We start from the raw sequence: 57,671 nt of genomic DNA on the forward strand, positions 1-57,671 counted from the left end.
ATCCTGAGCCAGGATCAAACTCTCATAAAAAGTTTGCCTCGTCAGTTATAAACTAACTAGCTTAAATAGTTTTACCAAAACTTACTGTTTAGGTTTGTGTATCTTTCGATACTCGCAAGATTCATTAATGAATCATTTTAAAATTCTCAAAGAATTTCAAGGTTGTCTTTCTATTCAGTTATCAAAGAACTTCATTAAGTGTTATCAGCTTTTCTCGCCGACAGCTTAATTAGGATATCATTGCCATTCTTGTTTGTCAAGAACTTTTTTACTTTTTTGTCATATTTTTTCAAAGTGACAATATCTTGTATGTCAAGTTCTTTAACCAGCACTACTTGCATCATCTTTTTGTGCAATATGCTCACAAGCACCTCTGGCAAATAAAAAGCCATTCATGTTTAATGAACGGCTTAAGCGGAGAGGATGGGATTCGAACCCATGCGCCCGTGAAGACAAACGGTTTTCAAGACCGCCCCGTTATGACCACTTCGGTACCTCTCCATAGCTATTTTATTGTGTCGCACCAGCGACTTGATTATATTATCATCACAGTGTAACTTTGTCAACAGCTTTTTTAAAGTTTTTTAAATTTTTTCATCAGGTGTTTCTGATGATTGTTCAGGTCTCTCTGATGACACCGTATTTTTCATGTGCATATGAGCCGCCATCTGCTTTGTATAGCTAGCTTTGGCCGTTCCTACAAGTCCTTCCAGAGGATTTAATACTGCTTCTGACTTGTTTCCTAATACATATGGTCTGAATAACATTTCATTAATCCAGTATGAGCCTATCATTATTAACACCATTATCAGTTCAAGCACAAATCCATATGCTACGGATGTCTTTACAAACATACTGGTCTTCATTCCAGAGCCACTGTACTGAACAGCATATGTAATTATTGATTTGATATCTTTTATATTAGAATTGCCTACTATAAGCGCAAGCATAAGGCTTATAAAATCTACTACCGAAACTATTATCGCAGCAGCTCTTACAAGCTGCGAACTATTCCATATGTATAATCCAAATGCAACTATAGACAACATAAGGCACAATACACCAAAAAAATTATATGACACCAGATTTTTAGTTAAAGCATATGATTCAGCCTGCTTCCCTGCCTGCTGTATAAGTACTTCCATCGGTTCTATTCTATAAAATGGAAAAAATGCAAATATAAACGCCCATAATGATGCAAATGCACCAACAACATTAACTCTTTTAACTGAAAAACCACTCATACCTGTCTCCTTATACTGCATCTAATATAATTATTTATTAAAATATATTCTCTATAAACATTTCTGCTGTGTTCATATCTTCTGGTGTTGTGATCTTAATATTTCTATAATCACTGTACACCAGTTTTATATGATGTTCTCCAAATCTTTCAAGTACCATCGCATCATCTGTTACCCCATTAAATCTGCCACTTCTATACAGACTACTATATGCAGATTTTATTATATCATACTCAAATACTTGTGGTGTCTGAATCTGCCACAATGTATTCCTGTCCGGTGTTTTTGCTGCATAGCCTTCTGAATCTGCTATCTTAATAGTATCTTTAACAGGTACTGCCGCTATACATGCCCCATCTTCAACAACAGCTTCATAGCAATCGTTAATAAGCTTCTGGCTTATACACGGTCTTGCACCATCATGTATGAATACATATCCGGATTCCTTGATACATTTCAGTCCTTCCCATACTGAATCATATCGTTCCACGCCGCCCTGTATAACTTTTGAAACCTTATCAAGCGTATCATCTAAAATATTTTTTTTTACATATTCTATGTAATAATCAGATGTTACCAGTATTATATCATCTATATGCAGGTTATCCTGAAATGCTTTCAGTGAATAGTATATTACTGGTTTTCCTTTAAGCATCATATATTGCTTTGGAACATCACTATTCATCCTCCTGCCACTTCCACCCGCAAGAACTATAGCCGTATTCATTATATGCGTTCTCCTAATTTAAGGTTCGGGATAGCGTTTAAATCATAGCCATGACGAACTCCTTTAATATATTCATAATATGCCGCCGCTCCTATCATAGCTGCGTTATCTGTACATAATATAGGTGATGGCGAATAGAATCTGATGTTATTCTTTGTACACTCTTCCTGTACTGCTGCCCGAAGCGCTGAATTAGACGCAACTCCTCCAGCTATTGCAAGCTTATCCATTCCACATTCTTTTGCCAGCCTTACTGCCCGTGAAACAAGAGCATCTACTACCGCTTTCTGGAATGACGCTGCTACATCAGCCCTGTTTATCTCTTTTCCCTGCATATTGGCAGAATTAATATAATTAAGTACTGCTGATTTTATTCCACTAAACGAAAAATCATAAGGAGCATCATCAACATGTGCTCTTGGAAATTCTATTGCATCCGGATTACCTTCCTTTGCAAGCTTATCTATCTTAGGTCCTCCCGGATATCCCAATCCTATTGCCCTTGCAACCTTGTCAAATGCTTCTCCTGCCGCATCATCTCTTGTTCTTCCAACTATTTCATACTCGCCATAGTCATTGACCTTAACAAGGTGTGTATGTCCTCCCGAAACAACAAGCGCAACAAAAGGAGGTTCGAGTTCTTTATTCTCAACATAGTTGGCACTAATATGACCTTCTATGTGATGTACCCCTACTAATGGTTTATTCTTTGCAAATGCTATTGCTTTAGCCTCCGCAACTCCGACAAGAAGTGCTCCCACAAGCCCAGGACCATATGTAACACCTATTGCATCTATATCATCAAGTGTTACTCCCGCATCTTCAAGTGCTTTCCTTATTACAGGATTAATATTTTCTATATGTTTTCTTGACGCAATTTCAGGAACTACACCACCATACTCTGTATGTATGGCTATCTGGGTATTAATCACATTTGACAATACCTCTCTCCCATTCTTTACTACTGCTGCTGCTGTCTCGTCACATGAACTTTCTATTGCAAGAATAAGAACATCATCTTTTTCGCTCATTTTATATCTCCTATTATTATGTATCGCTGTCTATTTCAGTTAGCTCCCAGAAAAGAATCTTCCAGTGTCCATCATCATCTTTTCTTAAGGTGAATTTTGTTGGTGAATCTATAAGCTTGTCACCCTGTCTCAAATAATACACTAATGCGATTGATGCATACTGCCTGTCTTTAAATGTTGAATATTTAGTCTTGGCAGCACTCTGTATAACATATGAACTTATACGTGTTTTGGTTGAATTATAATTGCCTATATCTTCCTTAAGTTTCTCATAGAAATCCGCATCTGTCTGCGTATTCTTTAATTCATCATCAAACATCAGACGTGCCTGCTTTCCTAAAGCTTCAATCTGCTCATTAGTAAGTGATGTATCATAATATGCCTTCGTTATTCTTGCATACAGATTAACTACATCCTTAGGTGATTCCGGATAATTAGCCATAATATCTTTTGAAATAAGCACAGAAACCTCACTGGTATCTGCTGCAATATCAGTAGCATCTTTACCTGTATCCTTATTAGCAAGGTAATAGTAATATCCCAGCCCCAACGCAACCAATACTGCTATTACAATTATCGTCCTTCCGTATTTTTTCATAATCTAACCCTCATCGTCAAACTTCAACTCAACTGTTCTTCCATCATTAGCTGCTATTGTAGCAGGGAATATCTTTCTTGCCTTATCAACATAATCCTGTGGTCTTACAAGTGAAGGACTATAATGTGTCAGCCACATTTCCCTGACATCCGCATTCTTTGCAAGCTGTGCCGCTTCTGTAAAGGTCATATGCTTATATTCCTTTGCCTTAGCTTCCTTACCATCCTCTCCATACATGCCCTCACATATGAAAAGATCTGATTCTTTAGCATTATCTGATATAATCTGAACAGGCCTGCTATCTGTACAATATGTTACTTTAAGCCCTTTTCTTGCCGCCCCCATAACCATATCCGGCGTATATTCTTTATCATCTATTGTAACCGCTGTTCCATGCTGCAGTTTATTCCACATGCTACACGGAATACCAAGTTCTTTCGCCTTTTCTACATCAAACTTGCCTATTCTCGGAATACTAATCGAATACCCATAACATATAACAGCATGATTAACCCTGAATGCATCTATCTCATATCCGCATATTGACAAATGCTCCTGTTGATTCGTAAGTTCTATCAGCTTAAGTTCAAATGGCAGCTCTGGTGCGATTACCCTGAGCGAAGAAACTACCCTGCCAAGCCCCTTGGGTCCTACAAGAGTTAAGGGCTTCTTTCTGTCAGAATTACCTATTGTGAGCAAAAGCCCCGGCAAACCACTTATATGATCAGCATGATAATGTGTGAAACAGATAACATCTATAGGATTAAAACTCCATCCTTTCTGCTTAACAGCTATCTGTGTTCCCTCTCCGCAATCTATCATCAGGCTGCTTCCGTTGTAACGTGTCATAAGCGATGTCAGCCATCTTCCCGGCAGGGGAAGCATGCCACTGGTTCCCAGTAAACATACATCAAGCATTAATCGCACCTCCTTCTGTTATTATACATCAATATATATTATGCAGTCTATTATTTCACCCAATAATTTTAGACATTATTACTGCGTCCTCAACTGGCTTTTCGTAAAATCCTTTTCTAATACCTATATTCTTATACCCCATTTTTTCATAAAGGGCTATTGCTGGCAGATTGCTCTGTCTGACTTCAAGAAAATATGATGTGACATTCTTGTCATTACCATACTTTTCCATTGATTGCATAAGCATCTGTGCTATGCCGCACCGCCTGTAATCCGGTGATACTGCCATGTTGGTTATATTGCCTTCTCCAAGCACAGTCCACATACCACAATATCCTGCTATTACTCCGTCTGCCTCGCATACCAGATACACATTGTCCTGATTCCTGCACGCATCTGCAAATGATTTCTGCGACCATGGAAGCGAGAATATTCCCTGTTCTATCAGTTCCACTGCAAATGTATCATCTTCCGTCATCGGTCTTATCACATATTTAAGACTCATGCTGTGCTTTCTCTCTTTCTGCCTGTGAAGGGCGCAGATAATCAGGCTTTAACTCATCAGCATCTGTATATTCACCATTATCTGCCATCTGCTTTGCTAAAAGTGCTACTGAACCAGCTCTCTGTGTCTTGATATGAGCCGGTGCAAGAACACATTTGTCACCAAGCTGCTCTTTAAGGACGTCACCTGCGACATCCACACCATCACCTACTAATACAACCTGTCCATCAAGTCCTGCAAGTTCTTCTGCAAGCTCATCATATGACTCAAGATTAACATCTCTTACTGTAATAAGCCTGTCACCGTCAAATGTATATATTCCACTGTACAGATGCTTTCTTCTTGCATCCATTACAGGGCATATATATCTGCTGTCTCCATATAAATTATATGCCATAGCCGCAAGTGTCGGTACTGCCACCATCTTTTTGTCAAGCGCAAGTGCAATTCCCTTGCCTGTAGCCGCACCAATTCTTAGGCCCGTGAATGAACCCGGTCCCTTTGATACTGCTATAACATCAACATCATCAGGCTTTAACTGAACCATTGAAAATATCTCATCTATCATTGGAAGAAGTGTCTGTGAATGTGTCATCTTATGATTAATTGTGTATTCAGCAACAAGTGTATCATCTTCAAGAATCGCAACTGATGCTGTAACTGCTGAACTTTCTATCGCTAATATTCTCATACTGCCTCCTGCCCGATAGTTATTTTCCTGTAATCAAAGCCTTTTTCAAGGTTTTTTTCTATAACTATCTCTATCGCATTATCTGGAATTATCTCCTGTATAAGTGTGCTCCATTCAATAAGACACACCCCGTCTGAATAAAAATATTCCTCATATCCAAGCTCATCCATCTCTTCAACATCGCCAATTCTGTATACATCAAAATGATACAATGGCAGTCTGCCTTCATGGTATTCCTGAATAATTGTAAATGTAGGGCTGTTGACAGGCTCTTCTATTCCAAGACCTTTCGCAAAGCCCTGCGTAAATACTGTTTTTCCGACACCTAAATCTCCATTTAGACAGTATATCTGCCCCGGAAGAGCCTTCTTACCCATCTCATATCCTGCTTCAAATGTTTCTTTAGCGTTAAATGTTTCTTTAACCATATTATTCCTATCTGCTTACTTAAGCCACAGCCTTAGCAAGCTTATCCATATTAACCTTAACCTGAAAAGGCTTTAATTTCTTCTGACACATTTTAACAAAAGGAACTGCCGCCTCACCCATACTGTTAACTGTAAGCACATTGGCTCTGACAGATGAAAGATACAGAATAAGATTGCTTCCTGTGAATCTTATCTTGTATATCTGCTCCCATGCAAGTTCTTCTGACATATCACCCTGGCTTACAATTATCTTGTCTTCCCCGGCACTATAATGCATAGGCTCTTTAAATGCTACAACTGTTTTCATCTGCTTCTTAGTTCCAAGCCTCATATTAACAATTGGATAAAAGAAGAAAAATACTCCAAAAAGCCCCATCATGACTATATATTTAGGAGACATTTTGAATATTACCCCAAGCACGCACATAACTATTGCAAATGCTGCAAATACATATCCGAACACTCCCCCAACATTGTGAAAAACATGATACATCTTGAAATCATTAAGTGCTTTCTCTGTAATTACGCTGTCGAATTCAATTCTATCTTCCATACAATACTCCTATTAATGCATGAACTTGGCAAGACCTGAAAGGTTAAGGCCTTCCTTCTTAGGCTTTCTGTCCTGTCTGTTTCCTTTGCCGTTGTTTCTGTTATTCTTATTATTGGAATTATCCTTAGTGTACTTTCTGTTAGCTGCCTCTTTTTCATCAAGGATCATTGAAAGTGAAATTCTTGCCTTAGGGATATCAACATCTATAACTCTTACATCTACGATATCTCCTACACTTACAACATCAAGAGGGTGCTCAACTCTCTTTGTGCTGCTCATCTGGGAAATGTGTACAAGTCCGTCCTGATGCACTCCGATATCAACAAATGCTCCGAAATCAATAACATTTCTGACTGTTCCCTTAAGTATCATGCCCGGTGTTAAATCCTTCATATCAAGAACATCTTTTCTTAATATAGGCTTAGGCATCTCATCTCTTGGGTCTCTTCCCGGCTTCTCAAGTTCTTTAACGATATCTTCAAGTGTCATTGTTCCTATTCCAAGTTCATCCGCCATCTTGGCAAAATCTTTAACTTTGCTCTTAAGTCCTATAAGTTCTCCTGATGTTATTGAATTAATATCATAACCTAAAAGTGCAAGAAGCTTTGTTGCTGCCTCATAACTTTCAGGATGTACGCTTGTTGCGTCTAACGGATTATCGCCGCCTGATATTCTCATGAATCCGGCACACTGTTCAAATGCCTTAGGTCCAAGCTTTGCAACCTTTAAAAGCTGCTTTCTGTTCGTGAATCTTCCGTTAGTCTCTCTGTACTCAACTATATTCTTAGCTACTGCCTTAGATATACCTGAAATATACTCAAGAAGTGAGGCCGATGCAGTATTTAAGTCTACTCCAACCTTATTAACGCTGTCCTCAACAACTCCTGTAAGTGTGTTCTCTAACTTCTTCTGGTTCATATCATGCTGATACTGACCTACTCCGATTGATTTCGGATCAATCTTTACAAGCTCTGCCAATGGATCCTGAACTCGTCTTGCTATTGAAACTGCACTTCTCTGTGCCACATCAAAGTCAGGGAATTCCTCTGTTGCAAGTTTACTTGCTGAATATACAGAAGCCCCCGCCTCGTTAGTGATTACATAATCAACAGGAAGATTCATCTCATGTATCATATCTGAAATAATCTTCTCTGATTCTCTTGAAGCTGTTCCGTTACCACACGAAATAAGATTAACGTGGTACTTATCTATAAGCTTCTTAACCTCAGCCTTAGATTCCGCCACCTTATTGTGTGGTTCTGTAGGGTATATAACTTTAGTTGCAAGCACCTTACCTGTAGGGTCTACAACTGCAAGCTTACAGCCTGTTCTGAAAGCCGGATCCCATCCAAGAACAACCTTGCCTGCGATAGGTGGCTGAAGGAGAAGCTGTTCAAGATTCTTTCCAAACACTTTGATTGCCCCATCCTCTGCCGTCTCTGTAAGGCTGCTTCTTATCTCTCTTTCGATAGCTGGTGCAATAAGTCTTCCATATGCATCTGCTATGCAGTTCTTAAGGTATTCTGCTGTAAATGCATTGTCTTTAAGAATATTCTTCTCGAGATATCTTAATATTCTCTCTTCCGGTGCTTCTACCTTAACAGTAAGAAACTTCTCATCCTCTCCTCTGTTAATTGCAAGAATTCTGTGTCCCGGAATTGTTGAAAGTGCCTCGCTATAATCATAATAATTCTCGTATACAGACTCAGCCTTTTCATCTTTGGCTGTTACAACAAGCTTTCCTTCTTTCATTGTGATGTCTCTGATATATGTTCTGTAATCTGCAACATCTGATATCTGCTCTGCAATTATATCTAATGCACCTGCTATTGCATCCTGTGCTGTAGCGACTTCCTTACCTTCTTCATCACTGATAAATTCTGCTGCCTTGATTTCTACATCTTCTGTAGCTTCCTGTGCATATATGAACTGTGCAAGTGGTTCAAGGCCTTTCTCTTTCGCAATTGTTGCTCTTGTTCTTCTCTTCTGCTTGTATGGTCTGTAAAGATCTTCTACAAGAACCATTGTTTCTGCTGCTGTAATAGCAGCCTTAAGTTCTTCTGTAAGCTTTCCCTGTTCTTCAATGCTTGCGAGGACCTGAGTCTTTCTGTCTTCAAGATTTCTTAAATACTTTAATCTCTCATCAAGATTACGGAGCTGTTCATCATTTAACGCTCCTGTAACTTCCTTTCTGTATCTTGCAATAAAAGGGATTGTACACCCCTCATCTATAAGTTTAACAGCAGCTTCTACCTGTGTTACTTTAATTTCCAGCTCTTCCGCTATCTTCTTTGCGATATCCATTAATCTTCCTCCGTTTTCATACGCATATTACATTTAATTATATCAATTTCATCAAAGTTTATCAACAGTTGCATAAACGCAAGAATCCCCGCACTCCATGTGCGGGGAATGAAATTTACTTCATATTCTTTTTCATCTTATCAAGTTCATCATCTACACTTGATGTATAACTGCCGCCTGTCTGCTCTGACTTATCTTTCTTGGACTTTTCTGACTTATTGTTAGCAAACAATACCTTTGCAACCAATCCGGCGCCGCCAAATATAAGAACAAGTATAAGAACCCATTCATACATTGTAATAGTTACAAGCCAGATTCTTGTTGACGCAACAATTGCCGCAATTATAAGTATCACTGATAGTACGGTAAATACTTTAGATACAAATGAGCCGCCTGAAGCAAACATCCATACAACTCCAATTATTAATGGTACCATAATAAGACCTGATGAGAACCTGCCACCCCATAATGAGAAGAACCCATATGAAGATGATACCATAACTTTCTGTGACAATATGTACAGTCCTACAACAAGCATTATTACGCCGCCAACAAACTGTAACAGCTCATTCTTAGCTTCTTTCATATCCCTTATCCCCCTGTTTATCTACTCAACTATTCTTCTGGAACAAATACTCCATAGATAGTCTTAATAGCATCCTCAAAGTATCTGTTTCTTACACCAATGATGATGTTAAGCTCTGAAGATCCCTGATCTATCATTTTAACATTAATCTTAGCTTTTGCAAGTGCTGAGAAAATGTTTCCTGCTATACCAGTACTATTCTTCATTCCACGTCCAACTACTGCAATAAGTGCAAGGTTAGCTTCAAGTTCAACAGAGTCAGGATTAACTGCCTTATGAATCTGTGCAAGAACCTTCTGTTCCTTCTCTACGAATTCATCCTGGTGAACAAATACTGTCATAGTATCAATTCCTGAAGGCATATGTTCGATTGAGATTCCGTTATCCTCGAATACTGAAAGAACCTTTCTACAGAATCCGATTTCTGAATTCATCATATCCTTGTCAATGCTGATTGCAACGAATCCCTTCTTACCTGCAATACCAGTAATTGTGTATTCCGGCATATTACATGTTGTCTCAACAATCATTGTTCCCTTATCTTCCGGAGCATTAGTATTCTTAATATTGATAGGAATTCCACCCTTTCTTACAGGGAAGATAGCTGATTCATGAAGCACTGATGCACCCATGTATGAAAGCTCTCTTAATTCCTTATATGTAATAACGTTGATTGGCTTTGCATTATTTACAATTCTTGGATCTGCTGCAAGGAAGCCTGATACATCTGTCCAGTTCTCATACATATCAGCCTTAAGTGCTCTTGCAACGATTGATCCTGTTACATCAGAACCGCCTCTTGAAAATGTCTTAACCTTTCCGTTTGGCATTGCTCCGTAAAAACCAGGTACAACTGCTCTTTCAATATTAGCAAACTTTGCTTCACACACTGCATTAGTCTTTTCTGAATCAAACTCTCCATCCTTATCGAAGCAGATAACTGTAGCAGCATCTATGAACTCATATCCAAGATAGTTAGCCATGATAATACCATTAAGATACTCTCCTCTTGAAGCTGCATAATCTTTTCCTGCAAGTGCCTCAAAATTCTTCTTAATTGTCTCAAACTGTTCCTTTAATGAAAGCTTAAGTCCAAGTCCCTTGATAATTTCATTGTATCTTTCCTCAATTGCCTTAAGACTCTTCTCAATATTCTTACCAGCTTCTGCCTCTGCATAACATTTGTAAAGCATATCAGTAACCTTAGTATCCTCTGGAAATCTCTTTCCAGGTGCTGAAGGAACCACATACTTTCTGTCCTCATCAGCACGGATAATATTGCCAACCTTCTTAAACTGCTCTGCGCTTGCAAGTGAACTTCCACCAAATTTAACTACTTTAACCATTACTATTTCTCCCTTATATTATTACTGTAATTTAGTATCATCTATTCTGATTCTGCTTATAACAGAAACCTTATCCTTAGCATCTTCAAATGCTCTCTCTGTCATAGGTTCTGTAACAAATCCGAACTCTCCGTTAATTCCATCAACCTTAACAACCTGTCCTTCACCAAATGCTGCCTTAGCTGCTTGGACATCATCGCCCTTAATTCTTACAAAGAACTTTCTTGTCTCGTCAAATGTATCACCAAGTTCCTGCTTTACTGAACTCCAGATTGTCATAACATTTTTACCCTTATGCTTAACACAGTCAACTACATCTGATACTACAGCACTTGCTGTTGGAAGCTTTCCGGCTCCTGCTCCGAAGAACATTACATCCCCTAATACATTGCCGTGTACATAGATTCCGTTAAGAACATCATTAACATTATATAATGGATGTGTGCTGTCAATCATAAATGGTGCTGTGATTGCATATACCTTGCCATCCTTACTGTAGCTTGTTGCAAGAAGCTTGATAACACTTCCAAGCTCTTTAGCATATGCAAAATCTTCATTAGAAATCTTTGTTATTCCCTCTGTATACACTTCCTCGAATTTCACTGTATTTCCAAATGCAAGTGATGTAAGAATTGCTATTTTTCTGCATGCATCGTAACCCTCAACATCAGCCTCTGGATTTCTTTCTGCATATCCGAGTGCCTGAGCCTCTTTAAGAACCTCCTGATATGAGATTCCCTCTCTGCTCATCTTAGTAAGAATATAGTTAGTTGTTCCATTAAGAATACCTGTAATCTTAGTAATCTCATCTGCTGTAAGAGACTGGTTAAGTGGTCTGATAATTGGAATTCCACCGCCTACTGATGCCTCAAACATAAAATTAAGTTTTCTTTCTTTAGCCATCTCAAGAAGCTCCGGACCGTGTGCAGCAACAAGTGCCTTATTAGATGTACACACACTCTTTCCTGCTTCAAGTGCCTTCTTAACAAATGTAAATGCTGGCTCTACGCCACCCATAACCTCAACAACAACCTCTATCTCAGGGTCATTAATTATAAGATCTATATCATGAACGATTTTATCCTGAATTGGATCTCCCGGAAAATCTCTTAAATCAAGTACACTCTTAACCTCAATAGTATCTCCTGCTCTCTTTGCAATTGAAGCACCATTAGTATTCAGTACCTCAACCACTCCTGATCCTACTGTTCCATAACCTAACACTGCAATCTTTGCCATATCTGCCTCCGTTTTCTTTAATTGCTTATATATCAGATAGATGCATCACTGCTTAATATCTTAAGATATCTTACCCCTTTAAGTCTTTCTATCTGCTCTATCATTTCTGAAGAGTCTCCTGTAGTCGGAAGAATATCCACACTAAGCGTCAGTGATGCAATCCCATTAACCGGAATTGTCTGATGAATAGTAAGAATATTCGCCTTGAATTCTGCAACCTTCTTCAATACCAGGGAAAGCAGCCCTGGTTCATCGTCCATAGACAATACAAATGTAATGGTTTTCCCCTTTACATTCTCTCTAAACGGAAAAATATCATCCTTATACTTGTAATAAGAACTTCTGCTTATTCCAACTTTCTCTGTAGCATCTGCAACAGATATATTTTCAGTCTCAATAATTCTGTTCGTCTCCGCTACCTTAAGCAGAACCTCAGGCAGAGCCTTTTGCTTAACGACATAATACTTAATATTATCTGCCATACTGCGTCTGTACCTTTCTATTGTCCGTTTTACAAAGACAGTTGTTCTTCAATGTCTTTCTCTGATAAACAACTGTCTACCGCACAAAGAATATTACCATATATGTATACTCATTGCAAGTGTCTTTCTCTTTAAATGCTCAATTGAACATCTTGTCAGATATCTCATCAAATTTTTTCTGATTTCTTTTCTGACTTCTAATTTAGCAATTTCTGGTTTGATAATTCCCAGTTTGGCAGTTTCCAGTTTGGTAATTGTCTCAGGAAGCATTGTCCTATAAATCCGTAGGAATTTTGTACTTTATAGGCATATTCATAAGTTTTTTCGTCCTAAAATCCTGTTTTTAGAGAAATTTTCCTATAAAAACCTTCATTACCATTCATATATAGGTTTATTTATCGTCTATCATTATAGTCATTGTGGTTTTCTGCCTATAAAAAGTTTCAAAAATACGACTACCTATAGGTATCACATACTATCCAAACATAAACTTTTGCATCTAACTTCTGGCATTTCTGCTTTTTATAAGTAACACAGATACTATAACTATGTTTCAGCATCGCCGAGGTTCATCCTATTTCCAGATATATAATAAATAAGGGGAGCCTGCCTTTTCTTTAATTAAAGCACAAAAAGAAACCCTCACACAACGGGAGAGGAATGTGAGGGTTTCCGCTTCTAATGAAGCTTTATAAAAACAACGCCGCAAATACATTGTTCTTACCATATTAAGTTGTATCTATATTATGTAATCTATTGTCTATTTAAAATTAATTCATGAAGATTGCTACCCAGTAAAGGTATCCCTCTGAATCTGCCGCAATACCCACACCAACTCTGTTATACTTGCCGCTTGTCATGCATGCATAATGTGATGCTGAATTATGCCAGCCAGTTACTATCTCATCAGGAGTTTCCTGATATCTTCCCATAACCTCGCCAAAGTTTCCACTCTGTCCATAATCTTCACATATTGAAGAAGCTTTTCTTCCATCTGGTCTTTTATGCTTACCATTCTCTATAACAAAGTAATCATTAGCTGCATTCTCTGATGCTCTTACCTGTGCCATATCTGTGAGTGTCACATCATATGTAACCGCTGCCACACCAGCTGCCTCACGCTCAGCATTAATTCCTGCTATAACCTGTGCAACTCTTGCATCTGATGGAGTCTGTACAACAGGTAACTCTGTAACTTCTGGCTCCTGAACTGCTTCTGTTGCAACCTCTGTCTGTGGCTGAATCTCTGCAATTGTACTGCTCTGTTCTGTTACTGCCTCTGTGGCTTCTTCTGTTGTTGCCTCTGTAGCGGCTGTCTCTGTAATAACTTCTGTTTCTTTCTCTGAAACTGTTTCTTTAACCACTAAATCTGTTGCTTCATTAGCTGCCGCAACTACTGTATCAGCACTATCTTTATCTGTATTAGCTGTACCTGCTGACTTTAATGCAAATACCGCACCAGCTGCAAATACAAGTACCGCTGTTGTTATTGTTATTGTTTTGATCCACTTTTTAGAATTATTCTTTTTCATAATCAGTTCCCCCGTTGAACCATATAATAAAAAAACATCCGATTACCGGATGCCTGAATAATACGAATCATTTGCGTTGATTGTAATGCAACCGGCTGTCATTCTGATAAAATCAGTTAAGACCCTTGGCTTTGCGTCATAGCCTTTCGACTACTTTGCCAATATATTAACTTGTCTCTTTATATGAATATAATACCACTAATCAGAAATATGTAAATAGTACTATTATACTATTTTTTGTTTTTTCTTTAAAAAAGGGGGTAGGAAATATGTTGATAATTCCCTGCCCCGTCTAATATTACTTTCTTTCTCTATCAAATACACTTGCAAGATATCTCATGCATTCCAGTTCGTGCTGGCCTAACTGTCCTTTCTGCATTCGCCATTTCCAGTTATTACCCATGCTTGATGGCAAATTCATTCTTGCCCAATTTCCAAGTTTGAGAATGTCCTGAACTGCAAATACTGTAAGAACAGCAACACTTGAATACGCAGCCCTGAATACCTGATCAACCATTCTTCCCTTATCTCTTGTATCAAGATAGTCATAAGCATATCCTAACTCCCAGTCGCCTCTGTCCTCAAAGAAACCAAGCAGCGTTTCGTTATCATGAGTTCCACCATAGCATACAAGATTCTGTGTATAATTATATGGCAGATGCGGATTCTTTCTGTCTCCGCCAAATGCAAATTCAAGAACCTTCATTCCCGGATATCCATTTTCTTTAAGAATCTTTGCTACTTCAGGAACTTCAACACCTAAGTCCTCAGCAATAATCTTCTTATCACCGATAGATTCATTAATAACATCAAGCAGCTTCTGTCCTGGTCCCTGTCTGTACTCACCCTGTCTTGCATCAGGCATGTCTGCTGGAATTGTATAGTACTTCACAATTCCTATAAAATGATCAATTCTTATGACATCATATAGTTTTGCTGAAGCTGCCATTCTCTTTCTCCACCAGCTGAATCCATTTGCTTCCATTTTATCATAATCATAAAGAGGATTTCCCCATTTCTGTCCCGCATCAGAGAATGCATCAGGTGGTACACCTGCAACCTTTATTGGTGTTAGATTCTCATCCAGCTGGAATTCTCCCTGATTAGCCCATACATCTACGCTGTCGTACCCCATATAAATAGGTATATCACCTATAATCTCTATACCATTACTATTAGCATATTGTTTAAGCGCATTCCACTGTAAGTAGAATTCAAACTGTATGAATTTCCAGTATCCTATATCATCAGAAAGCTGCTCTTCATATCGGCTCATTGCCTCAGGCTTTCTGAACTTTATGTCAGTTTCCCATTCACCCCATGAGACATTGTTAAAATGGGACTTCAATGCCATAAACAGAGCATAATCCTCAAGCCAGTCTGCATTATCTTTAACAAAATTATCAAACTGCTTATAAAGAGGAAGCCCCTTTGCAAGCGTCTTCTTGCTTTCTGCACATGCAGCCTTAAATCTGTTATAAGCAATTCTTAATATGTCAAATCTGTTATTATATATCTTTTCATAACTGACATATCTTTCGTCACCAATATTTCCATCTCTGTAGGTTCCGAATCTTCCATTAACAGCGTCATCTTCAGAAACATTTACAGGCACAATCCCATCACCCCAGTCTCTTGAAATAACCTCTGACTTTAACAAGAATCCAGCCTCAATAAGCATATCAAGATCAACAAAGTACGGATTACCTGCAAATGCAGAATATGACTGATATGGGCTGTCACCATAAGTAGTTGGTCCTAACGGAAGTACCTGCCAGTACTTATGATTACATTCTTTAACAAATGTAACAAAATCATATGCATCCCTGCCAAATGTTCCTATACCATATGGTGATGGTAATGAACTTACAGGCATAAGTATGCCTGCATTTCTCTCAAACTTAGTATCAGACATTAGCAGCACCTCCGTCATTATCATTCATATCTTCTGTGAATTTCTTAACACTCTCTGCTTCTGACTGCGTAAGTAATTTTTCAACATCAAGAAGAATAACAAGCTGTCCATTAACATTGGCAACCCTGTCAAGATATTCTGTATCAACAGTCTTCGCAAGCGCCGGCATCTGTACAATGCTCTGAGCATCAATATCACCTATTTCAAGCACCTCATCAACCTCAAGAGCAAGCTTGACAACACCAGGTATATTTACAATTACTGTACTGTCTTCTCCAATCACACCAACATTGTCATCTGTGCCAAACTTTTTTCTTAAACTGAATGCAGGAATAACCTCCCCTCTCAGATTAACAATTCCACTTATATATTTCATTGCATTGGGAACTCTTACAATATTAATCTCTCTTTCTATAGACTGAACAAGATTAATATCCACTCCAAACTGCTGATTCCCTAATCTGAAAATTACTGGTTTTATGTAATCTGCCATACTGATATACCACCTTTCATTATTCTTCAGTCTTTCCTGTGCTTATCCATGTAAGATACGCGTTGATAAACGGATCGATATTGCCATCAAGTACACTGCCCGCATTAGCAACTTCCTTATTAGTTCTGTTATCCTTAACCATTGTATATGGCTGAAGAACGTAACTTCTTATCTGGCTTCCGAAATTAATATCCTTGACATCTCCTCTGATTCCAGATAGATTCTCTGCATTCTCAGCCTCCTTTAAAAGATAGAGCTTAGCCTTTAACATCTGCATAGCTTTATCTTTATTCTGGTGCTGAGATCTTTCATTCTGACACTGTACAACAATTCCTGTTGGAAGATGTGTAATTCTGATTGCTGATGACGTTTTATTAATGTGCTGTCCACCTGCACCACTTGAACGATATGTATCAATTCTTAAATCATCATCATTAATCTCAATATCTATATCCTGATTAATATCAGGCATTACGTCACATGATACGAAAGAAGTCTGTCTCTTACCTGCCGCATTGAATGGAGATATTCTTACAAGTCTGTGAACACCATGTTCAGATTTCAGATGTCCATATGCATTCTCTCCTCTTATCTCTATAGTAACCGACTTAATTCCTGCTTCTTCACCTTCAAGATAATCAAGTGTTTCTGTTGTATATCCGTGACTTTCCGCCCATCTTGTATACATTCTGAAAAGCATCTGACACCAGTCACAGCTTTCTGTTCCACCTGCTCCTGCATGAAGTGTAAGAATGGCATCACATGCATCATGTTCTCCAGAAAGCAATGTCTCAATCCTTAAACTTTCCATCTTGTCTTCAAGACCCGTTATCTCTTCTTCTATCTCTGGAATAAGCGACTGATCATTAGATTCCTCTGCCATCTCAATAAGTGTCTTAACATCATCAAGTCCTGTTTCTAGCTCATTGTATCTTTCAAATGCATCCTTTAAGCCTTTAAGCTCTTTCATTGCATTCTGTGATTTATCCGGATTATCCCAGAATCCCGGAGATTCCATATCAGCCTCTAATTCTTCAATCCTTTTCTGCTTATTGTCAAGATCCAGAGAATTCTTAATCTGAGTCATAGGCTTATCGTATCCTGAAATTCTGTATCTAAACTGGTCTAACTCTACCATATGTCCTCCAAAATAATAGGCGCGGACGCTGATATTTCAAGCATTCCGCGCCCTGATGTCTCTTATAAACTTATGCCTTTCTTCCGCAGCAATTCTTATATTTCTTGCCACTTCCGCATGGGCATGGATCATTAGGATATATCTTCTTCTCTGTTCTTCTCGCTGGTCCCTTAACAGATGGTCCTTCGTCCTTATTAGTACCTGTTACCTTGGCAACCTGTTCTCTTTCAACCTTCTGCTCAACCTGAATATGCATAAGAAGTCTTACGGTATCCTCTGTAATTCCTGCAGTCATCTCATCAAACATGTCATAACCCATCATCTTATACTGGACAACAGGATCTCTCTGTCCAAGTGCCTGAAGACCGATACCCTGCTTTAACTGATCCATATCATCGATATGATCCATCCACTTTCTGTCAATTACCTTGAGAAGGATTACTCGCTCGATTTCTCTTATCTGCTCAGCCTCTGGGAAGAGTGCCTCTTTATCCTCATAGAGTTTAACAGCCTTTTCCTTAAGATCATGTATTAATTCATTCTTATTCTTAATATTCTCTCTGTATTCCACTCTCTCAATAGGAATAGTTGGAAGAAGAAGCTCATTAATCTCATCATAATCCCATTCGTTAGCATCTTTATCTTCACTTACACAGCGGTTAACTACATTCTCTACATAATCAGTTATCATCTTCATGATAGAATTACGCATGCTTTCTCCATCAAGAACTCTTCTACGTTCTGCGTACATAATCTCTCTCTGCTCATTCATAACCTGATCATATTCAAGAAGATGGCTTCTGATACCAAAGTTATTAGTCTCAATCTTCTTCTGAGCTGTCTCTATAGCCTTGCTTAACATCTTATGCTCAATCTGTTCATCCTCAGAAACGCCAAGACTGTTGAATATATTCATAAGTCTTTCCTGTGCAAACAGCCTCATAAGATCATCTTCAAGAGAAATGTAGAATCTTGATTCACCAGGATCTCCCTGTCGTCCAGAACGTCCACGTAACTGGTTATCAATACGACGGCTTTCATGTCTTTCTGTACCAATAATCTTAAGACCACCTGCAGCAACAGCCTCATCATCAAGCTTAATATCAGTTCCTCGACCAGCCATGTTAGTAGCAATAGTAACTGCACCATGACGTCCTGCCTCTGATACTATCTGTGCCTCTAACTCATGATACTTCGCATTAAGTACATTATGAGGTATGCCCTTCTTTCTTAACATCTCACTAAGAAGCTCAGACGTCTCAATTGTTATTGTACCGACAAGAACAGGCTGTCCTTTTTCATGAGATTCAATAACAGACTGTACAACAGCATTAAATTTGCCTTTCTTAGTCTTAAATACAGCGTCATTATAATCAACTCTTATAACAGGCTTGTTAGTTGGCACTTCAACAACGTCCATGTTATAGATTTCACGGAATTCCTTCTCTTCTGTAAGAGCTGTACCTGTCATACCAGCCTTCTTCTCAAACTTATTAAAGAAGTTCTGGAATGTAATAGTTGCAAGAGTCTTACTCTCTCTCTTAACCTTAACATGCTCTTTGGCTTCTATCGCCTGATGAAGACCATCTGAATAACGACGTCCTGGCATAATACGGCCTGTAAATTCATCTACTATAAGTACCTCATCATCTTTAACAACATAATCCTTATCCCTGAACATAAGATTATGAGCGCGAAGTGCAAGTGTAACATTATGCTGAATTTCAAGATTCTCAGGATCTGCATAATTATCTATATGGAAGAACTGCTCAACCTTGTGAATACCCTGTTCAGTAAGGTTAACTACCTTATCCTTCTCATTAACGATGAAGTCTCCGTCTTCTTCAACTTCCTCGTTCATGATTGCCTGCATCTTAGTTCTCTCACCCTTATATTCGCCTCGCTGTAATTGCCTTGCAAGTATATCACAGAGTTCATATAATTTAGTAGATTTTCCGCTCTGTCCTGAGATAATAAGAGGTGTACGTGCCTCATCAATAAGAACAGAATCGACCTCATCTATAATACAGTACTTAAGATTTCTTAATACAAGTTCACTCTTATATATAGCCATGTTATCACGAAGATAATCAAAACCAAGTTCGTTGTTCGTTACATATGTAATATCACTTCCATATGCAGCCTGCCTCTCTTCTCTTGTTGAGTCGTGTAATACAACGCCAACCTTAAGGCCTAAGAATTCATGTATCATACCCATCTGCTCAGCATCTCGCTTAGCAAGGTAATCATTAACAGTAACTACGATTACGCCCTCTTCAGTAAGTGCATTAAGATATGCTGGAAGTGTACACACAAGTGTCTTACCTTCACCAGTCTTCATCTCGGCAATTCTTCCCTGATGAAGAATAATTCCTCCGATAAGCTGAACACGATAATGTTCCATACCAAGAACTCTCCTGCCCGCTTCCCTTACTGTTGCAAATGCTTCCGGCAGAATATCATCAAGAGTCTCTCCCTTAGCTAATCTGTCCTTAAACTCCTTAGTCTTTCCTTTAAGTTCTTCGTCGCTTAACTTGCTATAAGATTCTCTGTAGCCTTCAATCTTATCAGCAATTGGATATATTCTTTTCAATTCATGTTCGCTGTGTGTTCCAAATAATTTCTGAGCTAATCCCATTACTTTATATATCTCCTTATAAAAGCCTATTTATGTTGTAATTGTACCACTATTTAGATATTCTATCAAGTAAAGTTAAACCATTAAAATTCTATAAATAGATTTCTTATACATATAAAGAAATACCGCCTGCCAGCACTAACCGGCAGACGGTACTCTAAAAAAGAGGATAAACCTATATGACGTGAAAAAGCATACTAATCAAGTTCTGGTTCAATCAGACCATATGTGTTGCCTTTTCTCTTATAAACAACATTAACTTCCTCTGTCTCTGAATTAAAGAATACATAGAAATTATGTCCAAGAAGCTCCATCTGAACGCATGCTTCCTCAGGATCCATTGGCTTGATTCCGAATCTCTTGGTTCTGATAATCTTAACCTCATCGTCATCATAATCTTTCTCTACAAATTCCTGTGCAAATGCTGCTGCGTTCTGCTGCTTGTCAACAATCTTATTCTTATACTTCTTTAACTGACGTTCGATAACTTCTTCGACAAGGTCAATTGAAACATACATATCGCTGCTTACCTGCTCGCTTCTTATGATGTTACCCTTAACCGGAATAGTTACCTCAATCTTCTGTCTTTCTTTTTCTACACTCAAGGTTACATTAACTTCTGTCTCTGGTGCAAAAAATCTGTCAAGCTTTCCAAGCTTCTCCTCTACTGCTGACTTTAATCCCTCTGTTATATCAATATTTCTTCCTGTAATTATAAATCTCATGATGTCCAACTCCTTTACGTGTTTTATAATCGTGGGCAGAGGTAAGAATCTGATCGTAATTCCTTTCCAACCTTCTCTTTATAAAATCTATCAGACATTCTTCCTTCTTAAATCACCACATGTGTCGAAAGAATATATACACATGCAGCTAACACGACCTAAGATACATTTCTGTATACTTATTTTATGTAAGTATTATATCATATATTTGTAAATTAACAAGTATGTCCTTTAATTATTTTATGCAAATATGTCAAGTGTCATAAGTAAGTTTTCTGATTTTTTGCAAATATTCACAAAACATTTATTCTGTTCCAGGTATACTAAATTAATAACAAAATATTGTGGATAATTGTGGATAATGTGGATAACTTGGTTGATAAGTCTCATTTTAGATAAAATCGGTCTTTAAAAATGTGGAAAACTTTTCAAAGCATTTTAAAATCTTGTCAAGCAATTATTGAAATAAATACAATCTGAATTTCTTTTTGGTAAGTATGCACAAGGAAGTTTTTGTCAATATTTGTTTTTAATTTTTTTATAGAAATATCCAGTATTTTCCTGTATTATAATAACGATATTATTGAAATTAAGCGAGGCATATTATCATGAAAAAAACTATAGTTATAACTGGTGCTTCCCGTGGAATCGGAAAAGCAATTGCAATAGAACTTGCCGGAAAAGACACTAATATTGTTATCAACTGTGTGAATAATGTGGATAAACTAAATGGAGTCAAATCCATTATTGAGGAAAAAGGCAGTGTCTGTGAAACATTTATAGGCGATATGGGAAATTACAGTGATGTACAGAAAATGTTTGACATGTGCCTTCAGCGTTTCGGTCAGGTTGATGTGCTTATCAACAATGCCGGAATATCTGTTGTCGGACTTTTCCAGGATATGGGCGAAAATGAGTGGCACAGGATATGTAACACTAACATAGATTCTGTGTTTAACTGTTGCCATTTTGCTGTTAAAGACATGATGAAGCGACACTGTGGCAAAATTATTAATATATCTTCTGTGTGGGGACTGTACGGTGCAAGCTGTGAGGTTGCATATTCAGCAACAAAGGGGGCAGTCAATTCATTTACAAAAGCACTTGCAAAGGAACTTGCTCCAAGTGGTATTCAGGTCAACGCTGTTGCCTGCGGAGCTATTGACACAGAGATGAACGGTCATCTCTCAGATGATGACAAGGCTTCCCTTGCCGAAGAAATTCCTGCAGGCCGGTTTGGAGACCCGCAGGAAGTCGCTAAACTTGTTAAATCTCTTTCCGGAATGAACAGTTATCTTACCGGTCAGATAATAACTCTTGATGGCGGCTGGATTTAATCAGCCTGTATAACTTTTATCAATATTAATCACGGCGCGGCATTCACTCTGCTTCTCCGTGATTTTTTTCTGAATCTGTTTCTTTATCTCATCATCTGAAAGATGATAATTATAAGGAACAAGCACATCAAATATAAGATTTGTTATATATGGACCTTTAACAGTCCTGAAATCATGTATATCCAGTTCCTCACCTACTGACTTTACAACCTCAGTAGTCATCTTTCGCAAATGATTTATCACCTCATCATCTGTAACTACCGGATCCATATGTATGCTTATAAAGCATTTCATGTGCTTTTCAACTCTTCTTTCAGCCATATCTATATAATCATGTGCTTCCATCATATCCATATTAGCCGGAACCTCTGCGTGAAGCGATGCATATACTCTGCCCGGACCGTAATTATGCACAATCAGGTCGTGAACCCCAATTATGTGCTTATCCTGAAGAACAATATTCTCAAGTTCCTGTACATATTCTTTAGTTGGTGGCTGCCCAAGAAGTGGCTGCAATGTATCTTTTGCCGCACCAAAACCAGCTAATATTACAAATACTGCAACAACAACTCCTGCTATTCCATCTATATTAATATCAGAAAACAGTGTAAGAAGCACTCCTATAAGGACTACTGACGTTGCAACGCAGTCTGATAAGCTGTCTGTTGCTGTAGCCTTCATTGCAGCAGAATCCACCTTATTGCCAAGATATTTGTTGAATTTAGCCATCCACATTTTCATAAGAATTGATAATACAAGTATTATAAGAGATGACACAGATACCTCAAGCGGCGTAGGATGAAGTATTTTCCTGAATGATGTTGTCAGCAGTTCAAAGCCCATAATTATAATTGCTCCTGATACTATGAAGCCTGATATATATTCGATTCTTCCATGACCATACGGATGTTCATAATCAGCCGGCTTTCCTGCAAGCTTAAAACCTATAAGTGTAACAATTGAAGATCCTGCATCCGATAGGTTATTGACCGCATCCGCCATAATTGAAACTGATGCCGTAAGCACTCCTGCAATTATCTTTGCTAAAAACAGTATAAGATTACAGATTATCCCCACAATCCCGGCAAACACACCATATCTTGTACGGACTTCAGGGTTCTTCGTCTTATCATAATCTTTTATGAACCTCTTAAGTAATAAATCTATCATTTCCTTCTCCTTCATGCCCTCTGGCATATTTGCATTAAGTATATACCATATTGGATTTAATTTAAAGATTCTTATTTTTTGATTTACAGTATATACACAAAAGGACTATAATGGAAACAATTATTGTGTTTAATCATTACAACTATCTTGGAGGACAACAATGTTAGACTTTGAAAAGGTAATACCAGAAGATGTAGGAATATCTTCCACAGGACTTATCAGCTTTGCCAGAAAGCTTGAATATAACAACATTCCTATGCACAGCATAATTGTCATGCGACACGGTAAGATATGTATGGAAAGCTACTATGCACCATACACGAGAGACACTCTCCACAGAATGTTTTCTGTCACCAAATCTTTCGTTTCACTTGCCATCGGACTGCTTGCAGATGAAGGGAGAATCTCACTTGATGACCATATTGCAGATTATTTTCCTGAAAAGCAGCCAGAAACAGGCGTGCACCCATATATGCAGATGCTCACAATAAGGCAGATGCTCACAATGAGAACGTGTCACGATAAAAATGCGTACAAAATCGGAGACTCTCCTGACTGGGTAGGTTCTTTCTTTACTGTTACACCCGACCACGTTCCAGGGACTAATTTCTCTTATGATACAGCTTCAACACATACATTGGGTGCGCTTGTTGAAAAGCTCACTGGTATGGAACTGCTTGATTATCTGAGAACGAAATTCTTAGATGAATTGGGTTTTTCTAAAGAAGCATTTATATTAAAATCTCCTGATGGCAAAGTAAGTATGGGCGGTTCAGGAATGTGTGCAACACCACAGGATATTCTTAAGGTTATGTATATTGTATCTCAGAATGGTAAACTTGATGGAAAGCAATTGCTGCCGTCCGGATATCTTAAGGAGGCAACTGTTAAACAGAGTGATCCTTATGGAAAATCAGGCACATGGGAAGAAATGCAGGGCTATGGCTACCAGTTCTGGATGACAACTCACAATGGTTATGCATTTTTTGGCATGGGTGGACAGCTTGCCATATATTATCCAGATAAAGATGTTATTCTTATTACCACTGCTGATACACAGGGCCGTCAGGGCGGAGTTCAGCTGATATATGATGCATTTTACGAGGAAGTATACAGCCATATTGATGCATGTACTTATAATGGTGATAATAGTGATTATGAAGAATTCCAGAAGTTCGAGAATTCACGCCAGCTTCTTGTGCAGCCGGGCGAATATAGTTCAGACCTTGTAAGCAAAATCAACGGACAGAGCTATGAATTTGACGATAATCCATGTGGTGTAACAGACATAAAGCTTACATTTAACGGAGATGAAGGAACATTTTTCTATACTAATGCAACAGGAAATCACGAGCTGCATTTCGGACTCGGAAAGAATGTTTTCCAGAACTTCCCTGATTATAATTTCAAATGTGGTGCAAGCGCAGCTTTCAGAGCAGACAATAATCTTCTTATCAAAGTGCAGATTATTGACAGCGCCGTCGGCAATATGTATATCTCATTAAGCTATATTGACGATTATGTTACTGTTATGATGAGAAAGATTGAAGAGAGTTATTTTACTGAATACGATGGTGTGTTCAGTGGCAAATTAAGCATTTAGATATCAAAGGGCGATCACACTTACCTGTATGACCGCCCTTTTCCTTTACTTTTCTATGATTCTTCCTTCACTAATCTCAATTATCTCGTCAGAGAGCATCTCAAGTTCTTCCTTATCGTGGCATGCAATTATGATAAGTGCGCCTCTCTTCTTCTGTTCCTCAAGTATCTCATGCACCTGCTTTGCTCCTGCTTCATCAAGTGCGTTGATAGGCTCATCAAGTATGATAAGGTCAGGATTCTCCATGTATGCTGCAGCAATTCCAAGCTTCTGCTTCATACCAAGAGAATACTTCCTGTAAGTTCTCTTATCATCAGGGTCAAGCCCCACCTGACGTATTACCTCTCTTATATGTTCATCATCAACTCTGTTCTGGATTGATGCAAGCACCTTAAGATTCTTAAAGCCCGTATAATTACCGATAAATGCGGGATTCTCAATTAACACTCCGACACTGTCCGGAAATGTCATATCCTTTCCAAGAATCTTGCCATCTATCTCAACAGTTCCCTCTGTTGCTGATATAAGACCGCATATAACCCTCATAAGCATTGTCTTTCCTGAGCCATTCTTTCCCTTTAAGCCATACACTTTACCGCTTGTAAGTTCCAGATTAACATTATCAAGAACCTTTGCCTTCTTTATAACCTTTGAAACATTTGTAAGCTTTATTACCATAATTACACCCTCCAATCACTTTTCTTTAATATATCCATTTGCCTAAACGAAATATATCCTGCAATTACAGAAACGACTATCAGCACAATATCTGCAATAACCGTCAGCGTAAGGCTCCCGCCTTCAGGTGTATACATAATATTTCTTAACGCCATGAAGCCGTTACCTATAAACAGGAATGACCTGAAAAATACTCCCATAATCAGTATAACTACGACAGCAATGTACCCGATAATCGGTCCCATAATCTGTGAAACGCATATCTGCACAAGGCATATTGCAATTGTTGTGAGAAGCCCCACAATAATCATATACACTGTAAGTCTTGTAAGATTCGGATTATTCTTTATCAGTGTTTTGTCGTAACCGTCTATACTGATACACACCTGTTTATTGACCTGCAGGCTCAGTCTTCCGCCTGCCAGCGAAACACCGGCTATCTCAAGTATTAAGATTCCATAACAGATACATGCAGTAAACACTGCCCATATACATTTGGATAACCACCATACCAGCTTCTTACCTGCTCTCATAAGCACCATTCCGCCATAACCATTAATATCCTTGAATGGATAGTTACCTATTGCAAAGCCAATAAGAATATTAGGAAGTATGTATGCTGTCGGAATATTAATATCTGTCTGTACATCCACAATCCAGCGCATCCCGCGAAATATATATAATATGATATCCGATGATGTGTACTGTCCCATAAAATGTTTTGTCTTACAGCGCACAAGAAAGTCTGTTATAAGAACAGCATATACCACTGCAATCAGAAGAAATTTCTTCCACTGATGCACTATTCCATTAATGAAATCATATTTTATCTGAAAAATCACATTTTTCATCTGAAAAAGTCCTTTCTTCTGATAATAACAGTTGTTACCAGTGACACAGCCAGACACAGTATCAGCGGATACAATATATTCCGCCATATCTGCACACCGTTCATATAGATATTGCCTCTTAACTTGTAATAATATGTAAGAAATCCCATATACGCCATGTTCTCAAAGCTGCTCACAGCCAGGGCAGCAAGGAAACCTGCCCACTGGTTATTAGTAAGCCACCACATAATCATCATAAGCGTGCCTGATACATACAGTATTGCAAATGCTTCTATAACAAATGCAATTATAAAAAGCCACAGTGATGGGCGGTTCTGTACTATATCTCCTGTTGCCATGAATGCCTTGCTGAATTTTTCATCCCAGTTATATACTTTTCCTGTCATCAGATACCCGGCTGTTAAAGTTACCACCGTAATATACGCAGAGAAAAATCCTGCTGCCACAACCATATTAATCTGTGAATTAATCCACACATTTCTTACATTCTTTCTTCTTATAACTATTGCACTGTTCAAATCATATTTCTGAATATAAAGAACATAAAACAATACAAATGGAACAACATATCTCCACATTGTACTTACATTCACACTGATAAGTGCATCATACAGGCACGGATTTCCATTAATAACGGACTGACTCACAAGTTTTAGAATTATATCCATCGGTACAAGCGCTGTTACTAACACAAACACAGCCGCCGTAAGTGCAGCCTCGCTTACATTAAATAATAATTTTAATTTCTTCATCCATCTATACCCCTGATTACAATCGCCTGTCTTACTGGATAAGCCTTAAAACACAGATATATATCTTCATGAAGGAGCTTATCCAGCTTCTTTTCACTCAGATAATTTTTACTAATGACATATGCCAGTGTAAAGTCTTTGACCTCGCCTTTATCAACAGATACATTATCTTCACATACCATTCCCTGATTTTCATATCCATCCGGGTATATAACAAGATTAGAGTCTGTCACAATACTGAACATATTAAACTTATCCTGTGACTCATTCTGAACTTTAACCTTTAAAACTATATAATTAAACCTGCCCAGTTCCTTAACACTGGCGCTGTATTTTTCATTAACTTCCCGTTCAGTGCAGTAATCAATTCCTGTAACCTTAATCTTTATCCCATCAGAATACTGTACCCATTCATCCTTCTGGACGATTTCTTCTTCCGGCTCTGGAAATCTGTGATTCACATCTATATATCCAACCGCAACTACTACAGCAATTACTGCCATTATTATAAATGTAATTATAAACGGGTGCTTTCTTATGCTGAATCTGCCTTTAGTATGTTTCATGCTTAAGCCCTCCTATAAAATACACAACAACTCCAAGTATCAGTAATACTGCTATGTACACTATAAACGATGCTCCTGTATTGGTCTGTGCCATATTAAAAAGCTTTGTCGGTGCAATACCTCTCAGCCATTTCTTATCAGACATGCGCAGTATCGCATTTGCAAATTCAGTAATAATATATGGTGCAAGCATAGCCACAAATCTGTTATTAACTATATTAGATACAATAAGTGCTATTGTTGCCATAAGACCTCCGCACACAAAAAGCAGAATCATATACATAATCATATAAATGTGTGGATGTGTATAAAATATTGCTGACCATATACTTTTTGGAGAACTTGCAAATACACCAACCGGCCACACAAGTGATGGAAGAATAGTTATCGCAGTCAGGTAATTAATAAGCAATGGCATAACCACTACCACACCTCCCGTCACAAACACTGCAATATATTTGGCAGCAAGATAATTAAACTTAGCTGTTCTCGTTACATAATTCTTAATAATTCCACTTTTAATATCTGACAGATATGTAACTGCATACGGCATAGCCGCCAGTATCGGAATCAGCCTTATAAACAGACTGTATTCAAATGATACTCCATTACCTATCCACACCTGAAATGCACTTATCGGCATAAGTGTGGCATTATCAGGCATATATCCCATCAGCGGATTCATGGCTGCCGGTATAATCCTGGTTATAATCTGTGCTATGCTTAACCCCATCCCAATTATAAGAGCCAGCCACAGACTCCAGCTTTTAAATGCTCTTTCGAGCTCTGTCTTAATCATCACCTTCATACTGTTTTCCTCCCGGCTACTTGTCTATATCAAGCTTTACTATCGGAGAACCAACAGGAAATGCTTTATCAGTTGTACTGTAGCATGTATACAACGAATCTATAGTAAGACCATCTGTTGTTATATCCTTATATGTATCTATATATTGACCTCCAACATTAGCAGTTGTTCTTGTGTAAGAAGTAACAAATTCATAAGGAATGACCTCCATTGCAACAACCTCTTTAGTTTCTCCCGGCTTAATTGTAAGATGATGTCTGAATATTTCATGGTCATCATGGATATTAAGATATGATTGTCTGCTTTCTATGGTTGAATAATATGTTGCATCGTCCTGTTCGTTATATCTGAAGCAATACAAACGGAATCCGTTCGACAGAAACTGAAAATCTTCATCACCATTATTAGTAATCTTTAACTTCATCAGCAGGGCAACCTGCTTGATACCTTTTCTATCATTTGCAAATGTTCCATCTTCATTAATCATCTTGTCATATGCACTGAATTTTTCTGGTGTTTCAGTATCATATTTTATATATTCAGCTATGTCCTCCTCGCTCATCAGCTTGGATAACTCATCAACATTTTCAGCAATGGCTGTTTCACCTATACTGTATGTAAATTTGGTAACCAGTTTCCCTGTATAAATCTCCATATCAACATCTGAATATCTTTCAGCATATTTAGGACTACTTGAAACCATTCCCGCAAACACATTATCAACTTTGTTCTCACGTGATTCGTTCTCCTGAATAATTCCTGTCTGATTGGTCTGATTCTCTACGGCTGTGCTTGTCTCCTGAAAACGCTTCACATCTTCAATGCTCTGTCTGCTACAGCCTCCCATTAATAATATTCCTGCCATAAGGACCGGAATAATTAAACATTTTCTTCTCCCCATAAGTACCTCCTTGATATAAGTTCTCTTACACTTATATACGAAATACATTTGTAAAAAGTTGAAAAATAATAAAAAATTCCCGACAGACCATTGTGTATTCACACTTCCGGTCTGCCGGGAATCATTAATTATAATCAATTATCAAATTGTTAATTAGAACATAAGTCTTAATACCCATGTAAGGAAATTAACTGCAACATATGAGATTGCCATTATAAGAGGTATCTTCTTCTCATCCTTGCATAATGCACGGATTGCTATGTATACAAATGCATATCCTGCTACATTAGAAAATACTGTTACACATGAAGATATTCTGTCAATGAATCCTACTGATGTAAGACCTGTTACCCAGCTGAGTAACTCTGCTGGTATACCAAGTACTGCTGTAATGGCATATACTGCAAGGCCCTGCATATATGTAACATTAGCCTTGTTAAATGCCTTTGCAAGAAGCATAACTACAAGTGCAATTACAGCTGCCGCTACTGCTACCAGAAGAATCTCAAGAAGCATGTTCTTGAATATTGAGCCTGCTGGATATGGCTTGGTATTAGTATATGAGCTGTAGTAAGATGAAAGTAAGCTGTCAAGCTCTTTACTTCCTGTTGTAACCTTTGCCTTACTGTTAGCAATTAACATATCAAATAATCTTGTAAGCATGTTAATAATTGCCTGACCACCAATAAGTATTGCAATCATAATAACATTAGCTTTAGCAACAAATGCTGATACCGTTTCTACCGGTGATGTAAACAATCCCTTCAATACATTAACATAATCAAGGGCTGCATTAGCTCCTGCCTTCTTCACAGCGTCCATCTGCTGTGAAGCCTGCTGCTGATTAAATCCCTGCTGTGCCTGCTGATATGTCTGCTGACCTGCTCCCTGCTGGAATGTCTGCTGCGCTGCCTGCTGGTTAAATTCCTGCTGAGGCTGTGCTGCTCCGGCTGACTGTTGTGCCTGCTGACATGTACAGACTTCTCCGTCCTGTAACTGTCTTCCGCAATACTTGCAAAAACTCATTTCTTTTCCCTCCTGAAAGTAAAAGTTATAATATTGTATGGTTGTTGTCTCAACCTTTTTTATAATACCATATATATTTATTTTCAACAATGGTCATATATGCACATTTCAATATAGTAAACTGCTAAAATTGAACTTTAGTGCTTTAACATACCACATTTATCAAGTATGAACTCCATTCTCTTTTCATATGAATGAAACTTCACTGCTTTTTCATGTCCGTTTCTTGTAATCTGCGCACGCTCATCCTCATGATTAAGATAATATTCTGTCTTTCTTAACAGGTCATCATGGCTTTCGTAATACACATAATCTTTTCCATTCTCGAAAAAATCCATATATTCAAGCTGAAAACTGGTCATAAGAAATCCGCCTGCACCGACAATATCCCACGCCCGAAGCGGAATTCCCGTACGGATATTGCGCATTACAGGATTAATATTAATCCTGCTACAATTAAACACCTTAGGCATATCTGTCATATAATTAACTGCCCCCTTAAGATTAACTCCTATAAGCTCCTTATCCGGATCATCTGTATAGAGGTCTGTTGGAAAATGTTTTGCAAGCTTGTTAAGTATCTGCACCCTCTCTATATTAGCAAGTTTGAAACCTAAAAATGTTGATGAAAACACAAGTGCAATATCTGAAAATGCTCTTTCATCCTGCTTAAAATCTATAAGCTCACATAACTTTTCAAGTATATCAACTGTAAGCACTTTATCAAATATGCTGTCACCATAGATTTCCATCTGTGCTGCCATTGCCGCATCAAAATACCCTCTTAAATATTCCGGCAGCCTGTCCTTTATTTCATCATAAGAATTCCTGTGATACATTCCTCCGACAAATGATACTTCACTGTGCCATTTGTTCCGTTCATCAGCGGTAAGCGAACCTGTTATCTTATCAACACGGGAACAGTTTACAGCAAGCGGAAGATACCACACATGTTCTGCCCCAAGATTTTTTAGTTCCTCACAATAAAATCTGTCAAATATAAATATATAGTTACATTTATTAAATAAAGACTGATGATACAGTGATATAAGCGGACTATCTACCGTCCATGCAATATATTTTTTCCCAAGCTCTTCACATAAATCCGATACATGTGGAAAATAATTAAGTGAAAAAACACAGTCGTATGCAGAAAAGACCTGCCTAAGCTCCGCATAATCACGGAGCTTAAAGCCGGTCTCATCATCCTTATCTATTACTGTTTCTGTGTAATCATGTACTTCATGTCCGAAATATTCAATCGCAGACTTTACATCATCCTGATTGAACACCTTCCATCTGTATAAAAGTATTTTCATTGTGCACATGCCTTTTCAAGTACTTCAAAATAGTTCTCAAATGTCTTACAACAGCACTCATAATTATCAATTATTATGCCATCAACACGCAGTCCGATTAATGCAAATGACATCGCCATTCTATGGTCATTATATGTGTCAACAACACCTGGCTTAACATTGGCTGGAGATATCTCTATACGGTCTCTTCCTTCTTTGACATCAACGCCAAGATTGTTAAGCTCGTTGACCATAGCCTCAATTCTGTCTGATTCCTGTAATCTTATATGCTCGATATTCTTGATAACTGTAGTAGTCTTGGCAAATGGAGCAATAGCTGCAAGTGTCATTGACTGGTCTGAAAAATCATTCATATCAACATCAACACCGCAATATTCTCCATCCTTAGGTCCGCTGACACATATACCCTCGCGTTCCTCTGTCACAGCACAGCCCATCTGTTTAAGCACATCTATGAACTTAAGGTCCCCCTGCATTGAATTAGAATGTACGCCTTTAACGATAGCTGTTCCGCCTGTAAGTGCTGCTGCTGCATAGAAGTAGCAGGCTGCTGAGACATCCGGTTCAATATAATATGTCTGTGGATAGTAACCTGAGCCCGCAGGAACTACATATTCTGCCCCTTTATGGTCTACTGCACAGCCAAACTGTTCCATCATCTTAGCTGTTATACGCACATATGAGCCTTCTGTTTTATCACTTGTAATATGAACATGTATTCCTTCTTCAAGCATAGGAGATGTCATCATAAGTGCACTTAAAAACTGTGTACTTTCACTTATGCTTATTGATACATGATTCTGTGGTTTCTTTCCACCATATGCGGCACCCTTTACATTAACCGGAAGATGTCCGTCTTTCTCAAGGAACTCTATCTCTGCTCCCATGCTCTGTAATGCTTCAAAAAGCGGAAGCATTGGTCTTTTCTTCATCTGTTCAGAAGCTTCAATTGTGTACTCACCATCTGATAATGCAAGCATGGCTGTAAGGAATCTGGCTGCTGTTCCAGCACTTCCCACATTGATTGTTGCTCTCTTCTTAGGAATATCTCTTCCATGTCCATGAATGATAACATATCGTTCAACTTCGTTTACTTCGATAATATATCCAAGTGCGATAAGACTTAAAAGAAAATGTCTCGAATCGTCACTGAACAAAACTCCTTTAAGGGTACATTCGCCCTGTGATAAAGCTGCCATAAGCAGCGCTCTGTTAGTAATACTCTTTGAACCAGGCACTTCAACTGTACAGTGAATCGGGTGGTCCAGCTTCTTAACCTTGTACTGTGACATAATTTTACTACTCCATTAAACGTAATTATCTCTCGTCCATATCAACATATGGTCTGTGATGTCCAACATATTTGTATGCAGGACGGATAATCTTACCTGCATTAACAAGTTCCTCAAGTCTGTGTGCGCACCAGCCTGAAATTCTCGAAGTTGCAAACATTGGTGTAAACATTTCTTCTGGAATACCAAGCATTGTGTATACAAATCCACTATAGAAATCGACATTGGCACAGACTGGCTTAAACATCTTTCTCTTGTTCATGATAAGCTGTCCTGCCTCGCTTTCAACAAGCTCATATAATGCAAATTCTTTCTGCATTCCCTTCTCTTCTGAAAGCTGTTTTGCAAATTTCTTAAGAATAACTGCTCTAGGATCTGAATTAGTATATACCGCATGACCCATACCATAGATAAGTCCGGCATGGTCAAATGCTTCTTTGTCAAGGATCTTGTTAAGATATGTACATATCTCATCTTTATTGTCCCAATCGCTGCAATGTGCCTTAATATCTGTAAACATTTCCTGAACCTTTAAGTTAGCGCCACCATGCTTAGGTCCTTTAAGGGAAGCGATTGATGAAGCTATTGCTGAATATGTATCTGTTCCTGATGAAGTAACAACATGAGTTGTAAATGTTGAGTTATTACCACCACCATGCTCTGCATGAAGAACAAGACAAATATCAAGTACCTTTGCTTCAAGTTCTGTAAAGTCTCCGTCATCTCTTAACATATAGAGGATATTCTCGGCTGTTGAATAACCTTTCTTAGGATTCTTTATCATAAGTGTTCCATCAAGCTTAAAATGTCTGTATGACTGATAAGCATATACTGAAAGAAGAGGCATCTTGGCTATAAGCTGAAGACTCTGTCTTAATACATTAGGAATTGAAATATCATCCGGCTTCTCATCATATGAATAAAGACTTAAGATACTCTTCATAAGAGAATTCATAAGGTTAGTACTTGTAGCTTTCATAATAACATCTCTGATGAATGCACCTGAAAGTTCCTGAAGGTCTGTTAAGATTCTTATGAATCTGTCTAACTGATCCTTGTCTGGAAGTACTCCGAATAACAGAAGATATGTTGCTTCTTCAAATCTGAATCTGTCAAGGCTGCTTCTCTTGATAATCTCCTCAACATTATATCCCTGAAAATATAATTCTCCGTCTACAGGTATCTTTCTTCCGTGAACACTCTGGTTACCTAATACATCTGATATCTCTGTGAGACCTGTAAGTACGCCGTTACCATTGCTGTCACGAAGACCTCTCTTTACATCATACTCTGTATACAGATTCTGATCGATTATACCTGAGGCTGTACACTCTTTTACAAGTTCCTCAAAATCGCTCTTATCTACTGTTGAAAGTTCCATCATTTCCTGATTGTTCATGGCTTTCCTCCTCCTGATTATTTCCCGCATAGCTAAACGCAGATGAAGATATTATATCTGCTACTAATAGTGTTTGTCAATTTACTGCTGGCTGTTTCCTGTCTCATTTCTCATACCAATTACAGCATCAGCAAGCTGTCTCAGATCATCTGCACTTCCCTGGGTAAACCCTTTCTTGCTTACAACCAGGCAATTATCATCCCCAACAAACAGATATATATTATCAGAATCCTGATTCCATTTTACAACATCATTCCAACTGAATGTGTCACTGTCGTTTTCTTCATCTGTAATAATAATATTCTCTGCATCTATCTCATATGTGAATTTAATTCCTACCATCTTTCCATATATATTATGGAATTTCTTCTTATTGCTCTTATCCATTCCAATCATTCCTATATACAGAAATACTACCGCCACTAAACCAAACAGCACTATCATAAATGTATCAGCCTGCTCATTTCCTGTCATCTTAAGAACAAGCTCTCTTATCATCATCATTCCGAATATAAGTCCAAACATATTGTAAATCAGCTTAAAGGTCTTATATCTGCTGTTATCAAAATTACTGGCACGCATGGCACCTTCCATACATTCCTTTGTGAATGCTGTTTCATTCTTTATTGTCATCAATTCCTCCCTGTATAACACTACATTATGAACGCCTCTTTAGCAGGCTTTATCTAAGGAATAATTTTAAGCCCGGCTGGGGAGGTGTGTCAATGTTATATTGCAGGGGTGCGGTGGGCGGCGGTGTGTCATTGATGACGAGTTTGCTATATGGCATAAACTGCACGAATCTGATATAATATTTACATACATTTCCTATAAGATTGTTTTTATTTCAATGTTTATAGGCATAATTTTATTGTCTGGGATTAAATATCATGAATATTTTTCTCGTGATACCTATAGATAGTCGCATTTTATGTCAACTTATAGGACATTTCTGAACATTTTTATATTACATTAACTGAAAATGACACATGATGGCGATAAATCACCTATAAGAGTTATATTTTTGAATTGTTTATAGGCATCTTTATGAATATTGAAGATTTCCAAAGAAAATATCGCCAGTATTTGCCTATAAATCATGAGAATTTTTTATTCTTATAGGTTAAGCCAATATCTTGGAATTAAACTTTGAAAATCAGAAACATGAATTGAAAAAATAAAGGAGTCTTCTTATGAAACTTGCATGTATTACCGGAGCATCTTCCGGCATCGGAAAAGAATTTGCATATCTGCTTTCAGACCTTGAATATGACCTGATTCTTGTTGGAAGAAACTCAGCGGCACTTCACGAAATTGCTGATAATGTAGCTGTCAGGTGCAAATGTATCACATGTGATTTATCTGATGAAAAATCATGTGTAAAGCTTGGCAAAAAACTCCGCAAATATCCACTTGATATTATGATTAATAATGCTGGATTCGGAGAACTTGGCACATTTGCTGAAACGAAATTAAAGAATGATATCAACATGATTAATGTTAATATTAAAGCTGTGCATATACTTACAAAGGCCGTACTTCCGGGCTTTATACAACGCGACAGGGGCTACATCATGAATGTGGCGTCAAGTGCCGGGCTGCTTCCTGGTGGACCATATATGTCTACCTATTATGCAACAAAGGCTTATGTGACAAGCCTCACTACTGCAATACACGGGGAACTGCGCGACTTAAAGAGTAACGTTCACATAAGCATGCTCTGTCCAGGTCCTGTTGATACCAACTTCAACAATGTTGCCAATGTAAAGTTCGCATTATCAGGAATTCCTGCTGATTACTGCGCCTATTATGCACTTTGTAAAATGTTTACAGGCAAACTTACCATTGTTCCGACATTTACAATGAAAGCCGGAATTTTTGGCAGCAGATTCCTGCCAAGACAGGTGCTTGCCTTTATGACAGGTCACCAGCAGAAAAAGAAGACAGACAATATCTGATATGATACTGCCTGTCACTGATTTAGAATTTTTTTAAAAATATAATATTCTTTCTTTCAACAAGCATTGCCTTGTTAAAGAACACATCAACTGCTGCTCTGTAATCAGCCATTCTCTGGGATTTCTTGATTGCCTTGATTTCTTTTTTGCAATCATCAAACACATATTCCATATAACACCACATTTCTTTCATTCTGTGTATGGCATGTGTATCTCCCGGCATTATGGCTGTGCGGGCTGCGTATACAAGGTCGTGAAGCTCTTTCATCAGCTTCTTATCTGCATTAAGGTCCCGCACCATCGCCTCAGGATTATCATCTGTTAATACATTAATCAGTCCGGGGTCCGCGATAAGCGCTCTTCCAAGCATAAATGTATCAACCTCCGGAAACATCTCCTTCATCTCAAGGAAATTCTTCCTTGTAAATATATCTCCGTTAAGCACCAATTTATTCCTGCTGTTATCCACTGCGTATCGGAAAGCGTCAAGATGCAGCTCATTTCTGTAGTAATCTGTACGCACTCTCGGATGAACAATAAGTTCCTCAAGAGGATAAGAATTATACACCTCCATTATCTGTGGAAAACTGTCATCATCTTCAACACCGATTCGTGTCTTGACCGAAACCTTAATATTCTCTCTTATAAATGCATCCTCAAACACCTCATCAAGAAAACGGTCGAGTTTTTCTGTGTCGCGAAGCATTCCGGAGCCTTTATCCTTTGAAACAACTGTGCCTGACGGACAGCCGGCATTAAGATTAATCTCGCTGTAGCCGTATTTTTCATAAAGCATTTTTGCTGTCCATATAAAATCCTTAGCTTCATTAGTCATGACCTGTGCAACCGTATATGTATCCTTATTATGCCCGCGGTCTATGTCTCTTATTTCTCTTGCCAGAAAATTCTCTGACTTATTTGGCGAGATAAACGGTGTAAAATATTTTGTAATTCTGCCTTTTCCAAATGTTTTCTCGTAGGCATTACGGTATGTAAAATCTGTAAGCCCCTCCATCGGAGCCATATATATAGTATTGCTCATATACTGTATCTTTCTGTTATTCTAATGTAAATGTGCCGTTGCTGTTAGTCACAATGGCTGTCTCGAAAAATTCTTTTACTGCCTTTATCATGTATTCTGTGTCCATAATTCCTGCTGTCTCGTAAGGTGAGTGCATTGCAAGCTGCGCAAGCCCGATATCTACTGTGTTCATTGACACATGGCAGTTAGCTATATTTCCAAGTGTTGAACCACCCGGAATATCTGAACGGTTAGCAAATTCCTGTGTCGGAACTCCCGCTCTTGTACATATTTCTTTAAATATTGCCGCAGAAACCGCGTCTGTTGTGTATTTCTGATTGGCGTTGTATTTGATGACTATTCCTTTATTCATATGAGGTCTGTTAGTCGGGTCAGCTTTTTCCTGATAATTAGGATGTACCGCATGTGCATTATCCGCTGAAAGCATGAATGAGCCTGCACACGCCCTTATATAATCCTCATTATCCTTGCCGGCACACGCAGCTATACGCATAAGCACATCTGATAAAAATGTTGAATCTGCTCCCTGCTTGGTGCTGCTGCCAACCTCTTCATTGTCAAATACCGCACATACCGCAACGCTTTCCTGGTTGCTCTCATCACTGTCTATAAGCGCATTCATGCATGAATATGCACACATCACATCATCAAGTCTTGGTGCTGATATAAATTCATTATCCGCACCCCATATAGTTCCTGCCTGTCTGTTGTACAGAAACAGATCACTGCTTATCACTGACTCTTTATCTGTCTGTGCAGCATCTGCTATTATGCTGTCAAAAAGCCCTTTGGATTCTGCCTCTCCTATAAGCGGAATCATGTCTTTCTGTGCATTGTAATTAAGTCCTGTGTTGGCTTCCCTGTTCATGTGAATTGCAAGATTAGGTATTATGCATAAATCCCGGTCTACATTTACAAGGACTGGCTTTAATACTGCACCTTCCCTTACTATTGCCCTTCCTGCAACTGAAAGAGGCCGGTCAAACCACGGTGCCATAAGCATGCCGCCGTATTTTTCCACATTTAACGAAACGTAATTCTTGTCCGGTGTCAGCTCAGGATTCTCTTTTACCTTAAATGACGGTGAATCACTGTGTGCGGCTGCAATCTGATAATTGATAAAGCCCTCTGCCGCCGGCATTCTGAAAGCTATTATGGAAGAATCATTTCTTGTTACATAGTATTTGCCACCCGGTATAAGATGCCATCTGTCCCTCTCATTAAGGCGCACAAATCCGGCGTCGTCCAGCAAATCCATAAAATTCGCCGTTACCTGAAATGCTGTAGGACTTTTTTCTATGAATGACATCATATCTTTTGATACATTTATAAATGTGTTCTCTTCCATAACTGCTCCCTTCTATCTGCGTCTTCTTTGTCTGTTATGTCTTCTTTTTTTCTTATTGTTCTGTACCATAATCACTACTGTTATGATTATTATCGCAATTATTACTACTACAATTATTGTAAATACTGCAGTACTTTCACTAAGACCTTTTTTACTCTGTGAATCTGATGCTTTATTACCTGCTGTCTGTTCATTATCGTCTGTTACCACATTTGCAGCATATTCCCTGTAAACGGTCTGGTTACACAGACTGCATGTTCCTGCCTCTATTCCATCTTTCTTGTCTGTTCCCGTAGCTTCCTTTACAACACTGTAATTGTCAACCTTATGCTCGTGTATTGTGTATTTATCTGAATATGTATAACCACATGTGCTGCATGTATGTGTTGTGTAGCCGAAATCTGCTGCTGTTGCCTCTGTTACTGTGTCAGAGTATGAAGGATTGCTGCACATTTCAGGAAGGAGTGTAACTGAATAATCATATGTCTCATTTCTCTTGAAATCTGATGTGAAGCCTGAATATGCATATGTCCAGTTCATGACCTCACCCATATTTGCCTGACAGTATGCACGGCGGTCTGTATTGTCCTCGAAAAATGTTATCATTCCCTTAACTTTGTTGTTAAGCACTTCGCCATGATATGTCTTTGACAGTTCCAATGGATATACCATATACATGCCGACAAGTCCGCCATCATGCACATATCCGTGGTCCGAATCATATCCATCTATTGTTATAGAACAATTTCTTATATTAAGGAAGCCGGCTGCGTATGCACCACCCATGAACTGCTCATCTCTTACGGCTGCATCTGTATCAACGCAGACAAGTGTTACATCTGTAGTGATGTTATCAAGATTGCCGCTTCCAAATCCGGCAATTCCGCCTGTTCCCCACATCTTAGCTGAATCTGTTAGTGACACATATGTATCCTTAATTATACAGTCTGATATATCGCTGTTATCAGCAAGACCTGCCACTGGTGCTGCAAAACACGGTTCTGTTGAAGTTACTTCAACTCTTGCACCGTATATGTTAAGGCCTGTTACTTTCGAATCCTTAAGAACACCAAAAAAGCCGGCTCCATATGTTTCATACTCTTTTCTGTTACCGTCATAGGTCTTCATTGTCTTCTTGCTCACAGTCTTTACTGACAGGTTAAGTATGCTGTGTCCGTTGCCGTCAAATGTGCCAGAAAAATCCCATGGTGTCCACTCAATTCCAGTCATATCAACATCTGTCATCAGCTTATAATTACCTGTAGCTGTCTTTGCTGCCTCCACAAGTTCTGATGCTGTGCGGATTTCTGTGTATTCTGATGCTGCCTGATTTGCTGTAATTCCTGTTAAAGTATTTCCTGTCACAGTACTTCCTGTTGTCTGTGTATCTGCATTTGCCATATTAACCGGAAGTGCTGTTGCCGCAAGTATTACTGCTGCTATCGCTGCAGCCTTTTTAATGTATGATTTGTTAAACATATTACTGCCTTTCTTTCCCTATACAATTCATTGGCTTTCCCAGCCGGGTTTGATTATAGCTCAAAGAAATGATGCGGTCTAGGGGGTATTGTGTTTTAGTTTGGGTGATTATGAGAGGGGGAAGGGAGAACGGACGCGGGGTTAATTGGCATATTTCCTTCTGCAGACCCGCTCCCGCTCGATGAAAAACGTAGCGGTACTAAACTCGCCTGGGGCAGCCGCCAAAGGCGGCTCCCACGCCTCGTTAAGTGCCGACGTTTTCCAACGGTCTGCTCCAGGAAATATACACAATTAACCCCGCTGACTCTCTCCATACCTCTTACAATCCCAAAACTAACCCTGACGATATCGCTTCGCTCACCTGGGTCTGCAAAAGTTTTGAGGTGAGCCTTCATCCAACCCACCCCGCCAGAAGTCCCCCGATGAGCTTACGACATCGGGAGGGGCGACATCGTTAGCGGCGGGCGGGTGGATAGTGTTAGTTTCAGACCGTTGGAAAACGCCTGCACTTAATGAGCTGGAAGCCGCATTTTATGCGGCTAACCAGCGAATTTAGTACAGCTGCGTTTTCCACCGAGCGGGAGCGTGTCTGAAAATGACACTATCCCCCGCCCACAGCGTTCGTCTGCCACAACCTCCCGTATGTCACAACTCGAACTTCAATATCTCACAATTCTTTATCTTAAACGCCGAAAACTCCTCATTTCCCATATCTTCAAAATATGACTTTACCATTCGTGCAATTCCATTATGTGCAACTAAAAGATATGTTTTATCGGGCTGTGCCTTAATTTCGTCAAGCAGATTATATATACGCTGTGCAAGATGAAGCATTGTCTCTCCTCCATCAAAACTACATATGAAATTGCATTTGGCTTTTGCAAATTCTTCTCCATCTCTTGGTGTTGATTCGTATTTACCGAAATTCTGTTCCTTAAGTCTTATCTCTTCGCGCGCTGGTATTCCTGTAATCTCAGATACATGAAGTGCTGTAGCTTTCGCTCTTATAAGTGGCGAATACAGGATTTCATCTATCTGTATTCCTTCTTCAAGGATCTTCTTTCCTAACTCTATTGCCTGTTCATGGCCTAAATCTGTGAGTGGTGAATCTGTTGCACCACATATCTTGTTCTCGACATTCCAGACAGTCTGACCATGTCGTGTAAAATATACTGTTCCCATTATATTTCTCCTCTCCTGCCTTTTTGTACTTCATCTCACCTTTTCTCCGCTTCAACGTCCAATTCTCCACGCTTCAACTTCCCTTTTGGACCTCATCATGCCTTCTCCCCACTCCAACGTCCAATCTGCCACTCTTCGGCTTCCCTTTTGGACCTCATCATGCCTTCTCCCCACTCCAACGTCCAATCTGCCACTCTTCGGCTTCCCTTTTGGACTTCCTTGTGCCTTCCCTACACACTAAAGTCCACTCCCGCTCCCGATGAGCCTGCGACATCGGGAGGGGCAGCAACGTAAGCGGCGGGCAGGTGGATAGTGTTAGTTTCAGACCGTTGGAAAACGCCTGCACTTAATGAGCTGGAAGCCGCATTTTATGCGGCTAACCAGCGAATTTAGTACAGTTGCGTTTTACACCGAGCGGGAGCGTGTCTGAAAATGACACTATCCCCCGCCCACAGCGTTCGTCTGCCACAACCTCCCGTATGTCACAACTCAATCCCCACCAGATCCTCCTTCTCGAGCATCGCCAGTATATTCTTATCAACATCCTTAAGCCCCACTATCCTGCTAGCCTGATTAGATATCGCTTTCTCAAGATAGTTTCTTACATCTCTTGCATTGGCATAACCTTCCGGTTTGTTGGCGACACGCTCTGTGAAAAATCTTCTGGCTTCTTCAAGTGCATCTCTTGATAACATGTATTCCTGCTTCTTGCAGTTATTTATAAGTATCTCTACTTCTTCCTCAGCTGTGTAATCCTCAAAATTGATGAATTTATTGAATCTTGAACGCAGTCCCGGATTGGAATCTAAGAATTCCTCCATAAGTTCTGTATAACCTGCCACTATCACAACTAAGTCATCTCTGTGGTCTTCCATTCCCTTTAATAATGTATCTACAGCTTCCTGACCGAAATCGCCTTGTCCTTTTCCATTGGTTAATGTGTATGCCTCATCTATAAAAAGAACTCCACCGAGCGCAGACTCTATTACTTCCGCAGTCTTGGATGCAGTCTGTCCTATATATCCACATACCAGCCCTGACCTGTCTACTTCTACAAGATGACCTTTGGATATTGCCCCTATTGCCTTATATATTCTGGCAAGCAGTCTTGCAACTGTCGTCTTTCCTGTTCCAGGATTTCCCATGAATACAAGGTGTTTGTTGACGCTTGTCTGCTTCATTCCCATCTGCTCACGCATTTTCTGGACTTTAAGAAGATTAATAAGTGCATTGACATCTTCTTTTACTGCAGTAAGTCCTGTCAGTGAATTAAGTTCTGCAATTAGTTCATCTGCGTCCGGCTCTTCGTCATCCGCTGTCTCTGCCTGTATTGCCGCGCTCTTGTAATCAGGACGCAGAAGACCATATGATTTAAGATTCTCATCTAACATTACACAGTATGATGATAAAACATTTATCTCAACCTCGGTACTTCCAGTATTCGCAGCCAAATATTCCTGCCCAAGCTTGCGGTAGGTTTCTGCCAGCGTACGTGCCTCTTTATTGTCGTATCGATCGTTCTTAATCTTGTGACCGGCATTGGCTAATATAAAATACTTAAATGTCTCCGGCACTCTTGTGATATATCCTGCACCAAGCATGTTGCGGTTCTTGATATCAGCCGCCATTGACGCACTCACATCGAATCCCAGTTTTTTCTTTATAAATGCTTTCTCTTCCTCACCATATCTTCCATCTGTCATTGATATGTATATAAGAAAATGTAACAGTTCTTTCTTAAGATTGTCGCGAAGCTTCACATTTCCAACCAGTTTTACAACACCATTCTGTTCTATGTAATCGCACATTTCATAACATAAATTAATCGAATCCATCATATCTCCTCTCATATGAACTTTGTACACGCATATAACACAATCAGAAATATCACATTATACACTGTAAATGTAACAAAATATTTTCCTTTTCCATCTGGCACTTCATTGACATACTGCTTATATGATATAAGGCTAGCCATTGAAGCTATCAGTGTGCCAAGACCGCCAATATTAACTCCAAGTGCAAGGTTCTTTATATTATGCGTAAATCCTGACAGCAGAAGTGCCGCCGGAACATTGCTTATACACTGGCTTGTAATGATTCCAACGCCTATTTCCCTGCCATCAGCAATACCTGATAAGAATAATGCAACTGGCTCTATCCTTCCCATATTGCCTGTAAATATAAAGAATCCGACGAATGTTAATAACAACGCATAGTCTGCTTTCAAAAGCACATTTCTTTCTATTATAAATGTGGTAACAAACACTAGTACTGTAAGTACATACCACGGAAATACTCTTGCAACAACAAGTAATGCTACAACAAAAAGAATTGTATATAACAACACATTTACAGGTGTAGCTTTCTGACCTGAATTATCGTCTGTATCCTTCATGCTCACATCAGCATTTTTATTCTTTAAAAGCAGCATTGAAATAATAAGAAGCGTTGCAGAAACAATTGTATATGGCAGAAGCCACATTATGAACTGACCTGCTCCCACCCCCGCAAGTCCGTATAGATACAGATTCTGCGGATTGCCAATCGGTGTAAGCATACTTCCAAGATTCGCGGCTATCGTCTGTAATACTACAACCGGTATCATAAGTTCCTGTCTGTCGCACTGCTTAAGCATCATTATCGCAAAAGGCACAAATGTTATCAGTGAAACATCGTTGGTAATCAGCATGCTGCTAAAGAAACACAGTGCAACAAGTACGCTCACAAGCTGCCACATTTTCCGTGTTCTCACAAGAAGTGCATGTCCGATTTTTTCAAAGATGCCGTTATTCATGTAACCTTTTGTTATTATCATCAGACTCCACAATATTCCAAGTGAACGCCAGTCAATATAACCTGCATATCCTTTATCCGGTCTTACTAAAAATGCTGAAGCAGCCGCAAGCACCCAGCTTACCGTCAGCACTATATCCTTTTTAAAATAATATATAATTCTTTTCATATCTGTCTGCTCTCTTATGTAATTATTATCTCATATTTTACAATATATTTTTTATTCTTTACAGTATTAGTTGTCAAATAAATTCTGTAAGTTTATAATAGAAAAAGTTTTGCATAGGAGAATCTGTTAGATATGAATAAATTATTAGACAAATGGATCAGTATTAGTCTCATTAAAAGAATTATTGGAGGGCTGGCACTGGGCATTATTCTTGGCCTGCTCGTTCCAAAGGCTTCCGGCATTGCTCTTTTCGGAAGCGTTTTCGTTGGTGCACTTAAGGCTATCGCACCGCTTCTTGTTTTCGTGCTTGTCATAAGTTCTTTATGCCATTCAGGAAAAAGTCATGGTGGTGTTATTAAAACCGTAATTATTCTGTACATGTTCAGTACCATTCTTGCCTCTGTAATCGCAGTATTTACAAGCAAATTATTTCCGGTTACGCTCACTCTGACAGAAGGCATTGAAGAAATGTCATCACCGGGAAGTATTGGTGATGTATTTAACTCTTTATTAATGAATATTGTTGAGAATCCTATTACTTCTCTTACTAAAGCTAACTATGTAGGTATTCTTGCATGGGCTGTTGTTATCGGTATTGCATGTAGACATGCCAAAGAATCTACTAAAGATATGCTTGTAGATATCTCTAATGGTCTTTCCAAGGTTGTTACCTGGATTATTAATTTTGCTCCATTTGGTATTATGGGACTTGTATTTGATACTGTGTCAAACAATGGTATGTCAGTATTTAAGGAATATGGAAAGCTTCTTATGCTTCTCGTTGGTACTATGCTTTTTATCTATTTCGTTACCAACCCGATTCTTGTTTTCTGGTGTACACACAAGAATCCCTACCCACTTGTATTCAGATGTTTAAAAAAGAGCGCACTCACTGCATTTTTCACAAGAAGCTCCGCTGCCAATATTCCTATTAATATGAAGGAATGTGAGGATATGGGACTCGACAGGGATACTTACTCTGTAACTATTCCGCTCGGTGCAACTATTAACATGGATGGTGCTGCAATAACTATCACTGTTATGACACTTGCCGCAGCCAATACTTTAGGTATTACTGTTGATATTCCAAGCGCAATTCTTTTAAGTATTCTTGCAGCGCTTTCTGCCTGTGGTGCTTCTGGTGTTGCCGGTGGTTCACTCCTGCTTATACCTATGGCATGCTCATTATTTGGTATTCCTAATGATGTTGCAATGCAGGTTGTCGGAATTGGCTTCATCATCGGTGTTATTCAGGATTCTGTGGAAACTGCACTTAACTCATCATCTGACCTTTTACTTTCTGCTTCTGCTGAATTCAGACAGTGGAGAAAAGAAGGCAGGAAGATTACTTATTAATATGACTAATGAAAAAATGTCTGGCATGCTGCACTACTGCGGCACACCAGACATTTTTAATAATTATGGGTTTCTTTATCTATTCTTAATTATGCTTACAACTGCTAGAACAGCATTTATAAGACACCATACTGACCAGATTACTAAGTCACTGTAATTGCCGTATCCTGCAAATCCGAATACAGCGGCAAGTCCGAAAAGTACAATCAACGCTATATCATGTCCCTTGCCAGTCTTATTTCTTGTAGCTATCGAAACAATTCCACCAGCAAGCATAAGTATTCCAACTATTACGCCGACACTTCCTGATATGCCACCATTGTCCTCAAGTGCATTAACTACTCCTGCGGCGCATGACTGAAACATAACTACTGCAAATAATATAATTGATAATATTCCTGATACCAGTTTCCAAACTCTCATCTTCTACTCCTCCTACTGAAGCTTTATTATTACTTTTTCACTTGACCATATATTGGCTGTGTATTCCAGTTCGATAGATTCTGCATCAACTGGAACTTCAAATACTACACTGAAGCTTATTTTACGACCAGTTGATAATGTATCTCCTGAGAACTCATTTACAGATGCGATAAAACTTTGGTCACAGCTCTCATTATCTGCATAACAGCTAAAATCTGCACTACTTACATAAGCATCAGATTTACCGTTATTTTCAAATGAAAAATCTGCTTTGACATATTTTTTCCCATCACCCGGCTTGTAAAATCCATATGGATCATCGTAATCGGTAAAATCTGTATCTGCATCATTAACGGTACCCTTTAATCCATCTTTCTCAAAGCTTCCACCTACCATGACAACATTATCACTTTCTGTGCCTGTCTTATCCGAAGCCCCACTCGCATTACTGTTATCTACGCTTGTGTCAGATCCACTTCCCATCGCCATTGCAGCAAATACTATCAGACACAGCAGTACCCCTATGTACTTCCTGATTCTTTTCATATGATTTCCTCCTCATATCATGTCTTTTTATAATAAAAACAGCCATCAGTTCTGCAATTATCTCAACAATAATATCCATCACATCAAATGTTCCCTTTACACATCCGGTAACCTGAAGGACTTCCATAATTGTCGAAAACATGCCTGCTATCACAAACATTTTCCATACATAAGCTGTTTTATTACCTGTAACCAGCATTAATGAAAATACCAGTGCATACGCCCACAGCATATCTGGCATATAACTACGCAAATTTACTACAAATGTGTTCTCCGTTCCAACATGCAGACTGACTCCAAGCAGCCTGTCAATATTCTGTGCAAAAATGACTTGTGGTGAAGTCACATAGTATAGCAGACTGCCTGCCAGTATTGGAATTGAGATATTTGCGTATACGATATATTTTTTCATGCATATACCTTTATTTCTGAATTTACATAATTAACTTTTCTACATAATATCATTTATTGCGTTCTCGTGCAATTATTTTTTTACAAATCAACATATATTATTGCATAGAGGTGCAATTTTATGAAAAATAAAAACAGTATTGACCGCATAATTCAGGTTAATGATACTAATATTGGTAATAATATAGCCGCTCTGCGTAAATCGCTGAACATTAAACAGACTGATATGATTGCGAGGCTTCAAACAGATGGCATTGATATTTCAATTTACTCATACAACAGAATAGAAAAGGGATCTCAGAATCCTACTGTTTCTTTTCTCTATGCATGCTGCCGTATCCTTAACTGCGATATGAATACAATATTTAATTTTCATTGTGATATGTAATTATTTTTACATTCTGAATGTTATCACAGTGAAGCTTGCAATCTGTGTGCTGACAGCACAAAAAAACAGGATATAATATTGAATAGTCTCAACATATATCCTGTCTTTTTATAATTACAAATATCCTATAATTGCCATAAATATTGCAAAAAAAGCTAAAAACATAAAACTAATCGTAAATGCATACCCAAATGTCAGAATAGTGCTTAATACATTTATCTTCTTCATTCCCGGAAGCTTTCTCCTTATATTAAGATAGTTGCCAAACCACATTGTCATTCCAAATAGGAGTACAAATACAGCTATCTTATACATTGTAAGTTCTCCGCCCGTTACCGGTATTCCCGTTTTACTGTCCGTAACTGCAAAAGTTATTGTCATCCATACAATAACCGCATACCATACTAGCGCAATCAGACAATACACGACATTCAGCCGTCTGAATCCCGGCAGCAGATATCTGCGCCATGAAGTATCAATATCGTAATTCCTTTTCTGATATTTCCTGTACATTTTAACAATTATATCTCTTATATTACGATAGGTTCTCACAACCGAAATGGTATTATCCTTACCAAATGCTGTTTCAGCTTTTTTCCTATTATCCTGTACTATACTATAATTTAGCATATCCAGCACGCCACGAAGCTCTTCAGCCGATTGATATCGATCCTTTGCATCTACCATAAGGCATTTCTTAAGAATATCTGAAAATCTGCACTCTGCAATTCCTGCTCCCGGCTTGTCACCTGTCATAATATAATTAATTGTTGCTCCCAGACCATATATATCCGTACGCTCATCAGACTGCCCGAATCCAAACTGCTCTGGTGCAGCAAAATACACTGTTCCCAGCATTCTGGTATCTTCATTCTTATCTGCATTAACATGTCTTGCTGCATTAAAATCTATAAGATTCACATGTCTGTTTTTTTCAATAATTATATTAGATGGTTTAATGTCTCTGTGGACAATTGCCGGCTCTAACTGATGCAGTCTCACAAGTATGTCCACAAGCTGGACTGCTATTTCATATGCCTGTTCCTCGTTTAATAGTCCCTGCTCATCTAATACCTGCTTAAGGCTCCTGCCCTGCACATACTCCTCAACTACTATAAGCTTTCCATCATCAGCAACACATTCCTTTACCGCAGGAACTCCCTCAATTCTTACAGAGGCAAGCTGCTCATATACATCACGCGAATATATATCAAGTGTCTTTTTAACGCAAAGCTCACTGTTCCTTATATCCTGCACCAGCACTATATTCTTTTTTTCATCAAGTACTGTCAGTTCCCTGTAAAATGACAGCCTGCTCTCTTCTTCTAAAGTCATATTTTTATCCTTATTGTAATTTAGTGTTTATTATTATACACTATATCAATAGAAAATGTGTACTCTATTGTGAAAGGCGGAATTAATAATGAACGAAAAACCGACTTATGAACTTGATAAAATCTTAAGTTCAGTTGAGCCTGAACATTTTAACAGATACCGTAATGAAGAGGATACTGACTCACAGATGTCTGTCAGCGAATTCTTTAACCGGTATATAGGAAGCTACGGACTTCAATTAAGTGATGTTATACGACAAAGTGATATTCCAGCTAATTATGCATACGGAATACTTAATGGCAATCGTACCAATCCAAGCCGTGACAGAGTAATTGCACTCTGCATCGCATGCCATATGAATCTTACTGATACCAACCGTGCGTTAAAAACTGCAGGCTTAAGCCCTCTGTATTCCAAGGTCAGCCGCGATGCTGCAATTATAATTATGATTAACAAATATGAATATGACATTGGAATTATTAATGAATTTCTGTATGGACATAATCTCAATATTCTTTCTACATCTAGCAACAAGGAGGCTTAACTATGAACATAATTGACTCACACATTCATATATGCCACTGCATCAATGGATTTGGAAACAGCGGAGAAATGCAGGCTATAGGCGGAGGTTACGCAAGCTACGCTGATGGAACTATATTCCAGATGATACCAGAGTGTCTCGGTGAATATGATGTAACTCCGGAAGCGGTTCTTAAGGTTATGGACGAGGCTGGTGTTTCCAAGGCTGTTATGCTTCAGGGCAATTTCTTAGGACCACAGAATCTCTACACTTATGAGGCTGCAAAGAAATATCCTGACCGTCTTGCTGCAGCAGCTACTTACGACCCATTCTGCAGAAATGTTGATTCTATAAGAAAGCATTTGTTTGAAGACCTCGGAATTAAGATTGTAAAATTCGAGGTAAGTACCGGAAGCGGTCTTATGAGTTATCACCCAACTATTGCTCTTGATGGTGATGTTATTGAGGAAATGCTGTCATATGCTGAAATGCATAATAATACTGTTGTGTTCGATATTGGACGCTACCCTGCCGAGTGCTGGCAGCCGGAAGCCCTCGCCCGCGCAATTAAGAGACACCCTGACACGCAGTTTGTTGTGTGCCATCTGCTTGCCCCAAGAGGTCTTGTTCAGGAAAATGTCTGGCTTAAAGGAATGGAGGCACTCACACTTGACAATGTTGTATTCGACCTTGCAAGCCTTCCTTCTAATCAGGGTAAAGACGCCAGATACCCTTATCCTGACGCAATCCATTATATTAGACGCGCCATTGAACTTGTCGGAAGCGACCGACTTATGTGGGGAAGCGACCTGCCTATGAATCTGTGCAAGGACAGCTACAGACACCTTATTGATTACATTGTCTTAAGCAATGAAATATCAACACCTGACAAGGAAAATATCATGGCTGCTACTGCAGCTAAAGTATATTTCAAATAATCCACATATTTAATATATCCCTCAAAAGCAACGTTTACCTGCTTTTGAGGGATTTTTATATTCTCCTGTTGACATATTATGCATATCATGTTATATATACTACGACAGATGTACTACGGCTGTCGTAGTATCGCCTGTCGTAGTAATTATCATTTATTTAATATTTATTATCAGGTGAATCATCACCTTCAATTAATTCGAAGGGAGGAGTATGCATGGCTGGCATCAGCAGCGACATTATACGAGGCTACAACGATACAATTATCCTGTATCTTCTGCTTGATAAGCCATCTTATGGTTATGAGATTTCTAAGCAGATTAAGGCCATGACCAATGAGAAATATATTGTTAAAGAAACTACTCTTTACTCAGCATTTACACGAATGGAAAAGAACGGATATATCACTTCTTTCCCCGGTGTAGGCGAGAATGGCGGAAAAAAGCGCACCTATTATCAGATTACTGACGAAGGACGGCTGTATTATCAGTCAAAATGTAAAGAGTGGGCTCTCACTAAAGAAGTTATTGAAAAATTTATTGTGAAGGAGAATTAATGTATGGATACTATTAAAAGTTATCTTGAAACTATGTTTGCCAATCTCCCCGCAACTACTGAGGTTTTAAAGGCTAAAGACGAATTGTGGGGCATGATGGAGGACAAATATAATGAACTTATCAGTGAAGGTAAAAGCGAGAATGAGGCTGTAGGTACTGTTATCTCAGAATTCGGCAATCTTGACGAACTCGCAGAAACTCTCGGACTTAACAGACAGTCTTCTGCTCCTGTTGATAACAGACGCACTTTAACACAGGATGAAGCCAGAAGCTTTGTAAGTGCCGGCAGCCGACATGCATTTCTGACTGCATTAGGGGTTTTCTTATGTATTTTCTCAGTAGTTCCAGTAGCAGTCTGCAGTGCAATCCATAATAATTTTATCGAGACAATGGGCACTGTTGCTCTGTTTATTATAGCTGCATTCGGTGTCGGCATATTTATAATAACCAATTCTTTAATGAGTAAATATGACTATATTAAGAAACACGAATGTATCATCGATTATGCCACTGTCGGATATGTGCAGGATAAGAAGGAACAGCTTCGCAACATTTCTATTGTGTGCCGCACTCTGGGAATTATTATGTGTATCATAAGCTTTGTCCCTGCTGCCGTTTTTGACGCAATCCCAATACAGGGACTTGACGATATTGGCGGTGCAGCAATGATTTGTATAGTAAGTGTCGGCGTATTCCTTATTGTTTTCGGTTCAATGGCTGAGACTTCATGTAAGACTTTACTTGCTCTTAATGGTGACAATGTAGCCGGCAGCTATGTTAAGAAGGAGAATAAAGAAGTCAGATATATTAACAATACTGCAACAACTATTATGTCTGTTTTCTGGCCTACAGTTACATGTATATATCTGTCAGTCAGTTTCATCACATTTGCATGGGCTTTAACATGGGTTATATGGCCTATTGCAGCTGTAATACACGCTATATTCAAAAGTATACTTAAAGACGATTCCATGGAGGTGTAATTATGAAGAAACGAATTTATCTGTCAATTATATATTTTATTACACTTATATGCATAATTATCGGCGTTCTTGGCAATGTATTTAACATTTCTCCTTTTACACGCATGACTATGGCATCCAGTGGCAAATATATTGAAAATTCCTCTATTTATGATAATGTGTCAGACATATCTATTGATATGAATCTTGGCAGTGTTGAGATTAAGAAAGGCAGCAAGCTTGAAGTTATCTATACGGGTGCTGAAAAGTTTAAGCCTGCTGTATCTGTTTCTGGAACTTCATTAAATATTGAACAGCATGTAAAAGTACATCTTATGACTAATATCAAAAACTCAGACTGCACACTTACAATTACTGTTCCTGACAATGTCAGTCTTAATTCTATTCAGGCTGACCTTAATATGGGTGATATGGATGTTAACAATATACATGCTTCTTCTGCTGATTTCTCTGTTGATATGGGTTCTCTTAAGATTGCTGATTCTGCCGTTAAGAATTTAACTGCTGATGTTAATATGGGTGATATTAAGCTTACCAATTGCAACAGTGATGTTCTTAACCTCTCTGTTGATATGGGTTCTCTGAAAATAAGCGGTATGGATATTGATAAGTACAGTGCTAATCTTTCTGTAGACTTAGGCGACATTAAGGTTAATGATTCTACTTATTCTCACAGCTATACTAATAACGCCGGCAGCGGAAAGAGTATAAATGCTGATGTTAATCTTGGCGATATTAAGATTAACAGGTAATAAATCTGAAAACAGCAGTTACCACTTATGGTTGTGGTAGCTGCTGTTTTTTACTACTTATTCTGTTCTTCTAATAGTTTCTTTAATCTTGCTATCTCTGCGTCTTTTTCTTCTGATGATGACTTTAGTTCTTCATTCTGTGCCTTCAAAGTCTCCATCTCATCTTTCATCCTGTCAACCATCAACTCTGCCGTATTCCTATCCAATATCCTCAACGCCTCTGAAAACATACTGAGCACCTCCCCGGGTCTTTCCAAATACTCATTAATATCTTTGTACACCCTTTCTTGATACCAGAATATTGATATTTCCTAAATAAGTCAAAGCTTAACATTTGTTATAAATCAGCCTTTTTCTAATCTTACTCATCTTCTAACTGTGATTTAATAATTAATCTTGAGAATATCTGTAACACAAGAGAGTACACAAAGCCTATGTAACACATAGCATTTATACTAAACATATCCTCCATTCCATACTCTCCAAGTTTGCTTCTAATATACATCCCAATTATTATTGTTACTCCAAACATAACCATTCCACATATAGACATTCCATTATCTACATCGACAATTGTGTCTATATGATAATCTGATATTATGTATTTAATCAGTAATGCATCTACAATCAAAAGAACAACATATCCAATTATAAATGCCAGACAACAGATAACTATTAAAAAATTTAATTTCACACCATATTCCGACATATCTCCTGATTTGAAAACCAATCTATACAAGAATTTAATTGCACTAATTTTTTCTGTTTTACTTACAATCCATGCGTCTATATTCAGCTTATATCCCATTCCGAAAAACTGTACTATTGCCAGAAATATAGCACTAAAAATGCTTATAATTCTTATTACTGAATTGGGTTTACCAAAGTTTCTTAACATATCCATCACAAAGTTAGTCTGCTGATAAACCTTCTTCTGAACGGAAGCATTCTGCTCGCTATTAATGCTCTTTCCACATTTGGTACAAAATTTTGCTTCACTATCAATAGGTGAACCGCAGTACTGACAAAATTTTTTCTCTTCCATATTTTTTCTCCTTATTATCTAATAATATTTAAAACTATCCGGATTAATCTGATTTGCCTTATTATATATATCTGTAAAAACACTGAATCCAGCAAATATACCATTTGCTATATCTACTACATCGTCTGTAATTAATGTGTTTGTACATGCTGCAATCATTTTGTCCCTAGATGTTTCAATTATTGCATTACATGACTTTCTACTATCATATACAGTATTATCATTATCAACTTCTATGTGTTCTAAAACACTGCAACCATGAAAAATATTGTTTCCGATATAGTTTACGCTCTTGGGTATATAAACACTTTTTAATTTACTACAATTTTCAAAAGCATAATTTCCAATTATCTTTAATGTATCAGGTAATTTAATTTCAGCAAATTTGCTATAAGTAAATGCTCTTTCTTCTATTTCCTTAACTCCTTCAGGTATAACCAAACTATCAATTTCACACCCATAAAAAGCATCCTCAGCAATACATAAAATATCATCTGGAATTGAAAAATCCTTATTTATAGCATAAATTAATGTTTTTGTATCATTGTTAATAATGCAATTATTCTTTTCACTGAATATTCTATTATCTTTTGAAATCTGAATATCTGATAAATTATTGCATCCGGTAAATACACCATTTCCTATTGCCCGTACCGTTTTCGGTATAAAGATACTTTCAAGTGATTTACAACCAGTAAAAGCACTGTCACCTATTTTTTCAACTCCATCTGTCATATATATTTTTTTTAAAGAATCACAGCTAGCAAATGTATATCCATCTATAAAATACAGACTAGGAGGCAACACTATTTCACTTAAGCAGTCACAATTTACAAAAGTACTCGATCCTATTTCTTCCAGACCATCTGCAATATAGAAATTTTCTATATTTTTTCCAACCTCAGACCCTAACCCACTGAACATATTGTTTCCTAATTTAGTAATTCCGCTATCAATAACAACTGTATTTATAACTATATTTGACTTATGCCATGTATCTTCTGTTATCACCCCTTCTCCGTAAATAATTAATGTATTATCTTTGTAGTACCATTTTGCCTTACTCCCACAAGTTCCTTTATCTTCTGCAGAAGTTTCTGGCAATCTTTCCTTTATTTCTGATATTTTTTGCTTTACTTCTGTCCTCTTGTTTTCATATATGTTTTGTACCATTTGTTCATTATTATCAGATGTGCCAGTTTCCTTTATGTTTATCTGATTTTTTCCACACCCAGCAAGTCCTATTAACATAATAACTGTCAACATTAAAACTATTTTCTTTTTCATAAACAATTCTCCTTGTGTGTTAATTTATTGCTGTACTCTTTCATAAATTCCAACGGAACCATTTTTAGCTGTTAATGTTAATTTATTATCTGATAAAGTGTAACTCCAAACATCATCACCTATTTTCAATCTTCCATTTTCAGAAATCCATTTCTCTTGATATCCTGCACTTGTTACACTAGTTCCATCACTAAACAATTCAAATCTTTCATAAAACCATGAACTATCCTTTCCTTCCTTTATTTCCCATCTTCCTAATATTGCATTTTGTTGCGCTGTCTGTTGTGTCCCAGATTTTCCTCCACAAGCAACAAGAGCTACCAGCATCATTAAAGTCAACACTAAAACCACTTTCTTTTTCATAAACAATTCTCCTTTGCAATTTTATTAACTGTATAAACACAGACTGCCTATTTAGTTAATGAAATTTTAGCATTTTAGACTATATAATTCAAGTTATTTTTAACTGTATGCACAGTTTATATATTCTATTCTGTTTCCATCTCACATCAGAATATTTTAACTATGTAAGCATAAAATAGCCTATATAGTTTATGTAAAATTACCATTTCCGACCATACAATTCAAGTATAATTATATTCTATAGGCAGGTATATTATGGATTATTATATGATTGGGCAAAAAATCAGAAAATTTAGAAAAGGATGTGGATTATCACAGGAACAACTGGCTGAAAAAGTAGGAATCTCTACAACACATTTGAGCCATATCGAAACAGGAAACACTAAGCTCAGCTTACCGGTATTTGTTGATATTGCAGAAGCTTTATCTGTACAGACTGATGAGCTGCTTTACGACACACCAAGTATTAATCTATCTACCAAAGCAGAAATACTAAATGTTTTGGATTCGTGTTCAACACAGGATTTTTATATTTTAAGAGACATTATTAATGCTACAAAATGTTCACTTGATAAGTACAGAAATTAATTCACTCACAATTAATAAAGAACCGGATCGCAAGAAAATCCCTCAAAGGATTCTCTCCGACCCGGTTCTTTGGCTTGTTTATAGTTTTATTATGATTGTAAGCATATCAATTATCTGACGTCTTTAATTCTGCGTCTTGATACAACTGCTACACCTGCTGCCAGGGCAAGTAATGCAGCTAATGAATATACTGCCATGTTGTCTGCATCGCCAGTCTTAACATCTGATACAGATGTATCTGATGTACCTGCATCAGTTGTGTTGCCAGACTCTTCTGAACCAGAAGGTGTACCTGCATCAACCTTTACTAATGCATTGATTGCTGCTGTAAGATGCTCTGTTGCCTCATCAACATCTGCCTGATATTCTGCAACTGCAAGTGCATCGACTGCTTCCTCATACTCAAGCTTCATAGCTGCCCAAGACTCGGCTGTGTAATCAGCTTCGTTAAGTGCATCTGCTGCTGCAATAGCTGCTGAAAGCTTTGATGTATCACTTACAGGTGCTTTAACCTTAACGATATTAGCATCAGTTGCTTCAAAATCAATTGTAGTATCAGTATATCCTAATGCATATACAGTAAGTGACCAGTAACCTGTTCCGTCATATCCTGCTGGTAACTTGCAGCGTGCTGAATCTGTAAGTCCAAGCTGGATTCCCATTGATTTGTGCATCCAGTTGTCTGCTGCGAATTTAGTACCATATGTAGCAACTACATTTGTTCTTGTTGCATCATTTCCATAGTATGTCCACTTAACAGTCTGCATCATAGCACCTAATGCGCCATAACCATCGCCATTAATATCAACTCTTAAGAATTCACCGTATGAACCTGTAGCATCTTTTACTGTAGATGTAATGTTAGCAGCTACGCTGATATCCTGCTCTGCAAATGATTTGCCATTGCCAGTCTGTCTTGCAGAGAATGAATATGTTCCGTCTGCATTCTTAACTGCTGTCTTAAGTCCGTTAGTATCTGCATTAACTGCAGCTGTATACTCATATGAGCTAAGCTTGTTCTCACCAAATCCACCGTATAACTTTTCTCCATTCTTGACAACTCTGTAATGCTGCTCAAAATCAGCAAGATCAGATGTCTTAACCTTAACCGGAACATACTTAATACCAGTTACTTCATAAGAAGAAAGCTTAGATGTTGTACCATCTGTATTAGTAATTACTCCCTTACTATATGAAAGCTGTGTACCATCTGTAAGAATCATTATCTGATTCTTTGCATCACCAGTCCAGCCGGCAAGCTCATACTTCTTACCATCTTCTGTATCAATTGTTGCCATGCACTGGTAGCTTCCTCTGTGAAGACCATGGTTAGTTGTAGCTCTTGTTACTGTATCAAAAGCTCCCTTATCATACTCACCATGTGTATCCTTCTCATTAGATGTTGTTAC

59 protein-coding genes, 1 tRNA gene and 1 riboswitch (1 of these 61 running past the window's edge) are annotated in these 57,671 nt (G+C 38.3%); of the genes, 11 read left to right on the top strand and 49 right to left on the bottom strand.

Translation table 11 applies throughout. The annotated features are described in order from the left end of the window. Window positions 1-415 precede the first annotated feature (415 nt). The 22 genes from GKE48_RS00005 to hpf form a co-directional block, all read right to left on the bottom strand. A tRNA-Ser gene (locus GKE48_RS00005) sits at window positions 416-501 on the bottom strand. Between the two features lie 83 nt (window positions 502-584). Further along, complete coding sequence (locus GKE48_RS00010; RefSeq protein ID WP_154300197.1) at window positions 585-1,244, bottom strand: hypothetical protein; 660 nt, start codon at window positions 1,242-1,244, stop codon at window positions 585-587. A gap of 37 nt (window positions 1,245-1,281) precedes the next feature. Continuing rightward, window positions 1,282-1,971, bottom strand: a complete 690-nt coding sequence (ispD, locus tag GKE48_RS00015; RefSeq protein ID WP_154300198.1) for a 2-C-methyl-D-erythritol 4-phosphate cytidylyltransferase — start codon at window positions 1,969-1,971, stop codon at window positions 1,282-1,284. Next, window positions 1,971-3,002 (bottom strand): tRNA (adenosine(37)-N6)-threonylcarbamoyltransferase complex transferase subunit TsaD, encoded by a 1,032-nt coding sequence (gene tsaD, locus GKE48_RS00020; RefSeq protein WP_055287421.1) that lies wholly within the window; start codon window positions 3,000-3,002, stop codon window positions 1,971-1,973. The genes ispD and tsaD overlap by 1 nt, the downstream gene beginning before the upstream one ends. 16 nt (window positions 3,003-3,018) lie before the next feature. Then, on the bottom strand, window positions 3,019-3,600 hold the full coding sequence (locus tag GKE48_RS00025; RefSeq protein WP_022098381.1) for a DUF6715 family protein: 582 nt from the start codon (window positions 3,598-3,600) through the stop codon (window positions 3,019-3,021). A gap of 3 nt (window positions 3,601-3,603) precedes the next feature. Continuing rightward, window positions 3,604-4,518: a ribonuclease Z gene (locus GKE48_RS00030; protein ID WP_022098382.1), complete on the bottom strand. Its 915-nt coding sequence runs from the start codon at window positions 4,516-4,518 to the stop codon at window positions 3,604-3,606. Window positions 4,519-4,573: 55 nt separating this feature from the next. Beyond that, complete coding sequence (gene rimI / locus GKE48_RS00035; protein ID WP_022098383.1) at window positions 4,574-5,023, bottom strand: ribosomal protein S18-alanine N-acetyltransferase; 450 nt, start codon at window positions 5,021-5,023, stop codon at window positions 4,574-4,576. Continuing rightward, the gene (tsaB, locus tag GKE48_RS00040; RefSeq protein ID WP_022098384.1) at window positions 5,013-5,714 is read right to left on the bottom strand and encodes a tRNA (adenosine(37)-N6)-threonylcarbamoyltransferase complex dimerization subunit type 1 TsaB; all 702 of its coding nucleotides are present in this window, start codon (window positions 5,712-5,714) and stop codon (window positions 5,013-5,015) included. The genes rimI and tsaB overlap by 11 nt, the downstream gene beginning before the upstream one ends. Then, window positions 5,711-6,142, bottom strand: coding sequence for a tRNA (adenosine(37)-N6)-threonylcarbamoyltransferase complex ATPase subunit type 1 TsaE (gene tsaE, locus GKE48_RS00045; RefSeq protein WP_022098385.1), 432 nt, complete (start codon window positions 6,140-6,142; stop codon window positions 5,711-5,713). The genes tsaB and tsaE overlap by 4 nt, the downstream gene beginning before the upstream one ends. A gap of 19 nt (window positions 6,143-6,161) precedes the next feature. Next, the gene (locus GKE48_RS00050; protein ID WP_022098386.1) at window positions 6,162-6,695 is read right to left on the bottom strand and encodes a YcxB family protein; all 534 of its coding nucleotides are present in this window, start codon (window positions 6,693-6,695) and stop codon (window positions 6,162-6,164) included. A gap of 12 nt (window positions 6,696-6,707) precedes the next feature. After that, window positions 6,708-8,999, bottom strand: a complete 2,292-nt coding sequence (locus GKE48_RS00055; protein ID WP_154300199.1) for a Tex family protein — start codon at window positions 8,997-8,999, stop codon at window positions 6,708-6,710. A 115-nt stretch (window positions 9,000-9,114) separates the two neighbouring features. Beyond that, window positions 9,115-9,585: a hypothetical protein gene (locus GKE48_RS00060; protein ID WP_055287414.1), complete on the bottom strand. Its 471-nt coding sequence runs from the start codon at window positions 9,583-9,585 to the stop codon at window positions 9,115-9,117. A gap of 29 nt (window positions 9,586-9,614) precedes the next feature. Further along, window positions 9,615-10,931, bottom strand: a complete 1,317-nt coding sequence (locus tag GKE48_RS00065; RefSeq protein ID WP_055287412.1) for an aspartate kinase — start codon at window positions 10,929-10,931, stop codon at window positions 9,615-9,617. Window positions 10,932-10,952: 21 nt separating this feature from the next. Then, on the bottom strand, window positions 10,953-12,170 hold the full coding sequence (locus GKE48_RS00070; RefSeq protein WP_119212393.1) for a homoserine dehydrogenase: 1,218 nt from the start codon (window positions 12,168-12,170) through the stop codon (window positions 10,953-10,955). Between the two features lie 32 nt (window positions 12,171-12,202). Beyond that, window positions 12,203-12,652, bottom strand: coding sequence for an ACT domain-containing protein (locus GKE48_RS00075; RefSeq protein WP_012738642.1), 450 nt, complete (start codon window positions 12,650-12,652; stop codon window positions 12,203-12,205). A gap of 93 nt (window positions 12,653-12,745) precedes the next feature. Further along, window positions 12,746-12,922: a hypothetical protein gene (locus tag GKE48_RS00080; RefSeq protein WP_154300200.1), complete on the bottom strand. Its 177-nt coding sequence runs from the start codon at window positions 12,920-12,922 to the stop codon at window positions 12,746-12,748. Window positions 12,923-13,422: 500 nt separating this feature from the next. Beyond that, window positions 13,423-14,184: a CAP domain-containing protein gene (locus tag GKE48_RS00085; RefSeq protein ID WP_154300201.1), complete on the bottom strand. Its 762-nt coding sequence runs from the start codon at window positions 14,182-14,184 to the stop codon at window positions 13,423-13,425. Window positions 14,185-14,267: 83 nt separating this feature from the next. Further along, a riboswitch (cyclic di-GMP riboswitch) is annotated at window positions 14,268-14,354 on the bottom strand. Window positions 14,355-14,482: 128 nt separating this feature from the next. Next, complete coding sequence (gene malQ / locus GKE48_RS00090; protein ID WP_154300202.1) at window positions 14,483-16,099, bottom strand: 4-alpha-glucanotransferase; 1,617 nt, start codon at window positions 16,097-16,099, stop codon at window positions 14,483-14,485. Next, window positions 16,092-16,592 (bottom strand): chemotaxis protein CheW, encoded by a 501-nt coding sequence (locus tag GKE48_RS00095; protein WP_055216066.1) that lies wholly within the window; start codon window positions 16,590-16,592, stop codon window positions 16,092-16,094. Before GKE48_RS00095 ends, malQ begins: the two co-directional genes overlap by 8 nt. A gap of 19 nt (window positions 16,593-16,611) precedes the next feature. Then, window positions 16,612-17,730 carry a peptide chain release factor 2 gene (prfB, locus tag GKE48_RS00100; RefSeq protein WP_154300203.1) on the bottom strand — a complete coding sequence of 373 codons (1,119 nt, stop codon included), beginning with the start codon at window positions 17,728-17,730 and terminating at the stop codon, window positions 16,612-16,614. Between the two features lie 70 nt (window positions 17,731-17,800). Beyond that, the gene (secA, locus tag GKE48_RS00105) at window positions 17,801-20,368 is read right to left on the bottom strand and encodes a preprotein translocase subunit SecA (protein ID WP_154300204.1); all 2,568 of its coding nucleotides are present in this window, start codon (window positions 20,366-20,368) and stop codon (window positions 17,801-17,803) included. Between the two features lie 197 nt (window positions 20,369-20,565). Then, window positions 20,566-21,093 (bottom strand): ribosome hibernation-promoting factor, HPF/YfiA family, encoded by a 528-nt coding sequence (hpf, locus tag GKE48_RS00110; RefSeq protein WP_012738636.1) that lies wholly within the window; start codon window positions 21,091-21,093, stop codon window positions 20,566-20,568. A 605-nt stretch (window positions 21,094-21,698) separates the two neighbouring features. Here hpf and ymfI point away from each other — a divergent pair. Beyond that, window positions 21,699-22,430, top strand: a complete 732-nt coding sequence (ymfI, locus tag GKE48_RS00115; RefSeq protein ID WP_334296459.1) for an elongation factor P 5-aminopentanone reductase — start codon at window positions 21,699-21,701, stop codon at window positions 22,428-22,430. On the opposite strand, the gene GKE48_RS00120 is transcribed toward ymfI, so the two are convergent. Further along, the gene (locus tag GKE48_RS00120; protein ID WP_173016861.1) at window positions 22,431-23,600 is read right to left on the bottom strand and encodes a cation diffusion facilitator family transporter; all 1,170 of its coding nucleotides are present in this window, start codon (window positions 23,598-23,600) and stop codon (window positions 22,431-22,433) included. A 160-nt stretch (window positions 23,601-23,760) separates the two neighbouring features. Between GKE48_RS00120 and GKE48_RS00125 the strand changes: the two genes are divergently transcribed. Further along, complete coding sequence (locus tag GKE48_RS00125) at window positions 23,761-25,203, top strand: serine hydrolase domain-containing protein (RefSeq protein ID WP_154300207.1); 1,443 nt, start codon at window positions 23,761-23,763, stop codon at window positions 25,201-25,203. Window positions 25,204-25,248: 45 nt separating this feature from the next. Here the strand turns inward: GKE48_RS00125 and GKE48_RS00130 are convergent, their stop codons facing one another. From GKE48_RS00130 to GKE48_RS00180, 11 genes are all read right to left on the bottom strand, one after another. Beyond that, window positions 25,249-25,881, bottom strand: coding sequence for an ATP-binding cassette domain-containing protein (locus tag GKE48_RS00130; protein WP_055216070.1), 633 nt, complete (start codon window positions 25,879-25,881; stop codon window positions 25,249-25,251). A 2-nt stretch (window positions 25,882-25,883) separates the two neighbouring features. After that, window positions 25,884-26,819, bottom strand: coding sequence for a DUF2705 family protein (locus tag GKE48_RS00135; protein ID WP_147604223.1), 936 nt, complete (start codon window positions 26,817-26,819; stop codon window positions 25,884-25,886). Next, window positions 26,729-27,484, bottom strand: a complete 756-nt coding sequence (locus GKE48_RS00140) for a hypothetical protein (protein ID WP_055287396.1) — start codon at window positions 27,482-27,484, stop codon at window positions 26,729-26,731. The genes GKE48_RS00135 and GKE48_RS00140 overlap by 91 nt, the downstream gene beginning before the upstream one ends. Further along, window positions 27,481-28,050: a hypothetical protein gene (locus GKE48_RS00145; protein ID WP_154300208.1), complete on the bottom strand. Its 570-nt coding sequence runs from the start codon at window positions 28,048-28,050 to the stop codon at window positions 27,481-27,483. The genes GKE48_RS00140 and GKE48_RS00145 overlap by 4 nt, the downstream gene beginning before the upstream one ends. Continuing rightward, complete coding sequence (locus tag GKE48_RS00150; RefSeq protein ID WP_117916118.1) at window positions 28,037-28,858, bottom strand: hypothetical protein; 822 nt, start codon at window positions 28,856-28,858, stop codon at window positions 28,037-28,039. Before GKE48_RS00150 ends, GKE48_RS00145 begins: the two co-directional genes overlap by 14 nt. Window positions 28,859-28,874: 16 nt before the next feature. Further along, a complete protein-coding gene (locus GKE48_RS00155) occupies window positions 28,875-29,759 on the bottom strand; it encodes a hypothetical protein (RefSeq protein WP_055287390.1) in 885 nt (294 codons plus the stop codon). A 153-nt stretch (window positions 29,760-29,912) separates the two neighbouring features. Next, entirely contained in the window at window positions 29,913-30,785 is an 873-nt protein-coding gene (locus GKE48_RS00160; protein WP_118391236.1) for a hypothetical protein, read from the bottom strand. A 137-nt stretch (window positions 30,786-30,922) separates the two neighbouring features. Further along, a complete protein-coding gene (locus tag GKE48_RS00165; protein ID WP_173016862.1) occupies window positions 30,923-32,104 on the bottom strand; it encodes a CgeB family protein in 1,182 nt (393 codons plus the stop codon). Continuing rightward, on the bottom strand, window positions 32,101-33,396 hold the full coding sequence (gene aroA, locus GKE48_RS00170; RefSeq protein WP_154300210.1) for a 3-phosphoshikimate 1-carboxyvinyltransferase: 1,296 nt from the start codon (window positions 33,394-33,396) through the stop codon (window positions 32,101-32,103). Before aroA ends, GKE48_RS00165 begins: the two co-directional genes overlap by 4 nt. 25 nt (window positions 33,397-33,421) lie before the next feature. Further along, a complete protein-coding gene (locus GKE48_RS00175) occupies window positions 33,422-34,795 on the bottom strand; it encodes a citrate/2-methylcitrate synthase (protein ID WP_243138399.1) in 1,374 nt (457 codons plus the stop codon). Window positions 34,796-34,876: 81 nt separating this feature from the next. Then, window positions 34,877-35,428 carry a YcxB family protein gene (locus tag GKE48_RS00180; RefSeq protein WP_154300212.1) on the bottom strand — a complete coding sequence of 184 codons (552 nt, stop codon included), beginning with the start codon at window positions 35,426-35,428 and terminating at the stop codon, window positions 34,877-34,879. 560 nt (window positions 35,429-35,988) lie between these two features. On the opposite strand from GKE48_RS00180, the gene GKE48_RS00185 reads away from it, so the two are divergent. After that, window positions 35,989-36,753: an SDR family NAD(P)-dependent oxidoreductase gene (locus GKE48_RS00185; RefSeq protein WP_055216079.1), complete on the top strand. Its 765-nt coding sequence runs from the start codon at window positions 35,989-35,991 to the stop codon at window positions 36,751-36,753. A 22-nt stretch (window positions 36,754-36,775) separates the two neighbouring features. Here GKE48_RS00185 and GKE48_RS00190 read toward each other — a convergent pair whose 3' ends face one another. The 6 genes from GKE48_RS00190 to GKE48_RS00215 all read right to left on the bottom strand — a co-directional run bounded on the left by GKE48_RS00190 (window position 36,776) and on the right by GKE48_RS00215 (window position 44,769). Next, entirely contained in the window at window positions 36,776-37,795 is a 1,020-nt protein-coding gene (locus tag GKE48_RS00190) for a tRNA dihydrouridine synthase (RefSeq protein ID WP_154300213.1), read from the bottom strand. 16 nt (window positions 37,796-37,811) lie between these two features. Next, entirely contained in the window at window positions 37,812-39,143 is a 1,332-nt protein-coding gene (locus GKE48_RS00195) for a M18 family aminopeptidase (protein ID WP_154300214.1), read from the bottom strand. A 12-nt stretch (window positions 39,144-39,155) separates the two neighbouring features. Continuing rightward, on the bottom strand, window positions 39,156-40,622 hold the full coding sequence (locus GKE48_RS00200; RefSeq protein ID WP_154300215.1) for a hypothetical protein: 1,467 nt from the start codon (window positions 40,620-40,622) through the stop codon (window positions 39,156-39,158). A 645-nt stretch (window positions 40,623-41,267) separates the two neighbouring features. Next, window positions 41,268-41,804, bottom strand: coding sequence for a histidine phosphatase family protein (locus GKE48_RS00205; protein ID WP_055216082.1), 537 nt, complete (start codon window positions 41,802-41,804; stop codon window positions 41,268-41,270). A gap of 482 nt (window positions 41,805-42,286) precedes the next feature. Beyond that, on the bottom strand, window positions 42,287-43,642 hold the full coding sequence (locus tag GKE48_RS00210; protein WP_243138400.1) for an AAA family ATPase: 1,356 nt from the start codon (window positions 43,640-43,642) through the stop codon (window positions 42,287-42,289). Between the two features lie 8 nt (window positions 43,643-43,650). Beyond that, window positions 43,651-44,769 (bottom strand): SLC13 family permease, encoded by a 1,119-nt coding sequence (locus GKE48_RS00215; RefSeq protein WP_154300216.1) that lies wholly within the window; start codon window positions 44,767-44,769, stop codon window positions 43,651-43,653. Window positions 44,770-44,901: 132 nt separating this feature from the next. On the opposite strand from GKE48_RS00215, the gene sstT reads away from it, so the two are divergent. Then, window positions 44,902-46,125, top strand: a complete 1,224-nt coding sequence (sstT, locus tag GKE48_RS00220) for a serine/threonine transporter SstT (RefSeq protein WP_154300217.1) — start codon at window positions 44,902-44,904, stop codon at window positions 46,123-46,125. A gap of 75 nt (window positions 46,126-46,200) precedes the next feature. On the opposite strand, the gene GKE48_RS00225 is transcribed toward sstT, so the two are convergent. From GKE48_RS00225 to GKE48_RS00235, 3 genes are read right to left on the bottom strand one after another with little or no spacing between them, the layout of a single operon-like run. Then, window positions 46,201-46,548, bottom strand: coding sequence for a hypothetical protein (locus GKE48_RS00225; protein WP_055216086.1), 348 nt, complete (start codon window positions 46,546-46,548; stop codon window positions 46,201-46,203). Between the two features lie 12 nt (window positions 46,549-46,560). Beyond that, window positions 46,561-47,094 carry a DUF4352 domain-containing protein gene (locus GKE48_RS00230; RefSeq protein WP_154300218.1) on the bottom strand — a complete coding sequence of 178 codons (534 nt, stop codon included), beginning with the start codon at window positions 47,092-47,094 and terminating at the stop codon, window positions 46,561-46,563. Continuing rightward, window positions 47,015-47,506 carry a hypothetical protein gene (locus GKE48_RS00235; protein WP_154300219.1) on the bottom strand — a complete coding sequence of 164 codons (492 nt, stop codon included), beginning with the start codon at window positions 47,504-47,506 and terminating at the stop codon, window positions 47,015-47,017. The genes GKE48_RS00230 and GKE48_RS00235 overlap by 80 nt, the downstream gene beginning before the upstream one ends. 120 nt (window positions 47,507-47,626) lie before the next feature. Between GKE48_RS00235 and GKE48_RS00240 the strand changes: the two genes are divergently transcribed. After that, on the top strand, window positions 47,627-47,893 hold the full coding sequence (locus tag GKE48_RS00240) for a helix-turn-helix transcriptional regulator (protein ID WP_055216089.1): 267 nt from the start codon (window positions 47,627-47,629) through the stop codon (window positions 47,891-47,893). Window positions 47,894-48,007: 114 nt separating this feature from the next. On the opposite strand, the gene GKE48_RS00245 is transcribed toward GKE48_RS00240, so the two are convergent. Then, window positions 48,008-49,228 (bottom strand): serine/threonine-protein kinase, encoded by a 1,221-nt coding sequence (locus GKE48_RS00245; protein WP_154300220.1) that lies wholly within the window; start codon window positions 49,226-49,228, stop codon window positions 48,008-48,010. A gap of 88 nt (window positions 49,229-49,316) precedes the next feature. Here GKE48_RS00245 and GKE48_RS14695 point away from each other — a divergent pair, with 88 nt between their 5' ends. From GKE48_RS14695 to GKE48_RS00270, 5 genes are all read left to right on the top strand, one after another. Further along, window positions 49,317-49,772: a hypothetical protein gene (locus GKE48_RS14695; RefSeq protein ID WP_243138401.1), complete on the top strand. Its 456-nt coding sequence runs from the start codon at window positions 49,317-49,319 to the stop codon at window positions 49,770-49,772. A 2-nt stretch (window positions 49,773-49,774) separates the two neighbouring features. Beyond that, a complete protein-coding gene (locus GKE48_RS00255) occupies window positions 49,775-50,689 on the top strand; it encodes an amidohydrolase family protein (protein ID WP_154300221.1) in 915 nt (304 codons plus the stop codon). Between the two features lie 215 nt (window positions 50,690-50,904). Beyond that, a complete protein-coding gene (locus GKE48_RS00260; protein WP_022097728.1) occupies window positions 50,905-51,243 on the top strand; it encodes a PadR family transcriptional regulator in 339 nt (112 codons plus the stop codon). A gap of 3 nt (window positions 51,244-51,246) precedes the next feature. Beyond that, window positions 51,247-52,227, top strand: a complete 981-nt coding sequence (locus GKE48_RS00265) for a permease prefix domain 1-containing protein (protein ID WP_154300222.1) — start codon at window positions 51,247-51,249, stop codon at window positions 52,225-52,227. Between the two features lie 2 nt (window positions 52,228-52,229). Then, window positions 52,230-52,979: a DUF4097 family beta strand repeat-containing protein gene (locus tag GKE48_RS00270; RefSeq protein ID WP_154300223.1), complete on the top strand. Its 750-nt coding sequence runs from the start codon at window positions 52,230-52,232 to the stop codon at window positions 52,977-52,979. 53 nt (window positions 52,980-53,032) lie between these two features. Here GKE48_RS00270 and GKE48_RS00275 read toward each other — a convergent pair whose 3' ends face one another. The 4 genes from GKE48_RS00275 to GKE48_RS00290 form a co-directional block, all read right to left on the bottom strand. Next, the gene (locus GKE48_RS00275; RefSeq protein WP_154300224.1) at window positions 53,033-53,209 is read right to left on the bottom strand and encodes a hypothetical protein; all 177 of its coding nucleotides are present in this window, start codon (window positions 53,207-53,209) and stop codon (window positions 53,033-53,035) included. Between the two features lie 131 nt (window positions 53,210-53,340). After that, the gene (locus GKE48_RS00280; RefSeq protein ID WP_055287343.1) at window positions 53,341-54,024 is read right to left on the bottom strand and encodes a zinc-ribbon domain-containing protein; all 684 of its coding nucleotides are present in this window, start codon (window positions 54,022-54,024) and stop codon (window positions 53,341-53,343) included. Between the two features lie 18 nt (window positions 54,025-54,042). After that, window positions 54,043-55,311: a leucine-rich repeat domain-containing protein gene (locus GKE48_RS00285; protein ID WP_154300225.1), complete on the bottom strand. Its 1,269-nt coding sequence runs from the start codon at window positions 55,309-55,311 to the stop codon at window positions 54,043-54,045. A 24-nt stretch (window positions 55,312-55,335) separates the two neighbouring features. Then, the gene (locus tag GKE48_RS00290; RefSeq protein ID WP_055287340.1) at window positions 55,336-55,674 is read right to left on the bottom strand and encodes a hypothetical protein; all 339 of its coding nucleotides are present in this window, start codon (window positions 55,672-55,674) and stop codon (window positions 55,336-55,338) included. 267 nt (window positions 55,675-55,941) lie between these two features. Here GKE48_RS00290 and GKE48_RS00295 point away from each other — a divergent pair, with 267 nt between their 5' ends. Further along, complete coding sequence (locus GKE48_RS00295; RefSeq protein ID WP_243138402.1) at window positions 55,942-56,262, top strand: helix-turn-helix domain-containing protein; 321 nt, start codon at window positions 55,942-55,944, stop codon at window positions 56,260-56,262. A gap of 110 nt (window positions 56,263-56,372) precedes the next feature. Here GKE48_RS00295 and GKE48_RS00300 read toward each other — a convergent pair whose 3' ends face one another. Continuing rightward, a protein-coding gene (locus GKE48_RS00300) for a penicillin-binding Tp47 domain C-containing protein (RefSeq protein WP_154300226.1) crosses the window boundary here: on the bottom strand, window positions 56,373-57,671 show its 3' portion. Its footprint extends 180 nt past the window's final position; the window shows 1,299 of its 1,479 coding nt (coding positions 181-1,479); the start codon falls outside the window, past its right edge — the gene reads right to left on this strand; it ends in the stop codon at window positions 56,373-56,375.

It is taken from the genome of Lachnospira eligens, assembly GCF_009680455.1.
GTDB classification, from domain to species: domain Bacteria; phylum Bacillota; class Clostridia; order Lachnospirales; family Lachnospiraceae; genus Lachnospira; species Lachnospira eligens_A.

Bases quoted from the DNA above. Each gene is read 5' to 3' on its own strand.
- GKE48_RS00095 (WP_055216066.1), bottom strand. From the start codon at position 16,592: ATGGCAGATTACATAAAACCAGTAATTTTCAGATTAGGGAATCAGCAG.
- GKE48_RS00085 (WP_154300201.1), bottom strand. From the start codon at position 14,184: ATGAAAAAGAATAATTCTAAAAAGTGGATCAAAACAATAACAATAACA.
- GKE48_RS00135 (WP_147604223.1), bottom strand. From the start codon at position 26,819: ATGGCGGAATATATTGTATCCGCTGATACTGTGTCTGGCTGTGTCACT.
- GKE48_RS00075 (WP_012738642.1), bottom strand. From the start codon at position 12,652: ATGGCAGATAATATTAAGTATTATGTCGTTAAGCAAAAGGCTCTGCCT.
- GKE48_RS00065 (WP_055287412.1), bottom strand. From the start codon at position 10,931: ATGGTTAAAGTAGTTAAATTTGGTGGAAGTTCACTTGCAAGCGCAGAG.
- GKE48_RS00235 (WP_154300219.1), bottom strand. From the start codon at position 47,506: ATGAAAAAATATATCGTATACGCAAATATCTCAATTCCAATACTGGCA.
- GKE48_RS00175 (WP_243138399.1), bottom strand. From the start codon at position 34,795: ATGAACAATCAGGAAATGATGGAACTTTCAACAGTAGATAAGAGCGAT.
- GKE48_RS00120 (WP_173016861.1), bottom strand. From the start codon at position 23,600: ATGATAGATTTATTACTTAAGAGGTTCATAAAAGATTATGATAAGACG.
- GKE48_RS00165 (WP_173016862.1), bottom strand. From the start codon at position 32,104: ATGAAAATACTTTTATACAGATGGAAGGTGTTCAATCAGGATGATGTA.
- GKE48_RS00010 (WP_154300197.1), bottom strand. From the start codon at position 1,244: ATGAGTGGTTTTTCAGTTAAAAGAGTTAATGTTGTTGGTGCATTTGCA.
- ispD (WP_154300198.1), bottom strand. From the start codon at position 1,971: ATGAATACGGCTATAGTTCTTGCGGGTGGAAGTGGCAGGAGGATGAAT.
- GKE48_RS00260 (WP_022097728.1), top strand. From the start codon at position 50,905: ATGGCTGGCATCAGCAGCGACATTATACGAGGCTACAACGATACAATT.
- GKE48_RS00050 (WP_022098386.1), bottom strand. From the start codon at position 6,695: ATGGAAGATAGAATTGAATTCGACAGCGTAATTACAGAGAAAGCACTT.
- GKE48_RS00270 (WP_154300223.1), top strand. From the start codon at position 52,230: ATGAAGAAACGAATTTATCTGTCAATTATATATTTTATTACACTTATA.
- GKE48_RS00230 (WP_154300218.1), bottom strand. From the start codon at position 47,094: ATGAAAAGAATCAGGAAGTACATAGGGGTACTGCTGTGTCTGATAGTA.
- GKE48_RS00215 (WP_154300216.1), bottom strand. From the start codon at position 44,769: ATGAAAAGAATTATATATTATTTTAAAAAGGATATAGTGCTGACGGTA.
- hpf (WP_012738636.1), bottom strand. From the start codon at position 21,093: ATGAGATTTATAATTACAGGAAGAAATATTGATATAACAGAGGGATTA.
- GKE48_RS00185 (WP_055216079.1), top strand. From the start codon at position 35,989: ATGAAACTTGCATGTATTACCGGAGCATCTTCCGGCATCGGAAAAGAA.
- malQ (WP_154300202.1), bottom strand. From the start codon at position 16,099: ATGTCTGATACTAAGTTTGAGAGAAATGCAGGCATACTTATGCCTGTA.
- GKE48_RS00205 (WP_055216082.1), bottom strand. From the start codon at position 41,804: ATGGGAACAGTATATTTTACACGACATGGTCAGACTGTCTGGAATGTC.
- GKE48_RS00275 (WP_154300224.1), bottom strand. From the start codon at position 53,209: ATGTTTTCAGAGGCGTTGAGGATATTGGATAGGAATACGGCAGAGTTG.
- GKE48_RS00240 (WP_055216089.1), top strand. From the start codon at position 47,627: ATGAAAAATAAAAACAGTATTGACCGCATAATTCAGGTTAATGATACT.
- GKE48_RS00200 (WP_154300215.1), bottom strand. From the start codon at position 40,622: ATGTTTAACAAATCATACATTAAAAAGGCTGCAGCGATAGCAGCAGTA.
- secA (WP_154300204.1), bottom strand. From the start codon at position 20,368: ATGGGATTAGCTCAGAAATTATTTGGAACACACAGCGAACATGAATTG.
- prfB (WP_154300203.1), bottom strand. From the start codon at position 17,730: ATGGTAGAGTTAGACCAGTTTAGATACAGAATTTCAGGATACGATAAG.
- GKE48_RS00280 (WP_055287343.1), bottom strand. From the start codon at position 54,024: ATGGAAGAGAAAAAATTTTGTCAGTACTGCGGTTCACCTATTGATAGT.
- GKE48_RS00030 (WP_022098382.1), bottom strand. From the start codon at position 4,518: ATGCTTGATGTATGTTTACTGGGAACCAGTGGCATGCTTCCCCTGCCG.
- GKE48_RS00150 (WP_117916118.1), bottom strand. From the start codon at position 28,858: ATGAAGGTGATGATTAAGACAGAGCTCGAAAGAGCATTTAAAAGCTGG.
- GKE48_RS00025 (WP_022098381.1), bottom strand. From the start codon at position 3,600: ATGAAAAAATACGGAAGGACGATAATTGTAATAGCAGTATTGGTTGCG.
- GKE48_RS00080 (WP_154300200.1), bottom strand. From the start codon at position 12,922: ATGCTTCCTGAGACAATTACCAAACTGGAAACTGCCAAACTGGGAATT.
- GKE48_RS00140 (WP_055287396.1), bottom strand. From the start codon at position 27,484: ATGAAGAAATTAAAATTATTATTTAATGTAAGCGAGGCTGCACTTACG.
- tsaE (WP_022098385.1), bottom strand. From the start codon at position 6,142: ATGGTTAAAGAAACATTTAACGCTAAAGAAACATTTGAAGCAGGATAT.
- GKE48_RS00070 (WP_119212393.1), bottom strand. From the start codon at position 12,170: ATGGCAAAGATTGCAGTGTTAGGTTATGGAACAGTAGGATCAGGAGTG.
- GKE48_RS00265 (WP_154300222.1), top strand. From the start codon at position 51,247: ATGGATACTATTAAAAGTTATCTTGAAACTATGTTTGCCAATCTCCCC.
- GKE48_RS00130 (WP_055216070.1), bottom strand. From the start codon at position 25,881: ATGGTAATAAAGCTTACAAATGTTTCAAAGGTTATAAAGAAGGCAAAG.
- tsaB (WP_022098384.1), bottom strand. From the start codon at position 5,714: ATGAGAATATTAGCGATAGAAAGTTCAGCAGTTACAGCATCAGTTGCG.
- GKE48_RS14695 (WP_243138401.1), top strand. From the start codon at position 49,317: ATGAACGAAAAACCGACTTATGAACTTGATAAAATCTTAAGTTCAGTT.
- rimI (WP_022098383.1), bottom strand. From the start codon at position 5,023: ATGAGTCTTAAATATGTGATAAGACCGATGACGGAAGATGATACATTT.
- GKE48_RS00255 (WP_154300221.1), top strand. From the start codon at position 49,775: ATGAACATAATTGACTCACACATTCATATATGCCACTGCATCAATGGA.
- GKE48_RS00180 (WP_154300212.1), bottom strand. From the start codon at position 35,428: ATGACAATAAAGAATGAAACAGCATTCACAAAGGAATGTATGGAAGGT.
- GKE48_RS00245 (WP_154300220.1), bottom strand. From the start codon at position 49,228: ATGACTTTAGAAGAAGAGAGCAGGCTGTCATTTTACAGGGAACTGACA.
- GKE48_RS00225 (WP_055216086.1), bottom strand. From the start codon at position 46,548: ATGAGAGTTTGGAAACTGGTATCAGGAATATTATCAATTATATTATTT.
- GKE48_RS00285 (WP_154300225.1), bottom strand. From the start codon at position 55,311: ATGAAAAAGAAAATAGTTTTAATGTTGACAGTTATTATGTTAATAGGA.
- sstT (WP_154300217.1), top strand. From the start codon at position 44,902: ATGAATAAATTATTAGACAAATGGATCAGTATTAGTCTCATTAAAAGA.
- GKE48_RS00190 (WP_154300213.1), bottom strand. From the start codon at position 37,795: ATGAGCAATACTATATATATGGCTCCGATGGAGGGGCTTACAGATTTT.
- GKE48_RS00060 (WP_055287414.1), bottom strand. From the start codon at position 9,585: ATGAAAGAAGCTAAGAATGAGCTGTTACAGTTTGTTGGCGGCGTAATA.
- GKE48_RS00210 (WP_243138400.1), bottom strand. From the start codon at position 43,642: ATGATGGATTCGATTAATTTATGTTATGAAATGTGCGATTACATAGAA.
- aroA (WP_154300210.1), bottom strand. From the start codon at position 33,396: ATGTCACAGTACAAGGTTAAGAAGCTGGACCACCCGATTCACTGTACA.
- tsaD (WP_055287421.1), bottom strand. From the start codon at position 3,002: ATGAGCGAAAAAGATGATGTTCTTATTCTTGCAATAGAAAGTTCATGT.
- GKE48_RS00295 (WP_243138402.1), top strand. From the start codon at position 55,942: ATGATTGGGCAAAAAATCAGAAAATTTAGAAAAGGATGTGGATTATCA.
- GKE48_RS00195 (WP_154300214.1), bottom strand. From the start codon at position 39,143: ATGGAAGAGAACACATTTATAAATGTATCAAAAGATATGATGTCATTC.
- GKE48_RS00055 (WP_154300199.1), bottom strand. From the start codon at position 8,999: ATGGATATCGCAAAGAAGATAGCGGAAGAGCTGGAAATTAAAGTAACA.
- GKE48_RS00125 (WP_154300207.1), top strand. From the start codon at position 23,761: ATGTTAGACTTTGAAAAGGTAATACCAGAAGATGTAGGAATATCTTCC.
- GKE48_RS00155 (WP_055287390.1), bottom strand. From the start codon at position 29,759: ATGGGGAGAAGAAAATGTTTAATTATTCCGGTCCTTATGGCAGGAATA.
- GKE48_RS00290 (WP_055287340.1), bottom strand. From the start codon at position 55,674: ATGAAAAAGAAAGTGGTTTTAGTGTTGACTTTAATGATGCTGGTAGCT.
- GKE48_RS00145 (WP_154300208.1), bottom strand. From the start codon at position 28,050: ATGAAACATACTAAAGGCAGATTCAGCATAAGAAAGCACCCGTTTATA.
- GKE48_RS00160 (WP_118391236.1), bottom strand. From the start codon at position 30,785: ATGAGTTTTTGCAAGTATTGCGGAAGACAGTTACAGGACGGAGAAGTC.